The 49,980-nt window shown below is 62.9% G+C and carries 38 protein-coding genes and 2 tRNA genes (1 of these 40 running past the window's edge); 7 read left to right on the forward strand and 33 right to left on the reverse strand.

Translation table 11 applies throughout. The annotated features are described in order from the left end of the window. From B3M58_RS04370 to B3M58_RS04385, 4 genes are all read left to right on the forward strand, one after another. Nucleotides 1-469: DUF4381 domain-containing protein (locus B3M58_RS04370; protein WP_296217351.1), on the forward strand; the 469-nt coding region annotated here is incomplete at its 5' end. After that, nucleotides 462-1,493, forward strand: coding sequence for a vWA domain-containing protein (locus B3M58_RS04375; protein ID WP_296217352.1), 1,032 nt, complete (start codon nucleotides 462-464; stop codon nucleotides 1,491-1,493). The genes B3M58_RS04370 and B3M58_RS04375, both read left to right, overlap by 8 nt. Beyond that, nucleotides 1,490-3,244 (forward strand): VWA domain-containing protein, encoded by a 1,755-nt coding sequence (locus B3M58_RS04380; protein ID WP_414704048.1) that lies wholly within the window; start codon nucleotides 1,490-1,492, stop codon nucleotides 3,242-3,244. Before B3M58_RS04375 ends, B3M58_RS04380 begins: the two co-directional genes overlap by 4 nt. Continuing rightward, nucleotides 3,241-4,884 (forward strand): BatD family protein, encoded by a 1,644-nt coding sequence (locus B3M58_RS04385; RefSeq protein ID WP_296217353.1) that lies wholly within the window; start codon nucleotides 3,241-3,243, stop codon nucleotides 4,882-4,884. The genes B3M58_RS04380 and B3M58_RS04385 overlap by 4 nt, the downstream gene beginning before the upstream one ends. A gap of 405 nt (nucleotides 4,885-5,289) precedes the next feature. Here B3M58_RS04385 and B3M58_RS04390 read toward each other — a convergent pair whose 3' ends face one another. The 10 genes from B3M58_RS04390 to B3M58_RS04435 form a co-directional block, all read right to left on the reverse strand. After that, nucleotides 5,290-7,668 (reverse strand): efflux RND transporter permease subunit, encoded by a 2,379-nt coding sequence (locus B3M58_RS04390; RefSeq protein ID WP_296217354.1) that lies wholly within the window; start codon nucleotides 7,666-7,668, stop codon nucleotides 5,290-5,292. A 19-nt stretch (nucleotides 7,669-7,687) separates the two neighbouring features. Next, nucleotides 7,688-8,779 (reverse strand): WD40/YVTN/BNR-like repeat-containing protein, encoded by a 1,092-nt coding sequence (locus B3M58_RS04395; RefSeq protein ID WP_414704049.1) that lies wholly within the window; start codon nucleotides 8,777-8,779, stop codon nucleotides 7,688-7,690. 196 nt (nucleotides 8,780-8,975) lie between these two features. After that, the gene (locus B3M58_RS04400; protein WP_296217355.1) at nucleotides 8,976-10,346 is read right to left on the reverse strand and encodes a DUF1329 domain-containing protein; all 1,371 of its coding nucleotides are present in this window, start codon (nucleotides 10,344-10,346) and stop codon (nucleotides 8,976-8,978) included. A 65-nt stretch (nucleotides 10,347-10,411) separates the two neighbouring features. Beyond that, nucleotides 10,412-12,379 (reverse strand): DUF1302 domain-containing protein, encoded by a 1,968-nt coding sequence (locus B3M58_RS04405; RefSeq protein WP_296217356.1) that lies wholly within the window; start codon nucleotides 12,377-12,379, stop codon nucleotides 10,412-10,414. 505 nt (nucleotides 12,380-12,884) lie between these two features. Further along, complete coding sequence (gene pepN / locus B3M58_RS04410) at nucleotides 12,885-15,557, reverse strand: aminopeptidase N (RefSeq protein WP_296217357.1); 2,673 nt, start codon at nucleotides 15,555-15,557, stop codon at nucleotides 12,885-12,887. 64 nt (nucleotides 15,558-15,621) lie between these two features. Continuing rightward, a complete protein-coding gene (locus B3M58_RS04415) occupies nucleotides 15,622-16,449 on the reverse strand; it encodes a DUF2797 domain-containing protein (protein ID WP_296217358.1) in 828 nt (275 codons plus the stop codon). After that, nucleotides 16,449-16,712: a YeaC family protein gene (locus B3M58_RS04420; RefSeq protein WP_296217359.1), complete on the reverse strand. Its 264-nt coding sequence runs from the start codon at nucleotides 16,710-16,712 to the stop codon at nucleotides 16,449-16,451. The genes B3M58_RS04415 and B3M58_RS04420 overlap by 1 nt, the downstream gene beginning before the upstream one ends. A gap of 140 nt (nucleotides 16,713-16,852) precedes the next feature. After that, nucleotides 16,853-17,713, reverse strand: a complete 861-nt coding sequence (locus B3M58_RS04425) for a rhomboid family intramembrane serine protease (protein WP_296217360.1) — start codon at nucleotides 17,711-17,713, stop codon at nucleotides 16,853-16,855. Beyond that, nucleotides 17,710-18,684, reverse strand: coding sequence for a metallophosphoesterase (locus B3M58_RS04430; RefSeq protein ID WP_296217361.1), 975 nt, complete (start codon nucleotides 18,682-18,684; stop codon nucleotides 17,710-17,712). Before B3M58_RS04430 ends, B3M58_RS04425 begins: the two co-directional genes overlap by 4 nt. Continuing rightward, entirely contained in the window at nucleotides 18,685-19,575 is an 891-nt protein-coding gene (locus B3M58_RS04435; protein ID WP_296217362.1) for an NAD(+) kinase, read from the reverse strand. It abuts the gene before it with no gap. Between the two features lie 95 nt (nucleotides 19,576-19,670). On the opposite strand from B3M58_RS04435, the gene B3M58_RS04440 reads away from it, so the two are divergent. Further along, complete coding sequence (locus B3M58_RS04440) at nucleotides 19,671-20,618, forward strand: DUF1853 family protein (RefSeq protein ID WP_296217363.1); 948 nt, start codon at nucleotides 19,671-19,673, stop codon at nucleotides 20,616-20,618. A gap of 220 nt (nucleotides 20,619-20,838) precedes the next feature. Here B3M58_RS04440 and B3M58_RS04445 read toward each other — a convergent pair whose 3' ends face one another. From B3M58_RS04445 to B3M58_RS04465, 5 genes are all read right to left on the reverse strand, one after another. Continuing rightward, a complete protein-coding gene (locus B3M58_RS04445) occupies nucleotides 20,839-21,945 on the reverse strand; it encodes a cyclic nucleotide-binding domain-containing protein (protein ID WP_296217364.1) in 1,107 nt (368 codons plus the stop codon). 22 nt (nucleotides 21,946-21,967) lie between these two features. Then, a complete protein-coding gene (locus tag B3M58_RS04450; protein WP_296217365.1) occupies nucleotides 21,968-22,936 on the reverse strand; it encodes a 1-aminocyclopropane-1-carboxylate deaminase/D-cysteine desulfhydrase in 969 nt (322 codons plus the stop codon). Between the two features lie 3 nt (nucleotides 22,937-22,939). Then, the gene (locus tag B3M58_RS04455; protein WP_296217366.1) at nucleotides 22,940-24,310 is read right to left on the reverse strand and encodes a chromosome partitioning protein ParA; all 1,371 of its coding nucleotides are present in this window, start codon (nucleotides 24,308-24,310) and stop codon (nucleotides 22,940-22,942) included. A gap of 221 nt (nucleotides 24,311-24,531) precedes the next feature. After that, nucleotides 24,532-24,963 carry a nuclear transport factor 2 family protein gene (locus tag B3M58_RS04460; protein WP_296217367.1) on the reverse strand — a complete coding sequence of 144 codons (432 nt, stop codon included), beginning with the start codon at nucleotides 24,961-24,963 and terminating at the stop codon, nucleotides 24,532-24,534. A 64-nt stretch (nucleotides 24,964-25,027) separates the two neighbouring features. Continuing rightward, nucleotides 25,028-27,064, reverse strand: coding sequence for an NADPH-dependent 2,4-dienoyl-CoA reductase (locus B3M58_RS04465; protein WP_296217368.1), 2,037 nt, complete (start codon nucleotides 27,062-27,064; stop codon nucleotides 25,028-25,030). 185 nt (nucleotides 27,065-27,249) lie between these two features. Here B3M58_RS04465 and B3M58_RS04470 point away from each other — a divergent pair, with 185 nt between their 5' ends. After that, on the forward strand, nucleotides 27,250-28,194 hold the full coding sequence (locus B3M58_RS04470) for a hydrolase (protein ID WP_296217369.1): 945 nt from the start codon (nucleotides 27,250-27,252) through the stop codon (nucleotides 28,192-28,194). Next, a complete protein-coding gene (locus tag B3M58_RS04475; protein WP_296217370.1) occupies nucleotides 28,191-29,228 on the forward strand; it encodes an AraC family transcriptional regulator in 1,038 nt (345 codons plus the stop codon). The genes B3M58_RS04470 and B3M58_RS04475 overlap by 4 nt, the downstream gene beginning before the upstream one ends. A 292-nt stretch (nucleotides 29,229-29,520) precedes the next feature. Here the strand turns inward: B3M58_RS04475 and B3M58_RS04480 are convergent, their stop codons facing one another. The 18 genes from B3M58_RS04480 to B3M58_RS04565 form a co-directional block, all read right to left on the reverse strand. After that, nucleotides 29,521-30,162, reverse strand: a complete 642-nt coding sequence (locus B3M58_RS04480) for an RraA family protein (RefSeq protein ID WP_296217371.1) — start codon at nucleotides 30,160-30,162, stop codon at nucleotides 29,521-29,523. Then, nucleotides 30,159-30,941: an IucA/IucC family C-terminal-domain containing protein gene (locus tag B3M58_RS04485; protein WP_296217372.1), complete on the reverse strand. Its 783-nt coding sequence runs from the start codon at nucleotides 30,939-30,941 to the stop codon at nucleotides 30,159-30,161. The genes B3M58_RS04480 and B3M58_RS04485 overlap by 4 nt, the downstream gene beginning before the upstream one ends. Then, on the reverse strand, nucleotides 30,938-31,729 hold the full coding sequence (locus tag B3M58_RS04490) for an ABC transporter ATP-binding protein (RefSeq protein ID WP_296217373.1): 792 nt from the start codon (nucleotides 31,727-31,729) through the stop codon (nucleotides 30,938-30,940). The genes B3M58_RS04485 and B3M58_RS04490 overlap by 4 nt, the downstream gene beginning before the upstream one ends. 12 nt (nucleotides 31,730-31,741) lie before the next feature. Next, nucleotides 31,742-32,773: a FecCD family ABC transporter permease gene (locus tag B3M58_RS04495; RefSeq protein WP_296217374.1), complete on the reverse strand. Its 1,032-nt coding sequence runs from the start codon at nucleotides 32,771-32,773 to the stop codon at nucleotides 31,742-31,744. After that, a complete protein-coding gene (locus B3M58_RS04500) occupies nucleotides 32,766-33,755 on the reverse strand; it encodes a FecCD family ABC transporter permease (protein ID WP_296217375.1) in 990 nt (329 codons plus the stop codon). The genes B3M58_RS04495 and B3M58_RS04500 overlap by 8 nt, the downstream gene beginning before the upstream one ends. Next, nucleotides 33,752-34,675, reverse strand: a complete 924-nt coding sequence (locus tag B3M58_RS04505) for an ABC transporter substrate-binding protein (protein ID WP_296217376.1) — start codon at nucleotides 34,673-34,675, stop codon at nucleotides 33,752-33,754. The genes B3M58_RS04500 and B3M58_RS04505 overlap by 4 nt, the downstream gene beginning before the upstream one ends. Continuing rightward, entirely contained in the window at nucleotides 34,665-36,533 is a 1,869-nt protein-coding gene (locus tag B3M58_RS04510; protein ID WP_296217377.1) for an IucA/IucC family protein, read from the reverse strand. Before B3M58_RS04510 ends, B3M58_RS04505 begins: the two co-directional genes overlap by 11 nt. Nucleotides 36,534-36,537: 4 nt before the next feature. Next, nucleotides 36,538-37,311, reverse strand: a complete 774-nt coding sequence (locus tag B3M58_RS04515; RefSeq protein WP_296217378.1) for an HpcH/HpaI aldolase family protein — start codon at nucleotides 37,309-37,311, stop codon at nucleotides 36,538-36,540. After that, complete coding sequence (locus tag B3M58_RS04520) at nucleotides 37,305-39,170, reverse strand: IucA/IucC family protein (protein WP_296217379.1); 1,866 nt, start codon at nucleotides 39,168-39,170, stop codon at nucleotides 37,305-37,307. The genes B3M58_RS04515 and B3M58_RS04520 overlap by 7 nt, the downstream gene beginning before the upstream one ends. A gap of 24 nt (nucleotides 39,171-39,194) precedes the next feature. Then, nucleotides 39,195-40,619 carry a DHA2 family efflux MFS transporter permease subunit gene (locus B3M58_RS04525; protein WP_296217380.1) on the reverse strand — a complete coding sequence of 475 codons (1,425 nt, stop codon included), beginning with the start codon at nucleotides 40,617-40,619 and terminating at the stop codon, nucleotides 39,195-39,197. Continuing rightward, nucleotides 40,610-41,833, reverse strand: coding sequence for a type III PLP-dependent enzyme (locus tag B3M58_RS04530; RefSeq protein WP_296217381.1), 1,224 nt, complete (start codon nucleotides 41,831-41,833; stop codon nucleotides 40,610-40,612). The genes B3M58_RS04525 and B3M58_RS04530 overlap by 10 nt, the downstream gene beginning before the upstream one ends. Next, nucleotides 41,826-43,610, reverse strand: coding sequence for an IucA/IucC family protein (locus tag B3M58_RS04535; RefSeq protein ID WP_296217382.1), 1,785 nt, complete (start codon nucleotides 43,608-43,610; stop codon nucleotides 41,826-41,828). The genes B3M58_RS04530 and B3M58_RS04535 overlap by 8 nt, the downstream gene beginning before the upstream one ends. A 261-nt stretch (nucleotides 43,611-43,871) precedes the next feature. Further along, on the reverse strand, nucleotides 43,872-45,251 hold the full coding sequence (locus B3M58_RS04540; protein ID WP_296217383.1) for a diaminobutyrate--2-oxoglutarate transaminase: 1,380 nt from the start codon (nucleotides 45,249-45,251) through the stop codon (nucleotides 43,872-43,874). Between the two features lie 201 nt (nucleotides 45,252-45,452). After that, nucleotides 45,453-47,861, reverse strand: a complete 2,409-nt coding sequence (locus B3M58_RS04545; RefSeq protein ID WP_296217384.1) for a TonB-dependent receptor — start codon at nucleotides 47,859-47,861, stop codon at nucleotides 45,453-45,455. A 66-nt stretch (nucleotides 47,862-47,927) separates the two neighbouring features. Then, on the reverse strand, nucleotides 47,928-48,878 hold the full coding sequence (locus tag B3M58_RS04550) for a FecR domain-containing protein (protein ID WP_296217385.1): 951 nt from the start codon (nucleotides 48,876-48,878) through the stop codon (nucleotides 47,928-47,930). Beyond that, nucleotides 48,878-49,387 carry a sigma-70 family RNA polymerase sigma factor gene (locus B3M58_RS04555; RefSeq protein WP_296217386.1) on the reverse strand — a complete coding sequence of 170 codons (510 nt, stop codon included), beginning with the start codon at nucleotides 49,385-49,387 and terminating at the stop codon, nucleotides 48,878-48,880. Before B3M58_RS04555 ends, B3M58_RS04550 begins: the two co-directional genes overlap by 1 nt. Before the next feature lie 395 nt (nucleotides 49,388-49,782). Continuing rightward, nucleotides 49,783-49,859: transfer RNA gene (locus B3M58_RS04560), tRNA-Asp, on the reverse strand. Between the two features lie 99 nt (nucleotides 49,860-49,958). Then, a tRNA-Asp gene (locus B3M58_RS04565) sits at nucleotides 49,959-49,980 on the reverse strand; it runs 146 nt beyond the window's last position.

Consider the following 49,980-nt stretch of genomic DNA (forward strand, 5'->3'; position numbering starts at 1 on the left):
GCTCATCGCACCCGCCCCGATCGGCTGGTGGCCGCCCGCCCCCGGTTGGTGGCTGCTCGCAGTGTTGCTGGCGCTGCTGCTCTGGTGGCTCCCCCGACTGCTCAAACGCCTGCCACGCAAGGCCCGCTCAAACGACCGCGAACAGACCCTGGAGCCGCTGCGTCAGGCCGCCCTTAATGAGCTTGAGCAGCTGCGCAAACCCTACGACGGCGTACCCGCCGGGCTGTGGCTGCAACAGCTCAACGGGGTGCTCAAACGCCTGTGCCGGCAACGCTACCCGGAAAGCCACAGCCACACGCTGAGCAGCCGTGCCTGGCTGGCGTTTCTCGACAGCCGCTGCCCGGCGGCGGGGCTGACCCGCTGGATGATCCTGGTCGAAGGCGCCTACCGCCCGCACTGCACCCTCGACGACAAAGCCATCGAAGGGCTGCATCAGGCCGTGGCCATCTGGATTCGCAAACATGTTTGAATTCACCTGGCCCTGGCTGTTCTTGCTCGCCCCGCTGCCCTGGCTACTGCGCCTGGTGCTGCCGGTTGCGGACAGCGGCGAAGCAGCCTTGAAAGTCGGCTTCCTCAACGAACTGGAGGGGCTGGCGGGACGCCGCGCCCGCGCCAACTTGCCGGCCTGGCGCCAACAAGCGCCGTTCGCCTTGCTCTGGTTGCTGCTGCTGTGCGCCAGTGCACGCCCGGAGTGGGTCGGCGAGCCGTTGCCGTTACCCGCCAGCGGCCGCGACCTGCTGGTCGCCGTGGACGTCTCCGGCTCGATGGATTACGCCGACATGCGCTGGGAAGACCAGGAAGTCAGCCGCCTGACCCTGGTCAAACACCTGCTCGGCGACTTCATCGAAGACCGCCAGGGCGACCGCGTCGGCCTGATCCTGTTCGGCAGCCAGGCCTATCTGCAAGCACCACTGACCTTCGACCGCAAAACCGTGCGCACCTGGCTGGATGAAGCGCTGATCGGCATCGCCGGGAAAAACACCGCGATTGGCGATGCCATTGGTCTGGCGGTCAAACGCCTGCGCCAGCGCCCAGCGGATAGCCGCGTGCTGGTGCTGGTCACCGATGGCGCGAACACCGGCGGTGAGATCGAGCCGATGACCGCCGCGCGCCTGGCGGCCGAAGAAGGGGTGAAAATCTACCCGATCGGCATCGGTGCCGACCCACAACAAAGCGGGGTCATCGGCCTGTTCGGCCTCAACCCCGGGCTGGACCTGGATGAACCGACCCTGCGCGCGATCGCCGACCTGACCGGAGGCGAGTACTTCCGGGCGCGCGACAGCGAAGAACTGCAAACCATCGACGCCAGCCTCGACCGCCTGGAGCCGGTGGCCCAGCAACCGACCCTGGCGCGCCCGGCACAGGCGCTGTATCCCTGGCCACTGAGCGCCGCCCTGTTGCTCAGCCTATTATTGGTGCTGCGCGAACTCTGGCCGCAACTGCAACAGCAGCTACGCGGCCTACTCCCGCGCATCTGGCGGAGGCAGCCATGACCGAACACACGCTGCTCGCACTCTGGCCCCACTGGCTGCGGCCTTACTGGCTGCTCCTGCTGCCGCTGCTCGGCTGGTTGATCTGGCAGCTTTGGCACCGGGAAAAACGCAGTGGACGCTGGCAGCTACTGCTACCGGCGGCGTTTCATGCCGCGCTGCTCAGTGGCGGCCAAGGGCGGGCCAGCCGCTTGCCGTGGATCGCCCTCGGCCTGGCCTGGTTACTCGCCCTGCTCGCGTTGCTCGGCCCCAGCTGGCAACGGATCGAGCAAAGCAACCTGAAACCGGCCGACCCGCTGGTGGTACTGCTCGAACTGACCCCCGACATGCTCGCCAGCGACGCCTCGCCCACTCGCCTGGAACACGCCAAACGCAAGCTGCTCGACCTACTCGAAGCGCGCCGCGATGCGCAAACCGCCATCGTCGTGTTCGCCGGCAGCGCACACACCCTGGTGCCACTGTCCGACGACCTGGCCACCAGCCGCAACCTGCTCGAATCGCTCAAACCCTCGATCATGCCCGAGCCAGGCCGCCGCGCCGATCTGGCCGTGAGCAAGGGGCTGGAGCTGCTCGAACAAGGCGCCCAAGGCCAGGGCCGACTGTTGCTGATCGGCAGCACACTGGATGAACCAGAGCGCCTCGGCATCCGTCAGGCCCTGGGCAAGCGCGGCGAACGCCTGAGCATGCTCGGGATCGGCAGCGCCCAAGGTGCGCCGATCATTCAGGAAGACGGCGGTTTTCTCAAAGATCAACACGGCGCGATCCTGATTCCACGCCTGGACAGCGCCGGCCTCAGCCGCTTCGCCCAGGAGCTCGGCGGGCGCTATCGCCAGGCCAGCGTGGACGATCGCGACCTGCGCAGCCTCGGCCTGCTCGATGGGCCGCAGCAATTGCGCAGCGACGGCGAGCAGACACGCCTGCAAGCCTGGGCCGACCAAGGCCACTGGCTATTGCTGCCGCTGCTGTTACTGGCGGCCTGCGCCGGGCGGCGCGGTTGGTTGTTTTGCCTGCCGCTGCTCCTGCTGAGCCTGCCGCAGCCCAGCTATGCCGTCGAATTCGCCGACCTCTGGCTGCGCCCGGATCAACAGGGGCAACGCCTGCTCGACGCACAACGCCCGGCCGAAGCGGCCCAACGCTTCGACGATGCGCAGTGGCAAGGCCAGGCCCTGTACCAAGCCGGCGACTATGCCAGCGCCGCCGAACGCTTTGCGCTCGACGACAGCCCGAGCGCGCACTACAACCGCGGCAATGCGCTGGCCCGCAGCAATGAACTGGAAGCCGCAGTGGAGGCCTACAGCCAAGCCCTGGAGCGTCAACCAGACTTGACTCAGGCGCAGAGCAACAAAGCCCTGGTCGAAGAACTGCTGCGGCAACGCCAGGAGGAACAAGCTCAGCAGCAAGCCGAAAACAGCGCAGAGGAAAGCTCACCGCCGGCCTCCGAACCACCCAGCGCCGGCCAACCGGGCAGCGAATCCAGCGACCCGACAGCGCCCAGCCAACCCGCGGGCGACAGCCAAGAGCCGCCGAAGGCTCCAGCACCTGGCGAGGACAGCGAGACGCCACCCGCCACACCAGGCACCCCTGCGGAGGATGGCAACGGCGAAGAACAGATCGCCACAGCCGAAGAAGCCCTGGATGGCGAGCGGCGCCAAGCCTTGGAACAATGGCTGCGACAAATCCCCGATGATCCGGGTGAGTTGCTGCGGCGAAAATTCTGGTACGAACAGCAACAGCGTCAGGAACAGACCCGATGACCCGCCTGCTCTGCACCCTTCTCCTCGGCTTGCTCGCACTGCAAGCCAGCGCCCAGGGGTTTAATGCCAGTGTCGACCGCACACGCCTGAACGCCGGCGAAACCGTCGAGCTGATTCTCGAATCGGACGATGTCACCCTGTTCGGCAAGCCGGACTTGAGCCCGCTCAACCAGTTGTTCGAGGTGATCGGCACGCGCCAGGTCAACCGGCTGACCACTCTGGACGGCGAATCGCGCGCAACCACCCGCTGGATCGTCACCCTGCAGCCGAAACAGAGCGGCTACGTGGTGGTGCCCCCGATCAACCTGGGCGACCTGCAAACCCTGCCGCTCACCCTGCATGTGCAAGAAAACAGCGCCAGCGCAGCGGACAACCAGCTGGCGCCGGTGTTCATCGACGCCAGCCTGGATCAGGAAAGCGTCTACGTGCAGGCGCAAAGCGTCCTGACCCTGCGCATCTACCATTCCGTCTCGCTGTACGACGACAGCAGCCTGACCCCGCTGGAAATGCCCGAAGCACGTATTGAATCGCTCGGCGAACCACGCACCTACGAAAAAGACATCAACGGCATCCGCCATGGCGTGATCGAACTGCGCTATGCGATTTTCCCGCAACAAAGCGGCGAACTGACCATCCCGGCCCAGGTGTTCAGCGCCACCCTGGTCGAGCGCTCGCGCAGCAACGACTACACCCCGTTCGGCCCGCGCCCCGGCAAAGTAACCCGGGTGAAATCCCCGGAAATCCCACTGACGGTAAAAGCCAAACCCGCCAGCTACCCCAGCAATGTTCCCTGGCTGCCCGCACGCGCCCTAAGCCTGGCGGAAACCTGGAGCCCGGAGCCAGAACAGGCCAAAGTCGGCGACTCGTTGACCCGCAGCCTGCTGCTCAAGGTCGACGGCCTCTCCAGCGCCCAGCTGCCGCCCTTGCCCGCCACCGATGTCGAAGGTCTGCGGCGCTACCCGGATCAACCGCAACTGGCCAATCAGACCAGCGAGCGCGGCATGATCGGCAGCCGCGAAGAGCGCGAAGCACTGGTGGCCAATCGCGCGGGCCAGTTCGCATTGCCCGCGGTCGAGGTGGTCTGGTGGAACACCCACGACGACCGCCTGGAGCGCACCAGCCTGCCAGCCCGCAGCCTCGATGTCGCCCTCAACCCCAGCTTGACGATCGAACCCATCGCCGCTGAAACGCCGTCATTGCCCAGCGTGCAAGGGGCGCCACTGTGGCCATGGCAATTGAGCAGTGCGTTGCTGACACTCACCACCTTGCTAGGCTTTGGACTGTGGTGGCACGCCCGCCGGCAACCGGCGATTCTGCGCGCCGCGCAAACCGGACCTAGCCCGCGCACGCTGCTCGACGACCTCAAGCGCGCCTGCCTGGCCAATGACTCCCTGACCACACGCCATGCACTCGACGCCTGGGCGCGGCAACAGCCGGAAACCCTGGCGGACATGGCGGCCCGCTTCGTGCCGCTGTCCGATGCCCTCGACGGCCTGAACGGCACGCTGTACAGCGAAACCGGCCAACAATGGCAGGGCGAAGACCTCTGGCGCGCAATTCGCACCCTCCCCGCCGCCCAGACCGTCGAAGGCGGCGCCCCCCAAGAAACCAGCCCGCTGCCGCCGCTTTATCCGCGCTGACACTCATTCAGAGCGGCAAAATCTGACTGGCAACTGCCACGCACAACTTCGGGCCCAGAACGATCTACGCTGCCGATGTGTTGCGAGCGTTTTTGTCTTGTCTCGGCACTCTCGCCTAGGTTGTTCAACGCGCCACAGCCCGCCGCCCCTGCAAAGCTATGACGTACAACGTTGCGTGGGCATGCGTCTTCACCTGGCAGCAGGCTGGCGTAAATGCGCCCCACGAAGACTCGTCCACCCTGCCACACCTGAGCATTTGTAGCTGGAAACGCCTCACTGCCGATCAACGCTAGCGCGATGATGGGATCGACGAAAACAAAACACCCTGCGAAAGCAGGGCTCTCGCAGGGTGTCGGGTGAACCGCGGCCAGGCCGCGGTTTTTGCTGTCGTTGCTGCGCCCTGAGTTAGTGGGCGAACATCGAGTTACTAGCTTTGCCCGCCAGTTTCTCGGGTTTGATCAAGAAGCGCGCCAGGGCCGGCAGCAGCCAGAGGGCGCCGAACATGTTGACGATGAACATGAAGGTCAGCATCAGGCCCATGTCCGCCTGGAACTTGATCGCCGAGAAGATCCACGTGGCAACCCCGATCGCCAGGCACAAGCCGGTGAACAGCACGGCTTTACCGGTGGACTTCAGCGTCTGGTAGTAGGCCTCCTGCAACGGCAACCCAGCACGCAGGAAGCTTTCCATACGGCTGTAGATATAGATGCCGTAATCGACACCAATGCCCACGCCCAGGGCGATCACCGGCAAGGTGGCGACCTTGACGCCGATACCCAGGAACGCCATCAGCGCATTACCCAGGATCGAGGTGAGGATCAGCGGCAGCACGATACAAATGGTCGCGGCAAACGAGCGGAAGGTGATCATGCACATCACACCCACGCACAGGTAAACCAGAACCAGAATGAGCAACTCGGACTTGCCGATCACCTCGTTGGTGGCCGCTTCGATACCCGCGTTACCGGCCGCCAGCAAGAACTCCAGACCGTCCTTGTTGTTCTCGGCAGCGAAGGCCTGAACCTCGGCAACCGCGCGCTTGAGCGTCTCGGCTTTGTGGTCCTGGAGGAACACCAGCACCGGCGCCACGGAGCAATCGGCGTTGTACAGGCCATCGGCACGGGCGATCGAATTGTTCAGCACGTCCTGGTTACGCGACAGGGTTTCCCACTTCAGGTTGCCCTCGTTCATCCCTTTGATCACCTGGCGCGACACGCTGACCATGGAGATCGCCGATTGCACACCAGGCGTGTTCTCCATCTTCCACATCAGCTCATCCATGGCGGCCAGGGTTTCGAACGTCGAACAGCCTTCCGGTGCAGTCTTGACCATCACCACCAGCACGTCGGAACTGGTCGAGTAGTTCCTGATGACGAAATCGTTGTCCTGGTTGTAGCGCGAATCCGGACGCAGCTCCGGCGCACCCTGATCGAGGTCGCCGATCTGCAGGTGTTGCTGCTGGTACCAGAAACCACCTACGCCGGCCGCCAGGGCGATAACCACCGAGATCGGCGCCACAACGGGATGGGCGAAGTTGGACAGCAAGCGCCAGAACGGGTGATCGCGCACGGCATCGCGCTTGCTGCGCTCGATCGCTTTCTTGCTGATGCCGACATAGGAGATTGCCACCGGCAGCAGGATCAGGTTGGTGAACACGATGACCGCGACACCGATGGATGCACCGATGGCCAGTTCGCGAATGACCCCGATGTCGATCAACAGCAAGGTGATGAAGCCCACGGCGTCGGCCAGAATCGCGATCATCCCCGGCAGGAACAGTTGGCGGAAGGTGCGCCGCGCCGCCATCAGGGAGTTCTCGGCTTCGCTCGACTGCAGGGCGATACCGTTGATTTTCTGCACCCCGTGAGAGATGCCGATGGCAAAGATCAGGAACGGCACCAGCATTGAGTACGGGTCGAGCCCGAAGCCCACGGTGTGCATCAAGCCCAGCTGCCAACCCACCGCAATCAGGGTGGTGAACAGCACGGCGATGGTGCTGCGGATACACCAGGTGAACCAGTACAGCAGGACAAAGGTGATCAGCAAGGCGACGGCGAAGAACATCACCACCATGATCAGACCATCGATCAGGTCGCCGACTTTCTTGGCGAAACCGATGATGTGCACCTGAACATTAGGGTTTTGCGCCTGGTACTTCTCGCGGATCTTCTCTTCCAACTGGTGGGAGAATTCTTGGTAGTCCAGCTTGATCAGCTTGCCCTGATCGTTGGGGTCCGGGTAGGACTCCAACAGCGGCACGTCGACGATGCTCGACTTGAAGTTGTTCGCCACCAAACGACCGATTTGCCCGGACTTGAGCACGTTACTGCGCAATTCCTCGATGCTGCCTGGGCTACCGTCGTACGTCTGCGGAATCACTTCACCACCGGCAAAGCCCTCCTCGGTCACTTCGGTCCAGCGCACGCTGGGGCTCCACAGCGACTTCAGACCGGAACGGTCGACACCAGGAATGTAGAACACTTCGTCGTTGATCTGACGCAGCGTCTCCATATATTCCTGGGTGAAAATGTCGCCCTCTTTAGCCTCCACCGAGATGCGCACGGTGTTGCCGAGGTTAGCCAGATCGTTGCGGTGCTCCATCATCTTCTGGATGAAGGGATGGGTCAGGGGAATCATCTTCTCGAAGCTGGTCGACGGGCGCACCTGAGTGGCCTGGAAGAACAGGAAGATGCTGACCAGCAGGCAGATCAGAATGACCGCAGGGCGGTTGTTGAAAATCAGACGCTCGAGAAAACTCGCCTTGTCCTGGTGATGGTTACTCATCAAACACTACCCCAGCTTGTTATTGTTGGCCCAGCTTGGCGCCAGTCGGCGAGGAAACATGCACACCGCCCTGCCCCACGAGGATCAGGCGACCATCATCATCCGCAGTCACGCCTGCCAAAGACAAACGATCGGAACGATTCAGCACGCTGAAGGTGCGGCCGTTGTCGGTGCTCTTGAGCACGCTGCCACCATGGCCAACGACTACGATGGTGCCGTCGGCCAACAACTTACCGTCAGCCAGACCGAACTCCAGCGGACCGTTGTTTGGAGTCTCTAGCACGATCTGCTCCCAACTCGTGCCAAAATCGGCAGAGCGGAATAGGTGACCACGCAGGCCATAGACCAGCAGGGTGCCAGCTTCTTGGGTGCCCAGCGCACCGAACAGCGAGCCTTCGTATGGGCCTTGGAGGGTTTCCCAGGTCTGCCCCCAATCGAGCGAACGGAACATGCCGCCCAATTCGCCAACGATAAATAGACCGGAATCCTTGACCTCAACGATAGCGTTCAGGTGATAGCCATCTTCGTTATCCAGGCGTTCGCTGACGTCTTCCCAATTTGCCCCACCATCAGTGGTTTCCAGCAGGGCACCATAGGCGCCTACGGCATAACCGTTATTGAGATCCTTGAACCAGATGCTCAGCAACGGCGCCTCGCGCTCCAGGTCTTCAAATTGCTTGACCCACGTTGCTCCGCCATCTTTGCTGGCGAGAATCTGCGCGTCGTGGCCAACCGCCCAGCCATGCTGATCATCGACAAAAAACACGGACGTGAGCATTTGCTTGGTCGGTACTTTGGCCTGCGACCAATTGGCACCGTTGTCATCGGAATAAAGGATATGACCACGATCACCCACTGCGATCAGGCGTTTGCCAACCTTAGTGACATCCAGGAGCAGGCTTTCCAGCGCCTTGGGCGACTCAATGGCATAACTGGCAGCTGAATCGGTGGCGGCTTGCGCATGCAGTGGCGCAACGGTCAAAGTCAGAATGGATAGCACACTGCACAGCGAGAGCGCTTTAGCCAGCGGCGAGTGGACGCGGAACGCCGGTGCGCGGAACAGTCCCGCGACAGAACCAGCCTGGGTGCGCCGCATGACGGGCTCACTCATATACCTTCCCCCTTATTGTTATAGGTGGTACTGCCTTGTAGCAGAACCCTATGCTATCGAGCTTTCGAAAGACCTGACAATCGGCGTGACGTTATGTTTTGTTAAGGCAAACCCGCGTGATTGACCGGTTATTCGACGGACTAATACGAAAAGGCCGCTACTACTGTAGCGGCCTTTTGCTCAGACTACATAACGATTAACGCGTACCGCGGCGACGCAGAGCGGCTGGCTTGAAATAGCCATCGTCTGGAATCGGCTGACTGAAGTCGATGGTGCTCGACTCTTCGTTATCCAGGTTCTGCACGTGGTAACGACGCGCTTGCAGATCATGGAACGCATCGAGCGCAGACCAGGTGGTCGGCAGGTCGTAGTAGTTCTTCAGGTAAGCAATCGATACACGCCACAGCTCGCCACGACCGTCGTACTGGTCAACCACGGCCGCCTGCCAGCTGTCCTCGTCGAGGAACAGGGTGCGCTTGGAGTAGATGTGCCGAGCGCCGGATTTCAGCGTGCCCTCGACGACCCACACGCGGTGCAGTTCGTTACGGGTGAGCGCCGGATTCAAGTGCCCCACTTGCAGCAGATCCTTGTACTTGACGTCCGGGCTGGTGACTTTGTAGTTGTTGTAAGGAATGTAGATTTCCTTCTTGCCCACCAGCTTCCAGTCATAGCGATCCGGGGCGCCGTTGAACATGTCGGTGTCGTCAGCGGTGCGCAGGCCATCGGCCGCCGCGATTGGCGTGTCATACGCCAGGTTCGGTGCACGACGCACACGACGCTGACCAGCGTTGTAGCCCCACGCCTGGCGCGGTTCCTTCACCTGATCGAGGGTCTCATGGACCAGTACCGCACCGCCGGCCAGACGCGCCGGGCTCTTGGTGAAGGACAGGTAGTAGAACATGATGTTGTTCAGGTCCGCGGCAGTGCCCTTGGGGTTGTAGAACTTGAACAACGCTTCCTGCTGCGAAGTCACCAGCGAGAAGGCGCCGTTACGCTGCACGGCCACTTCCGAAGCACGGCGTACGATGTAACTGCCGCGGTAGCGCGCAATGTGGTTCCACAGCGCCTCGACACCGTTCTCCGGTATCGGGAACGGGATACCGCCGTAGGCATCGGAGAAACCGTTGCCACCGTCCAGCAGCTTGGCAGTGCTGGCGTTCTTGATGGTGTTGTCATACACCCACTGCGGCGCCGAACCGGAGCGGCGAGTCTGGTACACCGGCATCTGGTAGCTGTTCGGGTAAGCGTTGAACATGGCAATCTGACCCGGGGTCAGGTTGTCCTTGTACTGATCCAAGTTGGCCTTGGTGATGGTGAACAGCGGCTTGTCGTCAGCAAACGGATCGACATGGTGCTGACCTGGCGTCTTGTATGCGGCTGGCGCCTGGGTGATACCGCCGGTCCACTCAGGGATGGTTCCTGCGGCGTTACCCGCCTTCTCGGCACCGAAGGGGGTCAGGCTGGTGCCCAGTTTGGCCGCCTCTTGCGAGGAAACCGCCGCCAGCGCGCTACCGGCAGACAGTGCCAACACAATGGCAGCACCGATCAGCGTGTGCTTTTTCAGCATTGTATTTCTCCGTGATAAATCATCCATCAGGCGCCCACAGGCACCTGGGATTTTTCTAGTTTGGTTTAGAAGGAGTACTTGACGTTGACGCCGATGTTGTCGCGGTCGGAGCCCGAATTGTTCTGGCCAGCGCCATAGAACTCGGTGTACTGCAGCTCGGTTTCCAGGCTATTCAGGTAGCTGGCGCGCATGCCAACGGTGTAAGCCTTGCGCCCTTCGACGAAGTTGCCGGTCTGGTGCGAGTTGCCCTCGAAGTCATGCTTGTAGACGGCGAATGGCGAAACGTTCACGCCGGCGTACACATCGTTCCAGGTGCCGGACAGCACCAGGGTATAGCCGTAAGCGTTCTTGTTGATCTGCGCATCACGCTCATACCCAGAGACATAGGAACCGTTGGGGCGACCCGAGTAGTAACGGTTGCTACCGTCATAAGCGGTGTACTGCAAACTGTCGCCGCGAATGTGCTCGGAGGCCAGCTCCGCCACCCCGAACAGCGAGTCGAAGCTCAACGATGGGCCAAAGTTATAAATGGTGCCCAGCGAGGTATTGAAGGCTTCGACGCGAGTGGCGTTATGAATCTCGTCGGTGATCACCACGTTCTGTCCACCGATATTCACCGGTCGACCGTCCGCCAGCAGAGCCGCCTGCCCCAGCAGATCGCCGAGAAGATCGTTGGTGGTGGCAATGCCAATCGGCAGGTTCGGACGGTAAGACAGTTCGCCGAACACCGAAGCCAAGCCAACCGTGGTGTTGAAGCTCATGCCGTACATACGGATGTCTTCGGCGTACTCACGACGGGCATTCACCTGGTTCGCCAAATCGACCGCAGAGGCACCGTTCACCAGGCCCAGCACCTGCTCAGCGAGCGGGTTACCCGCGGCATCAGCAGCAACCAGATCGTCATAGCTGGTGAAACCGCCGAGACCAGCCAATTGATCGATATTCAAACCGGCATAGCTGCGGTTCACATCGGCGTAAATAGTCGGTTCTTTAGCGTGGTAATTAACGAAGAAGAAACCGAACTCCGTGGAATTGAGCTCTTCTGCGATGTAGCGGAAGGCAACGCCGAACTGGCCATCATTTTTAGCATTGATATCCGAACCGACACTGGCAACTTTAAATACGCCGTTCGAATCAAGGTACTGCGTACCCTGCAAACCACCGAAATTACTGCCCGCCAATGTCGGATAGAGCGACTGAAAGGTCGGGCTGCTCAGCGCTTCGACGGTTGTGTACGCGGTATTGCCACCCTCGGCGAACAAGTCGGTTTCCGAGAAGAACGTCCCGACCGGATCGATGGCAGTCTCTTTCCAGTTCCACTGGTAGAAGGTTTCCATCGACAGGTTGTCGGTCAGGCCGATATTGAAGTTCAGCGCCTCGACCGGCACCAACACCTCTTTCAACTCAGCACCCGGCAGGCGGAACTTGCCGGCATCGACCGGGTTAGTCGTATTGATGCCACCGCGATAGAACAGCCCCTCGCCCCAGTTGAACACCTGGCGACCAGCGCGCACCGTCAACGGCATATCGCCGACATCCCAGTTGCCATAGATATAGGCATCGAGGATTTCCGCATTACGGCCCGCCGAGTGGCGCGTCTCGTAGGTGAAGCTATTCGGGTTGTTCGGATTTTGATTCGGCTGAGCCGGGTCGTTATTGCTCAGGTAATCGTTGCGCTTGTCCATGATCTGCGTGTCATAGAACGCCGTGCCGCGCACAAACACGCCGTAATTCTGGTAGGTCGCTTCCAGGTCGGAAGTGATCTTGTAAACCTCGGAAACCAGCCCGGTATCGAAATTACGATTGCCATCATTGGTGTTGATATCGTTCTTGGTCTTGTCACGACCCTGAACGCGCCAGAGCTGACCGTAGGACACGGTGGTATCGATCGAACCGCTAATTTCATTGTCTGCAAAGCTGAACTCTACCGCCTGAGCTTGAGCCGCGACCAACAAAGGCAAAATACCGGCAAAAGCAAAACCGGCAGCAGCTGGCGCAAAACCCAACTTAGGCTTACGGGACTTAATTTCCATCGAGACTTCACTCCGTGGACAGATCATTCTTTTTTGGCATACCCAGATACGGGCACACGGCTAAGCCACACTTGGCGGCGGCTTTTATCGTTGACTGGAAGCAGTTTTCCAACGCGCCTACTGCGCACTGCCTCGCGAGGGGCGCACCATTACGGGGCCGAATCGACTTGAGCACTGCAACCATAGTGCCAATTCAAACAAGCGTATAAAAACTTGTGCTGGCGACACCGAGAACCAGGCGTTTCTTTTCGTGACTGAGCGTCCACCGAACAATTGGCAGGCTAATCATCAAAGAACGGCCGATCTTGTCCTACGATCCGACGTTACCGGCCCCTCTAGAACGAGACATGCAGCAAGTTTTGCCCAGGTAAATCGCGCCCCGTCAAGCCACCCGGCGCAATCTTAAGTAAGCAAATGCATAAGCAGCTGTGCCGGATATTCCTTTGGGTAACAAAAAAGTGTTACCCATCAAAGACGGGTAACACTTTCAAGGATGGAACCGGCTTTAAGCCAGGCTTTTGCTGACCACTTCGAAGACGTCGCTGGACAGCTCGCCACAAGCCAGAATCCGCTCTAGCTCGGCCCTCATCAGCGCTTGGCGGGCGCTGTCGTATTTACCCCAGCGGGTTAGTGACGAGAGCAGCCGGGAGGCGACCTGCGGGTTCAATGCGTTCAGGGTGATGACCTGATCGGCGAGGAAACGGTAACCACTGCCGTCGGCCTGGTGGAAGTTGAGCGGATTTTGCCCGGCAAAGGCACCGATCAGGGCGCGGATTTTATTGGGGTTTGTCAGGGTGAACGCCGGGTGCTGCATCAGCGCTTGCACCTTGGCCAAGGTGCCCGGCAAGGCACTGGCCGCCTGCACGCTGAACCACTGATCCATGACCAACGGGTTGTCCTTGAAGAATTCTGCGAAACTGGCCAAGGCCCTGGCTTTTTCTTCCTCGAATGGCGAGTTGACCAGTACCGCCAGCGCGGTCAGGCGCTCGGTCATGTTGTCGCTGCTTTCGAATTGATCCAGACAGGCGGCGAGCACCTCGGGCTTGCCGCTGAGCATCAGGTAGGACAGTGCGATGTTCTGCAGGCTGCGCCGAGCGAAATGCGCCGCTTCGGCGACGTAAGCAGTGCCGCGCGACACCTCGCGGTTAGCCTGATAACGCTGCCACAGCGGCGCGTGCAGCGCTTCGGCCAGCTGCCGGCGAGCGAATTCGCGGGCCGCATGGATGGCATCGACATCCGCCACCTCACTGATTTCGGTGAGGTAGCCCTCGCCCGGCAGCGAGAGCATTTCGGCGACCATGGCCTGATCGAGCTGAGGGTTTTCCAACACGCTGCGCAGCGCCGTCACCAGCCGCTGATCCAGCACCAGCGCTTCGCCACGCTGATGCTGGCCGATCAACTCCTGCAAGACCTGCACGGCAAGTTGCTGGCCGGCATCCCAACGGTTGAAACCGTCGCTGTCGTGCTGCATGAGGAACATCAGTTGGTCGCGGCGGTAAGGGAAGCTCAGCTTCACCGGCGCGGAGAAACCACGCAGCAACGACGGCAGTGGATGCTCGTCGAGATCGACGAAAGTCACCGTCTGCTCGGCTTCGGTGATCGAAATCACTCGCGAGCAGGCGCCAGCGGCGGCCTCACCCTGCACGCGCAGCGGCAACGCCTGCCCTTCGGCACCCAGCAGAGCCAATTCAACCGGGATCACGAATGGCAGTTTTTCGCCCTGGCCGGGCGTGGCCGGGCAGCTTTGCTTGAAACTCAGGCTGTAGGTCTTCGCGGTCTCGTCGTAGCTTTCGCTGACCGCCAAACGTGGCGTACCGGCCTGGCTGTACCAGCGCTTGAACTGGGTCAGGTCGATGCCATTGGCCTCTTCCATGGCCTTGATGAAGTCATCGCAGGTCACCGCCTGGCCATCGTGGCGTTCGAAATACAGGTCCGAGCCCTTGCGAAAGCCTTCGGCGCCAACCAGGGTCTGGATCATTCGCACCACTTCCGAGCCTTTCTCATAGACGGTCAAGGTGTAGAAGTTGGAGATTTCGATAAAGCCTTCCGGGCGCACCGAGTGCGCCATGGGGCCGGCGTCTTCGGCGAACTGGTGGGTGCGCAGGTAGGCGACATCTTCGATGCGCTTGACCGTGGCCGAGTTCATGTCGGCGCTGAACTGCGCGTCGCGGAACACCGTGAAGCCTTCCTTGAGCGACAGCTGGAACCAGTCGCGGCAGGTCACCCGGTTGCCCGACCAGTTGTGGAAGTATTCGTGAGCCACGATCGCCTCGACACGCTGGTGCGCGGCGTCGGTGGCGGTCTCGGCCTTGGCCAGCACGGCGCTGGAGTTGAAGATGTTGAGGCCCTTGTTTTCCATGGCGCCCATGTTGAAATCGTTGACCGCGACGATCATGAAGATGTCCAGGTCGTACTCACGCCCATACACCTCCTCGTCCCACTTCATGGATTTCTTCAGGCTGTCCATGGCGTGCTGGCACTTGTCGATGTTTTCCGGCTCGACGTAGATGCGCAGCGCCACCTCGCGCTGGCTCAGGGTGGTGAAGCTGTCTTCCACGCACCACAGATCGCCGGCGACCAGGGCGAACAGGTAGGCCGGTTTCATGAACGGATCTTCCCAGGTCGCCCAATGCCGAACACTCTTTCCAGGGGCAGTCTCGTCCGGGCCGCTGGCAATCGGGTTGCCGTTGGACAACAGCACTGGGTAGCGGTGCTGCTCGGCGCTGAGCGTGGTGGTGAACTTGCTCATCACGTCCGGACGGTCGAGGTAATAGGTGATCTTGCGAAAGCCCTCGGCCTCGCACTGGGTGCAGAACATGCTGCCAGACTTGTACAGGCCTTCCAGCGCGGTGTTGCGTTCCGGGTGGATGCGCACGCTGGTGTCGATCACGAAGCTCGCGGCCGTGGGCTGCAACTTGAGGTGGCTGTCACTGAGCTGATAGTCCGCCGCCCCCAGCTCCACACCGTCCAGCGCCACCGACAGCAACTCGAGCTGCTGGCCATCGAGCGCCAGCAACGGTAAAGCACTGCCACATGCCGGGTTGCGACGCATCACCAGTTGCGCATGCACCAGGGTGTGGTCCTCGAACAATTCGAAGGTCAGGTGCGTCTCGTCGATCAGGTAATCGGGCGCCTGGTAATCCTTGAGGTAGATCATTTTCGGTTGTTCGGTGCGCATGGCTTGTGGCCCTTTGTGTTCAGGGCCCTGTCAGGCCCGGTTCGCGGAAGTCGGTGAATACAGCTTATTCATGCACGGCGAGTTGGTAGGCCGTGTACTTGCGGATATTGATCACGCCGGTGTCGAACATCAGGTACTGGCCCTTGATGCCGAGCAAGGTGCCCTCGGCGATCGGGTTCTTGTCCAGGTTGAAACTGCTGATCTTGGCCGGGTAGGCCTCGATCGGGTAGCGGATTTCCACCGGCACTTGATCGCTGAGCGGCTGGATCGCCTGCAGACCGAAACGCTGTTGCAGGCCAAGCAGGCCGTCGGCGCAACTGGCGAACAGCTGATCGCGAATCGCCGCCAGGTCGACCGGCGCAGCATCGCCCTTGAGCAAGGCGCGCCAGTTGGTCTTGTCGGCCACTTGGCTGCGCAGCAGGTCCTCGACGAAACCGGACTGCTGGCGGGTGGCGACGCGCAGGATCGGCAAGGCCTGGCTCGCGCCTTGATCCATCCAACGTGTGGGAATCTGCGTGGCGCGGGTGATGCCGACCTTCACTCCCGACGAATTGGCCAGGTAGACGACATGGTCGGTCATGCAGAACTGCTCGCCCCAGCTCGGCTCGCGGCAGGTCCCCGCGTCGTAATGGCAGCGTTCCGGGCTCATGATGCAGATGTCGCACTGCGCCAGCTTCTGCATGCACGGGTAGCAGTAGCCCTGGCTGAAGCTGCTTTTGGTCTTGCGCCCGCAATGGCTGCAATGGATGGCGCCAAGAAACTCCAGGCGCAATGTCTTGCCGATCAGCGGGTTGACCGGCACCTCGGTGTCGTCCAGACGAAATGCATACTGCACCGGCGCGTCGAGGCGCGCCGCCATCTTGCTCAGCGAGCCACGTGCCAACTCAGCCATCAGTGCAGGGTATCCGAGGATTTGAACAGCAGGTTCGGCACCGGCGCGGACTTCGAGCTGCATTCCTGCGGCCCCATGTAACCGATGCGCTGGTCTTCCGGAAGGTTCTGGATCTCCCAGGCGATCAGCGCCTGCAACGTGAGTTCTTTCTGTTCCTGGGTCAGCTTGCGGCCATCCGGCCACTTGCCGATTTCTACCGCCAGCTTGAGGCTCTGGTAGATCTCAGGGGTGATGTGTTCGATAGCGTGGAGAAAGGACGACATGGGTACCTCCGAATACGAGGCGGCAGTTTACCAGCCCAGTGAAATATCTAGTGGCCTGTATGGCTAGTTCACTTAGCCAATGTCGGCGCCCGAGCTTGGGTCAACCAACTAGCCGCACAGGTCACTCGCAAGACGCGCCATCACCCGCGCCGACGAGCCAGCAGGCCGCCCACCAGACCAGTGAAGCAGCCCGCGACCAGCCCGCCGACATGCGCCGCATTGGCGATCGAACCGAATTGCAGCAGCTCGAAAACCCCGGTCATGCAGATCACCAACCAGGCCAGCATCATCACCAGCACGCCGCGCGGCAGGCGATACGCAGGGTTCGGCGCCATGCGTTGGAATATCCAGCAATGCCCCAGCAGGCCATACAGCACCCCGGACAAGCCGCCGAACAGCGCCGGGCCGGCAAAACTGTATTGCGCGACATTCGAGGCCAGGCTGAACAGCACGCTCAGCCCCAGCAGCATCAGCGCACCTTGCCGCGCCTCGATGCGTCGCCCCAGTTCCCAGTACCACAGGCTGTTCATGGCCAGATGGAGAATGCCGAAGTGGATGAACATCGGCGTGATCAGCCGCCACCATTGCCCGCCTTCGAGGGTCGCAGTGAGGTAACTGAGGTGGATGTATTGGCCGTCGATGCGAAAATCGCTAAAGCTCAGCCAGCGGATCACCGCATAGTTTTCACCGCCCCAGGTCAGCAACGCGACCAACAGCGTCAAGGCCAACATGACGGCAGTCAGCGGACTGCCCTTCAACTGGCTAACCAGCCCTGCGGGGCGCGGCTCTGCGGGCAGCGTCAACTGAGCCGCGGCGCCGCCCTGTGGATAACGCGCATAGAGGTCGCGGACCTGTTCGGCGAGCTGCTCGCCGGGCACCCACAGCACCTGCTCGCCGGCCTCTTCCGAGACCCGATGCGGCACCTGCAAGCGCTGCAACAAGCCGACAAAACCCGTGAGATCGGTCTGCACCGGCAAACGCAAAACGGCTACCGCACTCATTGTGGATTCTCCGGCCGTGCCACTTCGACCCAGACGAACTTGTTGGCATCCAGGCGTGTTTCCTGGTCCAGACGGTATGCCACCAACTTGCCGTACATCACCGCGCTGTAATCCAGGCACGCCAAGTTGGGGCGAATCGGCGCCGGCTTGCCGCTGCGCCAGTAGTGCCCCACGAACAACAGTGGCTGGTCAGCGGCATATTTCAACAGTTCGGTCTTTTGCAGTTCACTCAGCGGCGTTTGCGCGGCCAGCTCCGGCAAGGCGTCGGGCTGGAAAACAATATCGCCGTAAGTCTGCGGGTTCTCTTCCCAAAACTTGGTGCGGAAGAAGGCACGGGTGAAGCCATCGTCGCTGGTCAGGGTCAGGCCATGCGGCAGACGCATGTCGGTGCCGCGCAGCAGGCGATCCAGCGCGGTGTTGGCAAAGCTGCCCGGCACGGCCGCCGCCTGGAGAAAATGTTCATCGATACAACCATCGGGGAATTGCCCGCGCAATGACTCGATCAACTCCGCGTCCCAGCAGGCATGCACGACACGGAACCGCCCGGCATCGAGAAACAACGGCAGCTCATAAAACCAGTCGAGAAATTCGCGCCATTCGCTGGGGTAGGCCTCGAACTGCTGCAAGGTTTCCTGAATCAGCCGAGCATGCCGCGGCGTGTGTTCGCGCACGAAGTGCCGGCCGCTGCCGGGGGGCGCCGGCGTGCTCCAGGCCAGCGCGTTGAGTTCGTGGTTGCCCATGAGGCACAGCGCTTCGCCGGCCACCACCATGTCGCGCACCAGGTGCAGGGCTTCGCGGATGCGCGGACCGCGATCGACCAAGTCGCCAAGAAAAATCGCTTTGCGTTGCGGGTGCCGCCAGACACCGCCTTGCACGCGGTAACCGAGGGTGGCGAGCAGCCGTTCCAGGGTATGCGCGCAGCCATGAATGTCGCCAATCAGGTCGTAGCCACGCTCGGCTTCAAGAAACATTCAATCACCCCCGCCACCGAGCCGACTGCCCCAGCCCAGCTTGGTGCGGCAGACCTCGTAGTAATTGTGGTCGAGCGGATGGATCAGGCAGAGCTTCTGCGGCCTCTTGCTCACCGTAATGGTGTCGCCGGGCGCGCAGGTAAAATGGTTTTGCCCGTCACAGGAAACCTGCGGATAAATCTGCAAATCCTTGGACACGACGATTTTCAGTTCGCTGTTGCCATCCACCACAATCGGGCGGCTGGACAGGGTGTGCGGGTACATCGGCACGATGACGATGGCATCCAGCTTGGGGTGCATGATCGGTCCGCCAGCGGACAGCGCATAGGCGGTCGAGCCGGTCGGGGTGGCGACGATCAGGCCGTCGGCCTTCTGGCTGCAGACGAACTGGCCGTCGATATACAGCTCGAACTCGATCATCCGCGTCGATTTGCCGGGGTGCAGCACCACATCGTTGAGCGCATCGCCCTGGCCAATCGCTTCGGCATGGCGGCGCACTTCGGCTTCGAGCAAGAAGCGGTTTTCGGTCAGGTAATTGCCTTCCAGCACCTGGGCGACTTTCAGCTCCAGCTCATCCGGGCGGATGTCGGTGAGAAAGCCCAGGCTGCCGCGGTTGACCCCCAGCACGGGCACTTTGTGCCGCGCCAATGCGCGCGCGGCGCCGAGCATGCTGCCATCGCCGCCCACCACGATCACCAGATCGCAGACCTCACCGAGGATCTTCCGCGAAGACGTCTGCAGGCCATGGCCCGGCAGCACTTCGGCGATGGTCTCCTCAAGGATCACATGCAGGTGACGGTCGAGCAGAAACTTCTTCAGTCGGCGAATGGTGTCGAGCACCTGGGTACTGCCCAGGCGGCCGATGATGCCGATATTACGAAATTGCTCCATGGTGCTCCCGCAAGGCTCTGGGTCTAGAGAGGCTCGATTATGGGCGAAAGCCAAGGACAGCGGCAAACTTGAGCCCGCGGCGCTATGCTCGCTGAATGACTCCTTTTGCCTCGCTGACCGACCTGCCCCAGCAATTGCGCCACCCGGTGGTGCGCGATTTGGCCTGGGTTCTGCTTTCGCCGCCGATGCTCAGCACAACGCCCTGGCCACAGCGCCACCCACTGAACGCCAGCCCCTGGGCACGCATGCCCGGCACCCTGGCCGACTGGCTGACCCAGCTTGACCGCGACCACAGCCCGTTGCTGGATTGGCTGGCGCAGAGCTCGGTGCGGCGCCTGGGGCTGTATTACGAACGGCTCTGGCAATTTGCCCTGCGCGCCGCACCGGGCATCGAGTTGCTGGCGGCCAACCTGCCGATCCGCCAGGCCGGGCATACCCTTGGCGAGCTGGATTTGCTACTGCGCGACGAAGAAGGCGTGCACCATCTGGAACTGGCCATCAAGCTCTATCTAGGCCCCGAACAGGCGAGCGGCGAACACCCGGCACACTGGCTCGGCCCCGGCAGCCATGACCGCCTGGATATCAAACTCGACCACCTCGGCCACCACCAACTGCCGCTCTCCGCCCGCGGCGAAGCGCGTCCGGCCCTGGCCGAGCTGGAGCTGGTGGATGCCCAGGCGGCACTGTGGATCGGTGGCTATCTGTTCTACCCCTGGCCGAAACACTGCGCGCCGCCGCAAGGCGCCAACCCCCATCACCTGCAGGGCCGCTGGCTGCACCGCCGCGACTGGCCAAGCTTCCTCACCCACAGCGCTGACGGCTGCTGGCAGCCGCTGCCGCGCCAAGCCTGGCTGGCACAGGCACGCCTGGCGCACCGCGAACTGTGGTCCGCGGCCCAACTGCACGAGTGGTTCAACGCGCTGGAGCCTAACGCCAACGCACAGTTGCTGATCCGCCTGGAGCACGGCACTCAGGGTGACTGGGTCGAGGCTGAGCGCTTGTTCCTGGTCAGCGACGACTGGCCCCAGCGAACCGAGCGCTAGGAGCCCGTTGACTAGCTAGCTACTCGCCTCGAAAGATCAAAAAAACTGATTCGAACCGGACTTCCCTCACTACGAACGGTCAAGTCCGACAGGCTCCCAGTGCGCACACATAGGCAAACGTCAGTGCGCCCAGGCGAAATGGGCTCACCAGAACGGCGCGCAGATTTTCCGCGACAGATTCACATCAACAGACTTTCAGCGCACATGACCCGGCCTACGCTCAACGACTGCGTTCGGTACGCCCACCGGAACGCGCCAGGTAGCCGGAGCCGCTTTCACACAACAAACCGTCGCGCTGCACCGCCGGTAATGCATCCAGCCCGTCACGCAAGGCATACGCGCTAAAGCCCAGCTGCGACAACAAAAATACCGCGCTGGCACTGCGCTTACCGCTGTCGCAGTAGCACAGGTAAGTGCGATTTTTATCCAGCAAGCGCGCCTTCAAACGCAACAACTGCAATGGCATATTCAGCGATTCCAGCGCATGAGCCCGCTCGTACTCCTCCTGCAAGCGCACATCCAGCCACTGCGCGCCGGAGGCGAGCAAACGGGCGCCTTCGCCCAGCGACACTTCATCCACGACCGGCGCTTTAAGCAGAGAGAAAAACGCCTGGCGCTCCAAACGCAGCACCACGCCGTCTTCGAGCATGGTCACCGTGGCGTTGCGTGGCCGGTCAGCCAGCAACGCTTCTTCGCCAAAACAGGCGCCCACGTCCAACTCGGCGAGAACTTGCTTGTCGCTGTCGGCGCCGCGAATCACTTCGGCCCGACCGCTGTTGAGGAAATAGCAGCAATCGCCGACCTCGCCTTCGCGCAAGACGGTACTGCCCGCCGCCAGCTCGACACGCTGCAAGCACTCAAGCATGGCGCGCACATTGGACGGCGGAACCTTGGCGAACAGCGGATTTTCCAGCAGCCGCTCCAACCATTCCACGTCGTCGTTCTGGCCAAGCGCCAGGAGCAAATCCTGGTAAGCCAGACGCCAGGTCAGCAAACGATTCAAGGTCGCGCTGTCCAGCGCCAACACGCTGGCATCGCTCAACGCGCGCGCTTCATGCAGACGCGGCAGGCTCGGCGACAACGGATGACAACTGGCCTCGCTACCGGCGAGCAAACGCTGCTGCTGGCCATCGTGCGTCTGGAGCAATAATTCGCCGGCCAGCAGGTAGTAGGTCAGCCGCGCCTGATCGCCCTGACGGAACAGCAGCTGTCCGGCCAGCAAGGGTTGCGGCACCAATTGACTGCGCAACTCGCGCCACTGCTGTTCGGACAGCACATTCAACGGCGTCAAACTGCGCAATTGCTCGGGATTGAGGGGTTCACTCATGGAAATATCCAGGCTCCGCTGGTCAAGAGTCAGTGTAGCCGGCTGAAAGGGGCGAGCTCGCCTGTGAATGTGTGCGCAAAGCCGCGCTACGCCCCTGCAAACCACCCGTATGGATGAATACCAAGCGGCTGCCGCGAGCAAAGTAACCGGCCTCGACTTGCTGGCGCAATGCCATTAACGCTTTAGCGGTATACAGCGGTTCCAACGGCATACCGGTGGCCGCTTCGCTGGCCAACAGGAACTCCGCCAACGCCGTATCGACCCGGGCAAAACCACCGCGACAGGCCTCCAGCAAGTGGTAGCCGCTATTCGCCACAGCAGCGGCGGCGAGAGTCGCTTGCACGTGCTGCGCCACCCCGTGATCCGCGGGCACCGCCAAGGCGCCATAAACCGGATGCTCGCCGGCTTCGCCGAGCACCAGGCCGGCCAGGGTCGTGCCCGTGCCAACTGCCAGCCACAGCCCGTGGTAATCCGGCCAGCCCAGCGTTACCAACTGCTCGCGCACCTGAGTCAGCAACTCGATGCAGCCCGAGGCCCCCAACAATCCGCCGCCGCCTTCGGGCACCGGATACAAGGCCGGATAGCGCTCGCACCAGGGTGCCCAGAAGCCTGGCTGATGCCGCGCACGATAACCGCCATACCCCAGCCAGTGCAGCTGCATGCCCAAGCGTTGCAAGTCACGCACTGTCGGTGTGTCCTGGGCGGTGCCGCGCAATAAGCCGACGGTGGGGAAGTTGAAACGCTGACCGGCGGCAGCCAGCGCGTGCAGATGATTGGAGTGCGGCCCACCTAAACTGATCAGGCCGTCCGCTCCGGCAGCGGATGCCGCCTGCACGTGCGGGGCAAGCTTGAACCACTTGTTGCCGCTGAGCAGCGGATCGATCAGGTCCAGGCGCAATACCGCCAATTCGACACCGGCAGGCACCAGCCAGGCAAACGCCAGCCGTTGCAGCGGCGCCCTGGGTAACCAGTTGGGAACAACGAGCGACAAGGGTCAGCTGACGGTGCGTAAACGGCTGCTGGCCTTGTGCCGCGCGCAGCAGTTGGAATCACCGATGGCGAAACGGCTCGGGGTGTCGACACGGTCGATCGGGATGGCGCAGCGCTCCCCGCTGGGCAGCGAAGCTTCGCAGCTCGGCTGCTGGTAATGCGCCAACCAATGCCGGTATTGCAGCTCGGAGACAAAGCATTTGGCCGCGGCATAGGCCATGGGGTTGTCCTGATAACGCGCAATATCCTGCAAGGGAATGGTCAGGTGCCCGGCACCTGGGTGGTACACCACGAAAACCACGCCAAGCTTGGCCAAGCGCTCAAGAATCTGCTCGCCGCCCTGGCTCGCCAATTCAGCGCGCTCGCGCGTCAGGCGCTCCAGTTCCTGCTGCAACTGCGCATCTTGCTCGTTGCGGTAAGCCAGCTCGACATCGCGAATGGCGATCTGTTCTTTGTACTCGACCACCGCCGAGGCGATTTTCGCCTGCATCTCGCTCTCGAACTGGGCACGTAGAATATCGCCCTCGGTACGTCCATGCCGTTCCAGGGCGCGTAATTGCTCGGTCATCTCTTCGCGTGAGGATTGGAAGCTGGCCGCCTGCGCCGCCAGTTGCGCCTTGAGGGTAGCGTTCAGTTCCTCCTGCTGACGCAGGGCCTGATGCAGGCCATGAATCTGCGCTTGCAGGTTCTTGCTTTGTTCTTCAGTGGCCAGCTTGAACTTGGCCAGTTCTTCGTCGTGCTGCTGGCCCAGGCTACTGATGCGCAGGCGCTGCTGCTTGATCAGTTGCGCGGTTTTCAGGCGATGTTCCTGATCCAGCTTTTGCGCAAGCTTGTCCGCCGCGTCCGTGGACGGATCGGGCGCATACCATTTGTCTTCCGAGGCCATCTGCAAGCGCTCCGGAGCAACGGCTTGGGCGCTGTCGTCCTCGACCAGCAGGCCGAGGCTGTTGCGCTTGGCCGCATCACGCAGCAGCACCAGGTCATTCTGCCCAGGCGCCAAACTCGGGTCCCACAGGTGCATCTGGTGCCAGGACACCGGACACTGGCTGCGGCACGCCAGACGAATCGGTCCGGCGCCCAGGTCGGGGCCACGCCCGGCGCGCTCGGACAGGTGCTGCAAGGGGATGTTCCAGCCCTTGTCGGGAGCGCCTTTTTCGTCAAAATCCAGGTAAAAGAACACCGCCGATTTGATCAGCAAGCGTGGGTTGATCACCACATAGGCAACGCGCATCTGCGCGTCGGCAAACTCCGGCATATTGACTACGCCGTCGAGCAGGGCCTCGAACTCGGGAAAGAACATTTGCTTGCAGATGCCGCCACGTTCACTGAAGAACATCACGGCCTCAACCATCTGCGGCTTGTTCTGCATGCTCATCGGTTTCCCTCTAGGCCAACACGGTGGAATCCGCTCAGGCGAGTGACAGGCCTGACAGGTCAGGCAAGACCTGTATTTCAGGCGCTATCCCTTTGTTTAGGCAAGTCTAGGGGAAAAACTAAAGCCAGCAATGTGACTGGGTTGGCAGTCGCTCTGCCGCCAGGCCCGCACGGACCGGCGGCAGAGCGAAACTGTGATGGGCTTGGTGCACCGGTCGGCGATCAGTGCTTGGCCGCGGCGAGGAACGGCGCCAAACGTTTGGCCATTTCTTCTCCCAGCGCCTGCAAACCGCTCATCGGCCGAATCATCACCTCGAACTCGACGATCTTGCCGGCCTCATCGAAGCGAATCATGTCGATACCCTTGAGCTCGCGCTCACCGACCTTGGCACTGAATTCCAGCACCACGTTGAGACCATCGGCCGTGGCCAGTTCGCGGTGATAGGCGAACTCGACGAACACCTTGCTCACGGTATTCAGAATCAGCGACACCATGGGCGCACCGGCATAGGGCTTGAACGCCATCGGCGAACGGAACACCGCCTGCGGATGCAGCAATTCCGGCAGGCTACGCAGGTCGTTGTTCTGCATCAGGCCATGCCACTGCGCGAGCGTGGCGGCCGCTGCCGGTTGAAGTTGGGTGTTGCTGGACATGAGCGTCTCCTTATTATTGTCGGCCACATGCAAAACGCCCCGCACAAGGCGGGGCGTTGACTGCTTAGAGTTCGGCGGCGAGGCGCGAGCCCTGGTTGATTGCCCGTTTGGCGTCCAGCTCGGCGGCGACATCGGCCCCGCCAATCAGGTGCACGCTCTGCCCGGCATTTTCCAACCCTTCCTGCAGTTCGCGCAGCGGGTCCTGGCCAGCACAGACAATCACGGTGTCCACCGGCAATACCTGCGGCTCGCCACCGGCGATGCTGATATGCAGGCCGGCGTCGTCGACCTTGAGGTACTCGACCGAGTTGAGCATCTGCACGTTCTTGTTCTTCAAACCGGTGCGGTGAATCCAACCGGTGGTCTTGCCCAGGCCATCGCCAACCTTGGATTTCTTGCGTTGCAGGAGGAACACCTGGCGCGCCGGCGCATGCACTTCGGCCTTGATCCCGGCCACACCGCCACGGGCTTCCAGCTCGGCGTCGATGCCCCACTCGTGCCAGAACGCTGCGCGGTCCTGGCTGGTGGCAACGCCCTGGTGAATGATGAACTCGGATACGTCGAAGCCGATACCGCCAGCACCGATCACCGCCACCGTCTGGCCCACCGGTTTGCGCTGCAGAATGGCGTCCAGGTAGCTGATCACCTTAGCGTGCTCGATACCCGGAATGGCCGGGGTGCGCGGGGCGATACCGGTGGCCAGGATGATTTCGTCGAAGCCGCCCTTGGCCAGTTCGTCGGCCGACACACGGGTATTCAGGCGCAGGTCGACGCCGGTGGTTTCCAGCTTGCGCTTGAAGTAGCGCAGGGTCTCGAAGAACTCTTCCTTGCCCGGCACGCGCTTGGCGACGTTGAACTGGCCGCCAATTTCGCTGGCCGAATCGAACAGGGTCACGCTGTGGCCACGTTCTGCGGCCACGGTGGCGGCGGACAGGCCAGCAGGACCAGCACCGACCACGGCAATCTTCTTCACTGCGGTAGTCGGAATGTAGTTCAGCTCGGTCTCGTGGCAGGCGCGCGGGTTGACCAGGCAGCTGGTCAGTTTGCCGCCGAAAGTATGGTCCAGGCAGGCCTGGTTGCAGCCGATGCAGGTGTTGATCTCATCGCTGCGGCCTTCGGCGGCTTTATTGACGAAATCCGGGTCGGCGAGGAACGGACGCGCCATCGACACCATGTCGGCATCGCCTTCGGCCAGGACCTGCTCAGCCACTTCCGGGGTGTTGATGCGGTTGGTGGTGATCAGCGGAATGCTCACCTCGCCACGCAGCTTGGCGGTGACCTTGGTGAACGCGGCGCGCGGCACCTTGGTGGCGATGGTCGGGATACGCGCTTCGTGCCAACCGATACCGGTGTTGATGATGGTCGCGCCGGCCTGCTCGATGGCCTTGGCCAGCAGCACGATTTCGTCCCAGGTGCTGCCGCCCTCGATCAGGTCGAGCATCGACAGGCGATAGATGATGATGAAATTCGGGCCAACGGCTTCGCGCACGCGGCGGACGATTTCCACCGGCAGACGCATGCGGTTTTCGTAGCTGCCCCCCCAGCGATCGGTGCGCTGGTTGGTGTGGGCGGCGAGGAACTGGTTAATGAAATAACCTTCCGAGCCCATGATCTCGACGCCGTCGTACTCGGCCTGCTGGGCCAGCAACGAGCAGTTGATAAAGTCCTGGATCTGCTTCTCGATGCCCTCCTCGTCCAGCTCGCGCGGCTTGAACGGGTTGATCGGCGCCTGGATCGCACTCGGCGCTACCGATTTCGGGCTGTAGGCATAACGGCCGGCGTGGAGAATCTGCATGCAGATTTTGCCGTCCGCGGCGTGCACCGCTTGGGTGACGATCTTGTGCTTCTCGGCTTCTTCGACGGTGGTCAGCTTGGCCGCGCCGGAATACACGCCGCCCTCTTCGTTCGGACCGATGCCACCAGTGACCATCAGGCCCACGCCGCCACGGGCACGCTCGGCGAAGTAAGCCGCCATGCGCTCGAAGCCGCCCGGCTTTTCTTCCAGGCCGGTGTGCATGGAGCCCATCAGGGTGCGGTTCTTCAGGGTGGTGAAGCCCAGGTCCAGCGGGGCGAGCAGGTGCGGGTAATGAGCGGCGGCCATGGAGTTCTCCACATCGAGCAGGGCATTTCACGGGAATGCCGCGGTCTCAGCTGGACCGCGGTCGGTATGCGCTAGACGATAAAGAGCCGGACAAGGCGCCTCAATGACCTAAAGTGACAACTTATTGATCCAAATGCACACCACTGCTTGGCAAACGCCCAACCACCCACCTACCCTATGACCCCATGATCCGCACACTTTCGCTACTTTTCGTCACGCTGATCGTCGGCAGTTGCCTGGCGGCATTCCTGATCTGGGCCGAGCGGCGCCCTGAGGCGCATTACCTGTCGGATCTGCGCAGCTCGATCAGCAGCGAACCGGCCCCCGCGCAAGTGCGCGGCAACCTGCTGCTGATTCGCCCACAGCTCTACCCATCGGATTACCAGAGCCCGGCCCATCTGCGCCTGAAGCTCACCGCCGCGCTGGATAACGCTCGCGACGCGGGCCTGCTGGGGCCGAATACGCTGGTGGCACTGCCCGAACATATCGGCACCTGGCTGCTGGCGCGCGACGAAAAAGCCGAGTTCTACCAGACGCGCAGCCGCCAGGAAGTGCGCGACTGGCTGCTGCTGGGTAATCCACTGCTGGCCATCAAGGCGCTGCTGCTCAACCTGGATGCCGATCGGCTGGACGAAGCCCTGCTGCGCATGAAAGCCGCGCAGATGGCCGAGGATTACCAGAGCCTGTTCGCTGGGCTGGCCCGCGACTATCGGGTCACCCTGCTCGCGGGCTCCATCCTGCTGCCCGAGCCACGTGTGGAAGACGGCCAACTGCACAGCGGCGATGGACCGCTGCGCAATCTCAGCCTGGTGTTTTCTGCGCAAGGCCACATTCAGGGTCAGCCCTACAGCGAGCCATGGCCCTGGCGCCCCGCTGGCAGCCCGGCGCAACGCCTCAGCGTGGGCGCATTGCAGTACCAGGTCGAACGCGATTGGCGTCCCGGCCACCCACAAAGCAGCCTGCGCCTGATCGACCACGGCATGCACAGCCCGCCGCTGTTCCTGCGCGGCAAACTGGACTGGCCGGTAGGCGGCGCGTCTCGGAAAACCCAGCTGACGCCACTGAATGTGCCCCAGGCCAGTCAAGCCGCAGGTAGCCACCTACTGAACCTCTGGATACCGGCACAGTGAAACCGCAGCGGGTTCGTCTCGGCGATCTCTCGGTCGGTTTCGTCCATGGCCTGGCCGATGCCACCCGCCAGCTCGGCCAAGACCCCGCCGCGCTGCTCGATCATTACGGCCTCGACGCCGCGCGCCTGGCCGAACCCAGAGCACGCTTGTCGATCCCCCGCTACATGCGCCTGGGGCACGCGGCGATTCAACTGACCGGCGAGCCCGGCCTCGGTTTATTGATGGGTCAGCTGAACCGTTTGAGCCAGGTCGGCCTGGCCGGGGTCACCGCCGCGCAAGCGCCCACCGTGCGCGAAGCGGCCCGCGCGCTGATCCGCTTCGAACCCTTGTATGCCGCCAACTACCGTGGCCAGTCGAGCCTGCACGAGGATGCCCAGGGCGCCTGGCTACGCTTCTACTCGATCAGCCCCTACAACGCCTACAACCGCTTCGTGGTCGACTCGGTATTGTCCAGTTGGCTGCAACAACTGGGCAGCCTGGCCAAGCAGCGACTGACGGTGGAGAAGGTGCAAATCGAGTTCCCGCCGCCCAGCTACAGCGCGCAGTACAGCGAACTGTTCGGCTGCGCCATGGAGTTCGCCGCCACCCACAACCAACTGCGCCTGAGCCAAGCCACGCTCAACCTGCGCAACCCCGAGCACTGCCCGAGCACCTGGCGCCATCTGCTGGAAATTTGTGAAGGGGAACTGCAACAACTGACCCGCACCCGCAGCCTGCGCGAGCGCATTACCCTGCTGCTCGGGCCACTGCTGCACGGGCGCGAGCCGGACCTGCAAGAAGTTGCCGCGCGCCTGCAACTGCCAACCTGGACGCTCCGGCGCAAGTTGCACGAAGAAGGCACACAATTTCGCAGCATCCTCAACGAAACCCGTCGCGACCTGGCCATGGCCTACATCCGCGACACCGAACTGGCCTTCGGCGAGATTGCCTACCTGCTCGGCTTCGCCTCGGCCGAGGCGTTCCAGCGGGCCTTCAAACGCTGGAACCAACAGACCCCAGGCGAATTTCGCCGCAGCCAACGCAGGCCAGGCTAAGCGGCCTGCCAGGAGCGCGGCGATTACCCGCCCCGCCGCCTTAATCCGGCGTTTGTCGGTACGCGGCGGTCACATTAAAGCTCGGTGGCGTCTTCATCCCACTCCGGCAAGTCCTGCTCGATGGCGCGCGATTCGAGCAACTCTTCTTGATAATCATCCATCGGCGATGCCTCCCGCGTGTGTCCCTGAGAACTGTTCCAGGCTTACCAAGAGCCTGCCAACCAGGCTAGATGAGGCAGATGAAGGCAAGATGACAGGCCGCGCTCAGCGTCTGCAATCGCTGGCCAAGGGTTCAGCAAGACGATTCCGACAGCCGACGAGCGTTAACTTTCAGCATGAGCTCGTCCCTGCGCATCTGGTCCGCGTGCTCCTTTGCCAAAAGTGCGGCAAGCAAGTCATGCGCTTGCTGCGCGGCCAGGATAAAGACGCCGTCGTCATCGCCAATGGCCAGATCCCCTGGCTGCACCGGCACCGCACCGACCCTGACCGGCTGATTGACTTCCCCACGCACGCCCAGGCTGCGCGTGGTCAGCGCGCTGACGCCCTGGCAAAAGACCGGCAACCGATGCCGACGCAGGGCACCGACATCGGTGACGGCACCCGCCACCACCACCCCGGCCAGCCCTTTGGCCAGGCCGGCCAGGGTGCGCAACTCGCCCCAGCAGGCACAGTCTGGATCGCCCACGCACTCGATGACCAGAACGTCGCCCGGCTCGCTCGCCAACAGCGCTTCGCGAATAATGCTGCCGTCCGGGGTGAACAGCTTGACCGTGACGACAGGGCCGAGCATGCGCATGCCATCGGACAATGGCCTGATACCGCGCAGGTAACCGCTGTCGGTCAGGTGGCCAATGGTCGAGGTCGCGATCGTGCGATAGGCATCCAACAGGTCTTGACCGACGCCCGGCCGGCGCGCGGCAATCCGATAGCTCACCGGCACTTCCTCGGACGCAACAGAGGACAGGTCGAGCAGTATTCGACGGGCTCGGAGGCTTGGTAATAGAAGCAGCAGGTGCGCCGGAAGCGCACGCTGCGCTGGCCATCGTCGAGCAGCGTCAGGGGCCGGCGGAAATGCCGCAGCGGGTTGTAATCAAGGCCGAACAAGGCCGGTTCCGCTACGTTCAGCAGCCAGGCGAAATCCGCGGCGCAGCGCTCGCGCACCGCCGCCGACTGGATTTTCGCCATGCGTTTCTCGTACAGCGAATACACCCGCGCGGCCGTGTTGTCCCAGAGAATTCGCAAGGAAATACCGCTGACCCGGGCGAAGCTCTGCCACAAGGGTTTCAACAGCCCGGCGAATAGCGCGGCGACGATGGCTTGCCGCCAGGCGTCGCGCTCGCCGGCGGCATAGGCAAAAGGCTGGGGCTGGTGCAACGGCAGCGCAGACGTCCACCGCCCTTCATCGTGGCCGTATTCGATCACCGTGTTGTCCAGTGACAGCTGCAATCCCTTGTCGTACACCGACATGGCATACAAACAGGCTCCGGTGGCGAGGAACGCCAGGCGTTTCGCCAGCAGCGAGGCGGTGACCGCCGGCGAGGGTGAACCGATGACCGGCGTCAGCAGGTCCAACAGCCGTGCGCACACCTCTTCCTGCAACAAATCAGATGCCGCCAGGCAGCGTTGCAGGTCCCGCTCGGCAAAGGTCTTCAGGCGCAGCGGCCCGGCGAGCAGCGCCCATTCCTCTGCGGTGAACGTGCAGGCCGGGTTCATTGCGGCAGTTCCCGACCGAACGGAATGCACATCGGCGTGCCGAAGAACGGATCGGGGACAATCCGGCAGTTAAGGTCGAACACCGTTTTGACCAACGCCTCGGTCAGGATCGCCTCGGGCCTGCCCTGGGCAAACGCGCCACGCTCATGCACTGCGATCATGTGGTCGGCGTAGCGACAAGCCAGATTGAGGTCGTGCAACACCATGACGATGGTCTTGTTCTCGCGCCGGTTGAGTTCGCGCAGCAGGTCGAGCACCTCGATCTGGTGCGCCAGGTCGAGGAAGGTCGTCGGCTCGTCCAGCAGCACGATATCGGTGTCCTGCGCCAGGGTCATGGCGATCCACGCCCGTTGCCGCTGCCCGCCGGACAGCGCATCCACCGGCCGCTCCGCCAGGGCCTGGATACCGGTCTGCAGCAGCGCCCGCTCGACCATCGCCTCATCCTCGGCCGACCACTGCTGCATCCAGTTCTGGTAAGGATAACGGCCCAGCCCCACCAGTTGGCGCACGCTGATGCCCTCCGGCGCCATGGGCATCTGCGGCAGGATCGCCAGCTCCCGCGCGACGGTTGCCGTGGGTTTGCGCTGAATATCCGCACCGTTGAGAATCACCGCGCCGTGCTGCGGCTTGAGCAGGCGGGCTAAGGCTTTCAACAGGGTGCTTTTGCCGCACCCGTTACTGCCAATCAGCACCGAAATCTTGCCCGGCGGCAGGTGCAGATCCAGCCCGTCGATAATCACCTGACGCTGGTAGCTCAGGGTCAGGCTGCGTGTGGCAATGGACGCCATGAATAGGGTTCCTCAGTGACGCTGTTTGATCAAAAGGTAGAGAAAGAACGGCGTGCCCAACACCGCGACAAAAATCCCCGCAGGCAAATCCAGCGGCAGAAACAGCGTGCGCCCGGTCAAATCCGCCAGCATCACCAGGTTCGCCCCGACCAGGGCGCTCATCGCGGCCTGGCCGCCGAAGCCGGACGCGACCAGGCGTTTGGCAATGTGCGGCGCGATCAGGCCGACAAAGGCCATGGCGCCGCCCCAGGCAACGGCCGCGCCGGCCAGCGCCACGCTCACCAGCAGCAGCCCGGCGCGCAGCCACTGCACACGCACGCCGATGCCCTGCGCCAGGTGGTCGTCCAGTTGCTGCACCCGGACATGGCGGGCAACCAGCAGCAACAGCGGCAGGATGGCCAGCAACCAGCCGGCCAACTCGCGCGGCTCCGCCCAACTGGCGCCATAGACGCTGCCGGTCAGCCAGACATAGGCCGACAGGGTGGTGGTCAGCGGGCTGAACACCAGGATGAAGGTGGTCACGGCGGCCAGCATCGCCGAGACGCCCACGCCGATCAGCACCAGACGCAGCGGTGAGGTGCCCTGTTTCCAGGCCAGCAGGTAGATCGCCAGGGCCGCCAATCCGGCACCGAGCATCGCCGCCAGGGGCAGCCAGTGCGGGCCCAATACGACGGAGAAGAACGACAGGTAGAGCACCGCCGCGGCACTCGCGCCGCTGCTGATGCCGAGCAAATCCGGCGAGGCCAGCGGATTGCGGATGATGCTTTGCAGGATCACCCCGGATACCGCCAAGGCGGCCCCGACCAGTGCCGCCAGCAACATACGCGGCAGGCGTAGTTGCTCGACGATGAACGCCAGGCTGGTGTCCTCGCTGGAGAACAGTATGTGCAGCACCGTCAGGGGCGACAGCGGCACTTTGCCCAAAGACAGCGAGCCCAGCATCAGCAACAGCGTAATCGCCAGTGCCAGCGCCAGGCGCAGCAGCGTGGCGGTATTGATCTGCCGGGAAAACCTCGCCGTACGCAGGGTCAGCAGCTTATCCATGGCGGCCTCCACGGCGCGCCAGGAGGATGAAGAACGGCGCGCCGAACAGCGCCGTCATCACCCCCACCGGCACCTCCTGCGGCAGGATCAGCACGCGTGACAGCATATCCGCCAGCAACAGGACTACCGCACCGACCAGCGCGCAGCCCGGCAGCAGCCAGCGATGGTCGATGGACAGACCTTTGCGCACCATATGCGGCACCAGCAGGCCGATGAAGCCAATGCTGCCGGCCAAGGCCACAGCGCTGCCGGCCAGGCAGATGATCAGCACGCTCAGCAACAGACGAATCAGCCCGGTGCGCTGGCCAAGGCCGGTGGCAATCTCCTCTCCCGCATTCAGCACATTGACCTGCCCGGCCAGCAACAGCGCACCGAGCAGCGCGCACAGCGAACACAGCAACAGCGGGGCAGCGGTCGTCAAGCTGCGTTCGGTCAGCGAACCGGCCAGCCAAAACAGCACGCTATCCAACCCCTCCTGATTGACCACCAGCAACGCCTGGCTGAAGGCGGAGAACAAGGCCGCCATCGCCGCGCCCGCCAGCACCATGCGCAGCGGATTGAGACGGCCCTGGCCCATATTGCCGATCAGCCAGACCAAACCGCCAGCCAGCGCGGCGCCGGCGAAGGCACACCACAACCACTGTTCGGGCGCAGACAGGGAAAACAGCGAAGACGCCAGGATGATGAAAAACGTCGCCCCGGCATTGATGCCGAACAGCCCCGGCGAGGCCAGCGGATTGCGTGTCAGCGCCTGCATCAGCGCACCAGCCACGGCCAGGCTGGCGCCCACGGCGACAGCGATCAGGGTGCGCGCCAGGCGGGTGCTGCTGACCAGCGTCTGTTCGACACTCGCGGGGTCGGGCTGCATGAACGCCGCGACGATCTGCCCGAACGGAATCCACATGGCGCCGACAGCCAGGCTGGCCATACAGCAAAACAGCAACAGCAGAAACACCAGAGCCAATTTCACCGACACACTCATGGGCCAACATCCGCCCTGACCAAGCGAGCGATGTCATCGAGCATCAGGTTGGCCCCCAGAATCCCTGCCGACATGCTCCAGGGCACGCCATCGACCTGCCACACCTGCTGCCGCTGTGGGGCGCGCATCTGCTGCCACAGCGGGTGCTGCACCAGGCTGGCATAGTGCCGTTGCACGGCCTGGCTGTCGGCACGCATGAAGATAAAAAAGATATCGGCATTGACCACCGGGAGGCTCTCTTTGCTGGTGATTTTCAGCGATGCGCCAGATGCTGCCTGGCTGGCCTCGTTCCACCGGAACCCCAGCTCATTGAGCACCGAACCGGCGAAGCTGGCGGGCAGATGGCTGCGCACATGGTCTTCGCGAATCTCCAGCACCGCCACCGTGGGCGGCCAGTTGGGGGCGAACGTGCGCTGCAATTGCTCACGCAGCAAGGCGATGCGCTGCTGCCACTGCGCCAGAAGCGCCATGGCCGCTTGCCGACGCTGCAAGGCAATGCCCATCTGCAGCAGGGTCTCCTTGAACGCAGAAACCTCTTCAAGCATCACCACCGGAGCGATGCGTTCGAGCAAGGGCGCAATGCGCTGATGACGAAAGCGCGAAGCGACAATCAGATCGGGCTTGAGCAGGACGATATCTTCCAGACTCGGCTGGGTCTCCAGCCCGACATGCGGCACGCTCGCCAGGGCGCTGCGCAAATAGCGGTACATCGGCTTTTCGCTCCAGGAATCGACGATGCCAGAGGGCATCACGCCCAGGGCCACGGCGCTGTCGGTAGCGCCCTGGAACAGGGTCACCAGCCGCACCGGGGCCGCCGCCGCTTGCGCCGTCGCCGCGTGGAATGGCCTGACCGCCAGCAAGCCGAGGGACAGGCGCAACAGCGTGCGCCTGGAGACGTGCGTGAATGGCTCAGGCTTCACGCGGCAACCTGTGGAAGGGGTTGACCACCTGGCCCTTGCCGAACGGCATGCTGCCTGGGCCACCGGCCCGCGCGATCATGGGTGTCAGCAGCAGTTTCTGCGGCCAATGCGGTAATTCGAATAGCTGGCGCTTGAGCATGGCGCGGGTGTCGTCCTCAAATTCAATGGTTTCGATCAGCTCATCCAGCACCGCGCGCAGACTGCTCCACAAGGTTGTGACTGGCAGTGCGTAGACCTGCGCGAGGGTGTCGATGATCGCCCGGAAATTGACCTGGATAGCCAGCGTCTGCAGCCAGAACAACAGGTCTTCGGGGCACTCGTGGTAAAGCGTGTTGGCGTGGCCTTGCTTTAGCCGATAGCGCGGATCGGCCATGCCGTTGCGCTCCAGCCAGGGCACGAAGATACGCAAAGAGTCGTGATCGCGCAGCAGCAAACCGTGAACATGCCCGGCTTTCCACACCAGCACCGCATTCTGCCCGTGTACTTCACCGAGCATGCCGAGGCGGAACATGCGCAGGTTGATGTCGAAAAAGCTGTGGCTCAGCTCGCCAAACAGCGTCAGCACCGAGGGCGCATCCACTGGCAGGTTGCGGTAGCGCAACCAGTCATCGAAGAAGTGCCGGGCGCTGCCGGGCAAGGGCGTGCCCAGCGCGGCCATGGGCAGCAGACGGCAATCGGCATCCGCGAGCAGCTCTGGCGGATAGCCGCGCACCATCGCCGCCAGGTGCCGCGGTGCTTCATCGAACAACGTGGCGTCTGCCGGCATGTAGGCCCACCATCTGCCCTCGTCGCACAGGTGCAGCGATTGACGCAGGCTTGCATCCTTGTCCAGCGCCTGGCGCAGCAAGACCTCGCTCAGACCGCCATTGAGCATTTTCACCGCGGGCAAGTAACGCGAGGCGCCCAGGGAATAGATCGCCATCGGCAACTTGAGGTAATCGGCGCTGTTGAAGCACGGCGTCATCGAGCGCAGCGACGAGGTGGCGAAAAACTGCCCGGCGTTGAAGTCCAGGCGCTGGCAGTCGCCACTGGCGAAGGCGGCGCCGAGCTGGACCGGCAACACATGGTCGAGCTGCCATGGGTGAACCGGCAGCGCGACATGGCTGTCGGCCAGGCCGCGCGCGTGCATCTCCTGTTGCAGATCGGCGTGCAGCGCTGGCGGCAGCAGGTAGCGCGCAGGCGCACTCTGCCGTGGATCGACGACGCCCTCGCCGTATTGCAACTGCGCTGCCGCCACCGCAACCCAGTTGAGCGCCACCGGCCGGGCGAACTCCGCCTGGTACTGCTGGTACTCGGCGTCGCTCAGGCCCTGCTTGGCCTTGGCCAGTGGATGGTAGGGACGGTCGCGCAGCGAGGCCCACTGCTCCATGGTCAGGAAGAACGCCGCATTGTCCTGTTCCAGCAGGTCCTGGTGATCGACCCGGTGCGCCAGCGACAGCGCGGTTTGCCTGACGCTGATGGCGAGGACTTCCTGAAACAGGCTCAAGCCTTTTGCATTGCCCTGGTGACGCTCGGCGGTGCCCTTGAACACCAACGCCATGAAGTCCTGGGGCGCCAGCCTGATCCAGTTGTCGCCCTGACGGGCCAGCACCGGCGTACCCGGCACTTTCTCCCATTGCTGAGTGATGCCGGGGCGCAGCGCGACGACGATGAAGCGCTGCTCTTGCGGCTCGCAGCACCATTGCCAGATGCGCTGCTCGGCGCCCAGCTCGCCGAACGATGGCGCCTGTGGATGCAGCGCTTGCCAGTGCGCGGCCGCCACCAGTTGCAGGGGCGCGCTGCCGAAGAACGCCTCGGCCAGCAAGCAATCGAGCAGGTCTTGCAGCACCGCATCGGCGGCCATGGTGGTGATGGTCATCGGCTTATTGTCCTTCTGCTGAAGTGGCGGCCAATCTGGCCTGAAGGGCGCGAAAGGCGATGCCGCGCTCGTCGCCCAAAACAAAGCTGTTCACCCCGCGTGTCTGCCAGCGCGCTTGGTCGCCCGGCTGACGTGGGATGGCGCAGTACGGCACGCCCGCGGCATGGGCGGCCTGCCAGGTGGCCAGCAGCGCCTGCTGCACCTCGGGCTGGTCGATGCGCCAGGGCACGCCCAGCGATTGCGACAGATCGGCCGCGCCTTCGAGGATCATGTCCAGGCCGGGCACCGCGGCGATCTCGGCGGCGCGGCGCACGCCCTGCGCGCTTTCGATCATCGCCACGACCATGATTTGCGCGTTGGCCTGCTCGACGTAGTGCGCCAGGCTGTGCTTGCCGAATGCGCCGGGACGCCCGGCATTCAGGCTGCGCGTGCCCAGCGGGTGGTATTTGCAGGCGGCAATCGCCGCTTCGAGCGATTCGGGGTCTTCGATCATCGGCAGGACGATGCCCTGGGCGCCGCCATCGAGCAGGCGCAGCAGGGTTTTCGGGTTGAGGTCGGCGACCCGCACCAAGGGCGTGATGGCATAGCTTTCCGCCGTGCGAATCATGTTCTCCACGGTTTCCGGATTGATCAGCACGTGCTCCATGTCGATGATCACGAAATCGAAACCGGCTTCGCCGATCAGCTCGATGGCCGCCGGCGACGGGATCGAACTGATCAGCCCGTAGACGGCTGCGCCACTGCCGAGCTTGGCCTTGAGTTGGTTGTTTCTCAGCATGCTGACGACCGGTACGGGTGCAGCGGGTTGGCCACGGACTTGAAGCGACGTTCGCCATCGCCCAACAGGCGGCGCTTGGTCAATTCCTCCACCTCGTAGGTCGGCGCGAACACATCGAACAGCGCATAGCGCTGGCGGTGCTGCGGGTGAGCCTGCTGATAAGCGTGGATGACCGCGGCAGTCAGCTGCCAGAAACGGCTTTCCTCCAGCCGGTAGTGCTGGCTGAGAAAGATCGCCAGCTCGGCCAGGGCGATGAAGAAGAAACAGTCGCAGGTGAAGTCGCGCACCGCCTCGACGTCGTCGGTGAGGATGAACGAGTTGCGGTTGAGCGCGGCGTGGCTGGCCGGCAGTGGCACCAGGGTCGGGCACAGCTCGGGGCGCGCCAGGTGCGCCGGCGAATAGCGCACGCCGTCATGGAAATCCTTGAGGGCGATGCGCTGCGGCCAGCCCTGCTTGACGATCAGGACGATGTTCTGGCCGTGCGACTCCATGCCAATGCCCTCGGCATAGAGCATGTGGATGATCGGTGTCACCGCTACCTGTAGCAGCTGCCGGGTCCAGGCCTCCAGACCATAGCGGGCGATCCAGGCGTCGATGAAGGGCGTCTGCTCGCCCGGCGCATAACGATTCTCCACATGGCTCAGGCCGTTGAAGGGCACCGCCTGCTCATCCTCGCGCAAATAGCCGTGGAGGCTCTCGCGCCAGATCGCCCCGAGGGTGCCGTACAGCTGCGGCATGCGCGTTGCCGGTAGGCGGTCGTAGTCGAAGCTGACGCCGGCCACTTCGCCGAGAATCACAAAATCCAGGCTGCGCGCCGTGGCATCGCTGGCGATCAGCTGTTGCAGCCAATCGGTAATCAGCGGCCCATTCATCACCGTATGCCGGGCCAGGATGCGCGTGCTGGACGTGTTGGTCATGCTCATGGCCAGCTTGACGTATGGCCGCTGCTTGTCGCTGGCGTTGGCCAGGGTGCGAATCGATTGCTGGGCCAGGTAGCGATCCGCCGAGGCGCCCAGGTAGATCAGTTCGCCACGGCTCAATTCGGGATAGAAGCGCGCCAGGATGACGTTTTGCCACTGCCACGGGTGCACCGGAATCAGCCAGTAGTCCGCCACTGCCCGGCCCTGGCGAGCCAGCTGCATGGCCAGGTCCTGCCAGTGCTGCGCACCCATTTCCTGCTCGATGAAGGCCGCGAAATCCAGGTGCCGCGAATGGTTGATCGCCCCGCAGGATTTGCTCAGCGCCAGCCAGACCACGGCAATCGGCGCGGCGAACTCGGGGCCGAAGCGTGCGTTGTCCGTCAGCGAGAAGCCGATGCGCGACTTGTAACAGGGGTGGTAGCTGTGCGCGTCCATGAAGTGCTGCTCCAGGGCATCCACATCCAGCTCATGCGCCGGTTTCGCCGCCTGGTAGGGCTGGCTGCGCGCTTGCAGATCCTTGAGCAGGGTCTGTTCCAGCTCATTGATAAAGCGCGGCAGGTGCGCGCTGTCGTGGAACTCGCCCAAGAGTTCCGCCAGCGCCTGGTGCAGCTGCGGCTGGCTGCGCTCGCCACGGCTATTCACCCGCTCCAGGCTGGCATGCTCAAGACGAATCAGCTCGAAGCTGAGACTGAGCAGGCCATTGCAGTGGTACTCCACCCACTCCTGCTGCGCATCGACGCCGCGGACGATAAAGCGCTGTCGGTGATCGTCCAGCGGCTGCTGGCGGTAAGGCAGCACCTGTTCATATAACAACGTTTGCAGCAGCTGCCCGACCACACGCTGCTGGACCTGCCGATAACAGCCGGCGTCGACACTCGCCAGCCAGGTGTCAGGCGTGGCGTCCGGGGCCTGTTGTGTTGCCTGTAAGGGGCTTGTCATGTGGCTACCTTGTCAGTGAAAAAATTAACGCTGCTCGAGGGCCGCTGGCGGCGCCTCGGCCGGTTCATCGGCGGCGCCGGCGGGAAAACGCCAGGCACAGGGCAAGGCCAGCAGCGTGAGCAGGCCGGTGGCGAGGAACACTTCGCTGATCGCCACGAGGGTGCCGGCCTGCTCGACCGCCGCCCCCATCTCGGCCCCCAGGCGCCACTCCAGCCAGAGCGAGGCGATCACGATCGCCAGGGACGCCACCAGGCGCCGCGAAATGTTGTTCATCGCCGCGCCCTGGGTCACCATCGCCTCGGGCAGCGCACTCAGCCCGGCGGTGGTCACGGGCAGGTACGAAAGCCCCAGCCCGGCGCCGCGCAGCATCATCAGGAGGCACACCAGCCCGATCGAGGCTTGAGCCCCAAGCAGGCCCAGCGCCAGCGTGGCGACACCGGTCAGCAGCAGGCCACAGGACACCACGCCGCGCGGCCCGTAGCGGTCTAGCCACTTGCCGCCGAAGTGGCCGAACAGGCTGGCGAAGACTGCCGTGCAGAGCAGCGCCAGACCGGTCCAGATGGCGCTGTAGCCCAGCACCAACTGCACCAACAGCGGCAGCAGGACCAGGCACTCGAACATGCCAACCGACTGCACCACGGCAATGATCACGCTCAGGCGGTAACCGCGCAGAGCAAAGAGGCGCAGGTCGAGCAGCGGTGCCGCGAGGCGCAACTCCAGCCGCACGAAGGCCAGCAGGCAGAAAATCGCCAGCAGCAGCAGACCGATGTTCAGCGGTTCGAGCAGAGCCTGGGCGTGGTGCAGGCGGCCAATCACGATCATCAGCAGGCCGATGCCCGTGGCGATCAGCAGGTAGCCCGCCAGGTCGAACGGTTTGCGCTCTGCCGCTTCGTCGGCCGGTAATACGCCAATGCCGAGGAGCAGCGCCAGCACGCCGATGGGCACGTTCATCAAAAACAGCGCGCGCCAACCGAACCCTTCCAGCAGCAGGCTGCCGCACAACGGCCCCAGCGCCGGCGCCAGCATCACCGCCGCGCCCCACAAACCGGTGACCCTACCCCGCTCACCCTTGGCATAGACCGAGAAGATGATCGCCAGCGACAGCGGAATCATCAGCCCGCTGGCAATCCCCTGCACCACGCGGGCGGCGATCACCAGCGCGATGGAGGTGGCCAGCGCGCCCAGCAGCGAGCCGCCGACGAACAACCCGACGCCGCCAAGATAGAGACGCTTGCGCCCCACGCGCTGGCTGAGAAAACTGGTCAGCGGCATGCTCATGCCCATGCTCACCATGAACGCCGCAACGATCCAGGTGGCCAGCAGCGGGCCGATGGCGAAGGCGTCCATGAATGCCGGCAGCGCCGGATTCAGCGAACTATTGTTCAGGCTGACCGTGAGGGTGCCGAGCAGAACATTGACCACCACCAAGCCGCGCGCCGTCACTCGCACCGCACGCCTCCCGCGCCCGAGGCTTCGGCCTGGAGGAACACCTGTGCTGGCCGTGGGTGGCAGAGGAAGTCGGCATGCGAGATGTTGTAGCCATAGGCCCCAGCCAGCGGCAGCACCAGGATATCGCCGATGCCGACGCCTCTGAGCAGGCAGTCCCGACTCAGCACATCCTTGGGCGTACAAAGCTGCCCGACGATGGTCCAGGCCTGTGCCGGCGCAGCCCGCGCCGGGGCATGCCGGGGCAAATGGATGACCGGGTGATCGTGCCCCTGCGCCACCGGCAGGCGAAACTGGTGGGTCCCGCCCCGGCACACCAGAAAGTGCTTGCCGTGACTGGTTTTCATGTCCAGCACCTCGATCGCGTAATAGCCGCAAAAGGCGCTGATAAAGCGCCCAGGCTCGAAGCGCACGACAGGCGCCTCGCAGTTGGCCGCCAGGCGCTGCGCCAAGTGGCGACACAGCCGCTGCCAATCGAACTGCTGCGTAGCGAGGTAATCGACACCAATGCCACCGCCCACATTGAGGTGGCTGATCGACTCCGGCTTGCTCGACAGCGCCCGCCACTGCGGCCAGCGCTGCAGATAGAAGTCCAGTAATTGCTCATGGCGCTCCACCCGCAGTTGATGCGACATCGCATGCACGTGGAAGCCCTTGAGTTGCAGGTGGCTGGCGTTATCGACCAGTGCCACCGCGTGCGCCAGTTGCGACTCGTCGATGCCGAACGGCGTGGCCGTGCCGGCCATCGCCAGCTTGCTGGACAACGTGGGCGGCAGTTCCGGGTTGATGCGGAGGAACACCGCCTGCACGCGACCGGCCTGCTGCGCCAGCCGCTGCAGGCGCGCAATTTCATTCAGGCTTTCCAGGTGAATGGCCTCGACCTGCCGATGCAGCGCCGCGCGCAGGTCGGAATCCAGTTTGCCGGGGCCGGAGAAGACGTAGGGCTTGCGGGTCGGGCAGGCCAGCAGGCGCTCGATCTCGCCGCCGGACGAGATCTCGAAGCCATCGACCAACGCGGCCAGTGCGCTGAGCATCTGCGGCTCGCTGCTGGCCTTAATGGCGTAGTACAACTCCACGCCAGCTGGCAAGGCCGCCATCAACTGGCTGACGTGACGCTGCAAGGCGTCCAGGTCGTAGATGAACAGCGCCAGCGGATCGGAGCTACGCTGCCGCGCCGTCTCGATGGCGGCCACTACGGCTGCCGGTAGCTCACGCACAGTTGGCCTCCTGGCCCCAGGGGGCGACCAGTTCGACGTAGCTGGCGTGGCGATCGGCCTTGGCGGCCAGACGCACTTTCAGGTTGGTTTTGCAGGCAATCGGCTGGCCGGCGATCAGCGCGTCCAACTCCGGCGCGACGCGGCTCAGCTCGGCCCGGATGCTGCGCAACTGCTGCTCGACGCGCTGCCACATCAAAGGAGCCAGGTGTGGGCGCTCCCAGCTCAGGGCCAGCACGGCTTCCGAAAGGTTATTGACCAACAGGCAATAGACAATGCGGTTCCAGCCCTGCGCGCGGGAATACAGCAGCGACTCACGCACCCGTGGATGCACATCGGCGTCGATCTGCGCGATGCCCAGTTCAGCGGTCAGTTTCACGCCTTCGAAATCGCGCAGCAGCAACTGCTGCGGGCGGCCGTTGTCATGGCTGAGCACGCAGTTCTGCAAATGCGGCTCCATGACGATGCCGTGGTTGAAGAACAGCGCCAGCACCGGGCGCAGCAGCAGCGCCTGGTACTCGCCGAACCAGCTCAGCAGGTGCTGATCGCCAATGGCGTTGCCGTTGAACCTGCGCAGGAACTCATGCACCAGCGGGCGCAAGTGTGTGCCACGAGCGAATAGCGTGCCGGCCATAACACTGCAGTCGGTGCCCGTCGCCAGGCAGAAGTTCTCGCGCAGGATCGCCCCGGTTTGCTCACGGAACCATTTGCCGTCGGCTTCGCTGGCCTGCGGCGGCGCCCAGCTCGACAAGCCAGGCTCGGACACCACCGAAAGCCCGCCCAGGCTACTGGCCTGGGTAAGTTGCAGGCGCCGGAACAGACGGTCGACAATCAGCGCGCTTTCCAGCTCATACCAGGCGTTTTTCCTGACGCAGTTGGTGATGCGGACATTCAGCGAGCCCTTGATGAAATAAGCATGCCCTTCGACATACCAGGTGCGGATGGAGGCCGTGGGGCTGGCCAACAGCCCCGTGGTGCCGCGGTCGACAATCACGCCGCCGGCCAGCAACCGCTGCACCCGGCCATCCTGCATAAACAGCTGCGCCTGCACCGGGTGCATGCAGATGATCGCGTGGCCTGAGCGGGCCTGTGTCTGGTCGGCAAAGCCGGCCAGCACCTGCGCATCGCTCAAGCCATTACCGGCGACGTTGAGCCCCTGCAACGGCACCTCGAACTGATGCAAGGCGGTACGCGCCTGGAACTCCGGGGCATAGGTTTCCTGGGCCAGGTGCACGGGCCACAGGCGGGCCTTGGGGGCCGGGTGGTTCGGGTGGCCAAACCAGAGGCCCTGTTCGCTGGCCAGGTAGTTGCTGAGCGGCTCGGGCTGCCGCGCCGCGGCGTTGTGACCGACGATTGCGGCGGTCAGGCACTGGCTCTGCATGATCTGCTGTTGCAACTCATCGTTTTGCGCACAGGTCATGTGCTCGCAGGCCGCCAGCAGCTGCTCGACAAAGGCTGGAAAATCCACACAGGCCCACGCGCCGTCGCCACGCCGCGCGTAGACATCGGACAGATAACGGTGGCTGCCGAGCCTGTCGCGGCGGTCGACCAGAACAAAAAACTGCTGCTGGTTAGGCAGGCTGATGGTCAGCGGAATCCCCTTCCAGTTGACCCCGTCGAAATAACTTCCCGGGGCAATACCGTTCATGTCTTTCGGCCACGCATAACCCAGGCAGTTTTCCGGCAGTGCGAACTCTTTTATCAAACAATTGAGCAAGGCATGCGCGGTCGCCAACTCACTGACCATCTTGGACAAAACCGCAGGTTCGGGATTATTCATATCAGCTCCGTACTAGCATTTGAGAACACCGGTTACGGCTTTTTCGCGGTTAATATTAATTTCTCTGCACATTGGCGCTGGCAATCGCCAAATAGCGCTAGTTACCCAGCAACTAACTGAAGACGCACATGCAACTTCAAGGCACTTATGCGCAATGACATTAATAGGCCATGTCATATTGAATTCATGCGCGCCGTACAACACGGACTTAACCCGACGCGCCAGTGACCGTGAACAACAACAATCCAGTTAAAGCATCCATCATGCCGCCCGTAGTTGCGCCAGCGCCGCCACCAACGCCCTCTCGAAACGCGCGATAACCAGCGCGCACTGCTCGTCGTCGATGATCAGTGGCGGCAACAGGCGCACCACGTTGCCGTTGCGTCCGCCGCGTTCGAGCAATAACCCCTGGCTGAAGCAGTGTTGCTGGATAGCCGCCGCCAATCGGCCATCCATGGGGTAGCTGTGCAAGGCGTCCGGAGGCTGGCGTTCGTCGACGATCTCGATGCCCAGCATCAAGCCGCGCCCGCGCACCTGCCCCAGAGCCGGATAGCGCTGCTGCAACAGGAGCAGTTGCTGTTGCAACCAATTGCCGCGCCGTGCGGCCTGGGCCGCGACTGCCTGCCGCTGCAGCACCTGTAGCGTCGCCATGCCGGCAGCCATGGCCATCTGGTTGCCGCGGAAAGTACCGGTATGCGCTCCCGGCGCCCAGGCGTCGAACTGGCGTTTGATGCCCAGCAGCGCCAAGGGCAATCCGCCGCCGACCGCCTTGGACATGACGATGATGTCCGGCTCGATGTCGGCATGCTCGAAAGCGAACATCTTGCCGGTGCGCGCAAAGCCCGCCTGCACCTCATCGACAATCAGCAGAATGCCGTTTCTGCGCGTGACCTCGCGTATGTTGCGCAACCAGCCGATAGGCGCGGGATTGACTCCGCCCTCGCCCTGCACGGCCTCCAGGATCACCGCAGCGGGCAACGCAACGCCGCTTTCGACGTCTTCGATGAACTGGGTGAAATAACGGCTGAGGGCCTGCGTCCCCGCATCGCCGCCGATGCCCAGCGGGCAGCGGTACTCATGGGGATAGGGCAGGAACTGCACGCCCGGCATCAGCGTATGGATGGCATGTTTCGGCGCGACATTGCCGGTCACCGCCAGGGCGCCATGGGTCATGCCGTGGTAGCCACCCGAGAAGCTGACAATGTTGCTGCGCCCGGTAACGGTTTTCGCCAATTTGAGAGCGGCCTCCACGGCATCGGCGCCGGACGGGCCGCAGAACTGCAGGCAGTAATCGCGCCCATTGCCCGGTAATAACGCCAGCAGTGTTTCGCTGAAGGCATCTTTTAGTGGCGTGGTAAGGTCGAGGGTATGCATGGGCATGCCCGACGCCAGGAAGTCGTTCAGGCTGGCCACAACCTCAACGTGGTTGTGGCCCAAGGCCAACGTGCCCGCCCCGGCCAAACAATCGAGGTAGGTCTTCCCTTCGACATCGGTCACCCAAACACCCGCGGCCCTGGCAATCGCCAATGGCAGTTTGCGTGGGTAACTGCGGACATTGGATTCAAACTTTCCCTGACGCGCCAAATAGTCCGCGTTACTTCGATAAAGATGATCAGACTGTATGGAATCGGCAATAAGCATCTATTCAACCCCTGTAAGATCGAGAAGGTGTGCTGCGATGTAATCTGATATCAGCGAGCGCGTTATATATGTCTATATCGCGGCATTAATAAAGCGGAAGGCCGGTCATCAACCAAGGCACTCGCCATTACTGCGGCCTTCCGCCGTTTCTTCGAAACGCTTTAGTGTTTCTTCAAAAGCCCATGCACAAGTCGCTGGCCACTAGAAGCCGACGGTCGTCGACAACAGCCAGGTTCTCGGCGTCGACATCGTCAGCCCCGGCTCGCTGTCATCTGAAGCGCCGGCCGAAGCCCAGTAGCGGTCATCCAGCACATTCTCGACACTGGCGCGCAGGGTGACGTCGTTGCCATCGACCTTGAAGGCGTAGCGCACCCCGAGATCGAGTCGCTCCCAGCCATCGATCTGCTTGCTGTTGGCCTGGTCCAGGTACTGGGAGCTGGAATGAATACCGCGCGCGGTCAGGGTCACCCCCGACAGGGCCGGCACATCCCATTCGGCGCCGAGGTTGACGTTGTACTCGGGCGTGGCCGGGGCACGGTTGCCGTCCGAGACACCGCCGACCGTATCGGTCAGTTCGCTGTCGATGAACATCACGCCACCGAGCAGACGAAAGCCCTTGAGCGGCTCGCCGAATACGCTCAGCTCGACGCCCTTGTTCTCCCGCTTACCGTTCGGGCCGAATACCCGCGAGGTAGCGTTGGTCTCGTAGGCCGGCTGCTTGATGCGAAAAGCGCTGGCGGTAAGAGCGACAGCGCCCAGGTCATACTTGGCGCCAACCTCGACCTGGCGGCTGGTGAACGGCGGGAATATCTGGTCTTCGTTGATCGAGGTCGACGGGGCGATCTTGCCCTGGCTCAAGCCTTCCATGTAGTTGGCGTAGAGCGACAGCTGGTCGGTCACCTTGTACAGGATGCCCGCCGATGGCGAGACCTTCTCCTCGTCGTAGGCCGTGTCACCTTTCACATCATCGCTCCAGTCATCGACCTTGACCCGCTGCCAGCGGGCGCCCAGGGTCAGCAGCAGGCGATCATCGATAAAGCCGAGGGTGTCTGACAGCGCCACCCCGCTGAAGCGGTTCTCGGTGTAGACCTCGGAATCGAAGCGTGTGGGCGTGGTGGGTGTGGGGGTTGGCACCGGGTCGTAGAGGTTGCTGGGGGCCGCAAGGTAACGAGCGCCACCATTGGTGAAGTCCATGTAGAAATAACTGGCGGAGAGGTTCAGCTCATGGCTCACGGAGCCGGTGTCGAACCAATTGCGCAGGCCCGCCATGGCGGTTCGGACCGTCTCGTCACGGGTAAAATCACGGGGCTGGACGCTGAAGTCTCCAGCATCGTTGGTGATTGAGACGTTATGCCGGAGGAATTCATGGTTGCTCTCGCGAGCGCCGACCGCGCCATAGACCATAAGTGAGTCGCTGACATCAAACTCGCCATTCAGCGCACCGAAGGTATCCTGGGTACGCGCCTTGCTCCAAGCCTGCGCATAGTTGCGACGCACCTGGTCGGCATCCGGCACCTTGGCATTGGCTCCCACCAGTACCCGCTCCTGCGGGGCATCGGTATCGCGTTCGGTATGCCCGACATCCGCCGAAAGCCGCAGCCGCTCACCGTGAAAATCCAGGCCCAGCACGGCCATCTCGCGGCCGACACTCTGCTGGTCCCACTCGGTGTCACCGGACTGCTTCACGCCGTTGAAACGCAGGCCGAACTGGTTCTCGTCACCGAAACGCCGGCCGATATCCACTGCACCGCCGACCTGGCTGTCCGCGGCGTAGCTGCCGGTGAACTCGGTGATCGGCTTGTCGCCTGCTCGCTTGGGCACCACGTTGATGCCGCCGCCAACGCTGCCCCGCGGCGAGATGCCGTTGACCAGTTGGCTCGGCCCCTTGAGGATGTCCACGCGCTCGGCCATTTCCATGTCGATCGAATAGGTCGGCAGGATGCCGTAGAGGCCGTTGTAGGCAACATCGCTGTTGAACAGACTGAGCCCACGGATGGTGAACTGCTCGAAGCGTCCGCCCGCCGGGTTGGTCGCACGCACCGACGGGTCGCTGGCAATCAGGTCGCCCAGGGTACGCGCCTGCTGGTTCTTCACGGCTTCACTGGTATAGGACGTCAGGCTGAACGGGGTCTCCATGAAATCCCGATCGCCGAGCATGCCCAAGGAGCCTTGGCGGCTCACCTGACCACCGGCATAGGCCTGCTCGGCGACTGCCTCGTTGGCGCCGACGACCACAGTCGCAGGCAGTTGGTGCACGTTGTCGGCCTGTGCCGGAACGGGAGTCACGGTATAGGCCTGCTCACCGACGACCTGCAATTGCAGACCGGAATCCTGCAACAACCGGGCGAACCCCTCTTCAACCTGGTATTCGCCGGACAACCCGGCACTGTCGCGACCGCTGACCAGTGCCGGGTCCACCGACAGATCGACTCCGGCCAAACCAGCAAAGCGCGTCAGCGCAGCGCCGAGGCTCCCGGCAGGCACCTGATAGCTGCGTTTGGCGGCGTCGTCTGCCCAACTGGCGGAAATCAGCAATGGGCTGGCGCTCAGGCTCAGCAGCAGGCTCAGGTGCAACAACGGGCGTAAGCGGTAAGGCAGTACTACGTGCATTGAAGGCGCTCTCTTTTTTGTTCACTTACTGGCAATGACCAGTGAGGCGAAAAAAAGGGACAGGCTTCAGCCAACATTTTTTTTACGCGGCAGTAACGTGACCCAAAAACGCGTACGCGAATGCACCTCCAGCGGCAGGCTGGCAGCCAGCAACGCCAGCACACGATCGGTATCTTCCAGGCGAAAACTCCCGGTAACGTGCAGCGACTCGAGCTCCGGCGCCCAACGCAGCACACCCGGCCGGTAGTTGCCGAGCTCCCGCAGGAACTCGCCCAGCGGCTGGTTTTGCGCCAGCAACACGCCCTCGCGCCAGCCCGGCTGCAGCACATCGAACGGCTCCACCGCACCTACGCCCGCGGCCTGCAAGCTGACTCGCTGACCGCCACGCAAGGTGACTTCTGGCCCCTGCAAAAGCTGTACGCCCACCGTGCCCCCATACACCGACACCCGACAGCCGCGCGGCTCCTGGCGAACACAGAGCTCGCCATCGCTGACGCTGATCTGCCCATGGCGGGTATGAATGGTTAACGACGACGCCCGGGGAACCTTCAACGCCATCTCGCCCTCCACCAGCGTCAAGCGCCGGCTCGGCAGATCCACATCGACGGCACTGGCGGTGTTCAGTTGCAAAGCGCTGCCGTCGGCCAGCATTACCTGTTTGCGCTCCCCAGTGGCGGTATGCAGGTCGGCGCGCCAGGCCTCCAGGGGTAATTGCCGACTGAGCAGCCAGGCGCTCGGCAGCACCGTCGCCGCCCCCAATACGCACTTGAGCACCGCACGTCGACCTGGCTGCGGACGATCCAGACTGGCCAGGGCTAGCGCCGAAGGCAGTTCGGCAAAGCGCTGACGCAAGACCTCAACCTGCTGCCAGGCCTGTTCGTGACTGGCGCAACTGGCGCGCCAGCGCTGCAGATCGGCTCGATCCTGCTCATTGGCGGCGCCGGACTCCAACAGCGCCAGCCACTGCGCGGCGGCCCGCGCCACCTGACGAGCTTCGAGCGAGGGCCGCGCCCCCATCACAACGCCGCCAACAGGCAATGCTCGTAGGCGTGCGCCATGTAGCGCTTGACCGTGCGCTCCGACACCCGCAAACGCTCGGCGATCTGTTGATAACCGAAACCCTCCAACTGGCTCCAGAGAAACGCCCGGCGCACCGCCGTCGGCAACCCGTCGAGCAATTCGTCCAACGCTTGCAGGGTTTCCAGCAGCATCCAACGCTGCTCGGGAGACGGCACACTGGCCTCAGGCAGCGCCGCCAGCGCATCCAGGTACGCCTGCTCCAGGCTGCGACGTTGGTAGAAGTTACTCAGCAGGCGCTTGCCCACCGTCAGCAAATAAGCTCGCGGCTCATGCAAGTCGGCGATCGGCTGAGAGCTGGCGAGTACCCGCAGGAACGTATCCTGACTGAGGTCCGCCGCATCGCAGCGATTTCCCAGGCGGCGCCTCAACCAGCCCTCCAGCCAGCCACTGTGGTCGCGGTACAGGTCGTGGAGGGTTTGCTCCGTCGCCATCGCCGTATCACTCATATCGGGAAGCCTTGCACCAAGAGTAATTTAAATGAGATTCATTCTAATTACTGTTAGTCCTGCAAACCAAGCTCTTTATGCAGCCAGAGCCCGGAACACCCAGTTCGCCGATGGCGACCAGCGAGAGCACAAGCGCGCCACCTGGCGCCAATTCAGTGGGGTCGGGCCAAAACCAACGGGCGCCGCAGGCACGACCTGCCCGTGTGGCAGCCGAAGGAAATAGCTATTTTCTCGAATTGAAAGGCCGTGTCGGCGCAGAGGCCAAGCCAGGTTTACCGGAGAAGGGCCGATCGCCGAGGAGGAAGCGGCCTTGGCGGCCCGGCGGAATTACCGCTGAAACGCCGAAAATGGACAATAAAAAACCCTCAGGTATTGCTACCTGAGGGTTTCGTATATGGCGCAGCGGACGGGACTCGAACCCGCGACCCCCGGCGTGACAGGCCGGTATTCTAACCGACTGAACTACCGCTGCGTGTCGGTGGACTTGCGTCCATACAACTCTTGCTTCATCTGGCAGAAGCGCTCAAAGAGCTTTTCTGCCTCATGCCAAGCGAACTCGACATGGAAAATATGGCGCAGCGGACGGGACTCGA

Source organism: Pseudomonas sp. UBA2684 (genome assembly GCA_002354655.1).
Taxonomy (GTDB): domain Bacteria; phylum Pseudomonadota; class Gammaproteobacteria; order Pseudomonadales; family Pseudomonadaceae; genus Aquipseudomonas.

Coding starts and splice junctions, on each gene's coding strand:
- B3M58_RS04375 (WP_296217352.1), top strand. CDS start 462: ATGTTTGAATTCACCTGGCCCTGGCTGTTCTTGCTCGCCCCGCTGCCC.
- B3M58_RS04380 (WP_414704048.1), top strand. CDS start 1,490: ATGACCGAACACACGCTGCTCGCACTCTGGCCCCACTGGCTGCGGCCT.
- B3M58_RS04385 (WP_296217353.1), top strand. CDS start 3,241: ATGACCCGCCTGCTCTGCACCCTTCTCCTCGGCTTGCTCGCACTGCAA.
- B3M58_RS04390 (WP_296217354.1), bottom strand. CDS start 7,668: ATGAGTAACCATCACCAGGACAAGGCGAGTTTTCTCGAGCGTCTGATT.
- B3M58_RS04395 (WP_414704049.1), bottom strand. CDS start 8,779: ATGAGTGAGCCCGTCATGCGGCGCACCCAGGCTGGTTCTGTCGCGGGA.
- B3M58_RS04400 (WP_296217355.1), bottom strand. CDS start 10,346: ATGCTGAAAAAGCACACGCTGATCGGTGCTGCCATTGTGTTGGCACTG.
- B3M58_RS04405 (WP_296217356.1), bottom strand. CDS start 12,379: ATGGAAATTAAGTCCCGTAAGCCTAAGTTGGGTTTTGCGCCAGCTGCT.
- pepN (WP_296217357.1), bottom strand. CDS start 15,557: ATGCGCACCGAACAACCGAAAATGATCTACCTCAAGGATTACCAGGCG.
- B3M58_RS04415 (WP_296217358.1), bottom strand. CDS start 16,449: ATGGCTGAGTTGGCACGTGGCTCGCTGAGCAAGATGGCGGCGCGCCTC.
- B3M58_RS04420 (WP_296217359.1), bottom strand. CDS start 16,712: ATGTCGTCCTTTCTCCACGCTATCGAACACATCACCCCTGAGATCTAC.
- B3M58_RS04425 (WP_296217360.1), bottom strand. CDS start 17,713: ATGAGTGCGGTAGCCGTTTTGCGTTTGCCGGTGCAGACCGATCTCACG.
- B3M58_RS04430 (WP_296217361.1), bottom strand. CDS start 18,684: ATGTTTCTTGAAGCCGAGCGTGGCTACGACCTGATTGGCGACATTCAT.
- B3M58_RS04435 (WP_296217362.1), bottom strand. CDS start 19,575: ATGGAGCAATTTCGTAATATCGGCATCATCGGCCGCCTGGGCAGTACC.
- B3M58_RS04440 (WP_296217363.1), top strand. CDS start 19,671: ATGACTCCTTTTGCCTCGCTGACCGACCTGCCCCAGCAATTGCGCCAC.
- B3M58_RS04445 (WP_296217364.1), bottom strand. CDS start 21,945: ATGAGTGAACCCCTCAATCCCGAGCAATTGCGCAGTTTGACGCCGTTG.
- B3M58_RS04455 (WP_296217366.1), bottom strand. CDS start 24,310: ATGAGCATGCAGAACAAGCCGCAGATGGTTGAGGCCGTGATGTTCTTC.
- B3M58_RS04460 (WP_296217367.1), bottom strand. CDS start 24,963: ATGTCCAGCAACACCCAACTTCAACCGGCAGCGGCCGCCACGCTCGCG.
- B3M58_RS04465 (WP_296217368.1), bottom strand. CDS start 27,064: ATGGCCGCCGCTCATTACCCGCACCTGCTCGCCCCGCTGGACCTGGGC.
- B3M58_RS04470 (WP_296217369.1), top strand. CDS start 27,250: ATGATCCGCACACTTTCGCTACTTTTCGTCACGCTGATCGTCGGCAGT.
- B3M58_RS04485 (WP_296217372.1), bottom strand. CDS start 30,941: ATGAACCCGGCCTGCACGTTCACCGCAGAGGAATGGGCGCTGCTCGCC.
- B3M58_RS04490 (WP_296217373.1), bottom strand. CDS start 31,729: ATGGCGTCCATTGCCACACGCAGCCTGACCCTGAGCTACCAGCGTCAG.
- B3M58_RS04495 (WP_296217374.1), bottom strand. CDS start 32,773: ATGGATAAGCTGCTGACCCTGCGTACGGCGAGGTTTTCCCGGCAGATC.
- B3M58_RS04500 (WP_296217375.1), bottom strand. CDS start 33,755: ATGAGTGTGTCGGTGAAATTGGCTCTGGTGTTTCTGCTGTTGCTGTTT.
- B3M58_RS04510 (WP_296217377.1), bottom strand. CDS start 36,533: ATGACCATCACCACCATGGCCGCCGATGCGGTGCTGCAAGACCTGCTC.
- B3M58_RS04515 (WP_296217378.1), bottom strand. CDS start 37,311: ATGCTGAGAAACAACCAACTCAAGGCCAAGCTCGGCAGTGGCGCAGCC.
- B3M58_RS04520 (WP_296217379.1), bottom strand. CDS start 39,170: ATGACAAGCCCCTTACAGGCAACACAACAGGCCCCGGACGCCACGCCT.
- B3M58_RS04535 (WP_296217382.1), bottom strand. CDS start 43,610: ATGAATAATCCCGAACCTGCGGTTTTGTCCAAGATGGTCAGTGAGTTG.
- B3M58_RS04540 (WP_296217383.1), bottom strand. CDS start 45,251: ATGCTTATTGCCGATTCCATACAGTCTGATCATCTTTATCGAAGTAAC.
- B3M58_RS04545 (WP_296217384.1), bottom strand. CDS start 47,861: ATGCACGTAGTACTGCCTTACCGCTTACGCCCGTTGTTGCACCTGAGC.
- B3M58_RS04550 (WP_296217385.1), bottom strand. CDS start 48,878: ATGGGGGCGCGGCCCTCGCTCGAAGCTCGTCAGGTGGCGCGGGCCGCC.
- B3M58_RS04555 (WP_296217386.1), bottom strand. CDS start 49,387: ATGAGTGATACGGCGATGGCGACGGAGCAAACCCTCCACGACCTGTAC.